This is a genomic window from Mycobacterium sp. PSTR-4-N, from assembly GCF_022348085.1.
In the GTDB taxonomy this organism is placed as follows: Bacteria; Actinomycetota; Actinomycetes; order Mycobacteriales; family Mycobacteriaceae; genus Mycobacterium.
Window position 1 is genome coordinate 1 of sequence record NZ_JAKRFN010000005.1, and the last position, 54,979, is coordinate 54,979.

61 protein-coding genes are annotated in these 54,979 nt (G+C 69.0%); 21 read left to right on the forward strand and 40 right to left on the reverse strand.

Going from position 1 to position 54,979, the window contains the following annotated elements; genetic code table 11:
- Positions 1–146 precede the first annotated feature (146 nt).
- The 5 genes from MHN84_RS08570 to MHN84_RS08590 all read right to left on the reverse strand — a co-directional run bounded on the left by MHN84_RS08570 (position 147) and on the right by MHN84_RS08590 (position 4,818).
- Complete coding sequence (locus MHN84_RS08570; RefSeq protein ID WP_241204224.1) at positions 147–1,358, reverse strand: DUF58 domain-containing protein; 1,212 nt, start codon at positions 1,356–1,358, stop codon at positions 147–149.
- Entirely contained in the window at positions 1,355–2,320 is a 966-nt protein-coding gene (locus tag MHN84_RS08575; protein ID WP_241204225.1) for a MoxR family ATPase, read from the reverse strand. The genes MHN84_RS08570 and MHN84_RS08575 overlap by 4 nt, the downstream gene beginning before the upstream one ends.
- A complete protein-coding gene (locus MHN84_RS08580) occupies positions 2,317–2,799 on the reverse strand; it encodes a hypothetical protein (protein WP_241204226.1) in 483 nt (160 codons plus the stop codon). Before MHN84_RS08580 ends, MHN84_RS08575 begins: the two co-directional genes overlap by 4 nt.
- Positions 2,796–3,728, reverse strand: a complete 933-nt coding sequence (locus MHN84_RS08585) for a DUF4129 domain-containing protein (protein WP_241204227.1) — start codon at positions 3,726–3,728, stop codon at positions 2,796–2,798. Before MHN84_RS08585 ends, MHN84_RS08580 begins: the two co-directional genes overlap by 4 nt.
- A 70-nt stretch (positions 3,729–3,798) precedes the next feature.
- Positions 3,799–4,818 carry a L,D-transpeptidase family protein gene (locus MHN84_RS08590; protein WP_241204228.1) on the reverse strand — a complete coding sequence of 340 codons (1,020 nt, stop codon included), beginning with the start codon at positions 4,816–4,818 and terminating at the stop codon, positions 3,799–3,801.
- A 174-nt stretch (positions 4,819–4,992) separates the two neighbouring features.
- On the opposite strand from MHN84_RS08590, the gene MHN84_RS08595 reads away from it, so the two are divergent.
- From MHN84_RS08595 to MHN84_RS08610, 4 genes are all read left to right on the forward strand, one after another.
- A complete protein-coding gene (locus MHN84_RS08595) occupies positions 4,993–5,292 on the forward strand; it encodes a thiamine-binding protein (RefSeq protein WP_241204229.1) in 300 nt (99 codons plus the stop codon).
- A gap of 80 nt (positions 5,293–5,372) precedes the next feature.
- On the forward strand, positions 5,373–6,596 hold the full coding sequence (locus MHN84_RS08600; RefSeq protein ID WP_241204230.1) for a GPI inositol-deacylase: 1,224 nt from the start codon (positions 5,373–5,375) through the stop codon (positions 6,594–6,596).
- Between the two features lie 47 nt (positions 6,597–6,643).
- Positions 6,644–6,970 (forward strand): LapA family protein, encoded by a 327-nt coding sequence (locus MHN84_RS08605; protein WP_241204231.1) that lies wholly within the window; start codon positions 6,644–6,646, stop codon positions 6,968–6,970.
- A 79-nt stretch (positions 6,971–7,049) separates the two neighbouring features.
- A complete protein-coding gene (locus MHN84_RS08610) occupies positions 7,050–8,291 on the forward strand; it encodes an HNH endonuclease signature motif containing protein (RefSeq protein ID WP_241204232.1) in 1,242 nt (413 codons plus the stop codon).
- Here the strand turns inward: MHN84_RS08610 and MHN84_RS08615 are convergent.
- Both MHN84_RS08615 and MHN84_RS08620 read right to left on the reverse strand, forming a co-directional pair.
- The gene (locus MHN84_RS08615) at positions 8,288–8,602 is read right to left on the reverse strand and encodes a metal-sensitive transcriptional regulator (RefSeq protein WP_241204233.1); all 315 of its coding nucleotides are present in this window, start codon (positions 8,600–8,602) and stop codon (positions 8,288–8,290) included. The two genes, MHN84_RS08610 and MHN84_RS08615, sit on opposite strands and share 4 nt — an antisense overlap.
- On the reverse strand, positions 8,599–9,177 hold the full coding sequence (locus tag MHN84_RS08620) for a DUF305 domain-containing protein (protein WP_241204234.1): 579 nt from the start codon (positions 9,175–9,177) through the stop codon (positions 8,599–8,601). The genes MHN84_RS08615 and MHN84_RS08620 overlap by 4 nt, the downstream gene beginning before the upstream one ends.
- 78 nt (positions 9,178–9,255) lie before the next feature.
- Between MHN84_RS08620 and ilvD the strand changes: the two genes are divergently transcribed.
- Together ilvD and MHN84_RS08630 are read left to right on the forward strand one after the other, a co-directional pair.
- Positions 9,256–10,968 carry a dihydroxy-acid dehydratase gene (gene ilvD / locus MHN84_RS08625; protein ID WP_241204235.1) on the forward strand — a complete coding sequence of 571 codons (1,713 nt, stop codon included), beginning with the start codon at positions 9,256–9,258 and terminating at the stop codon, positions 10,966–10,968.
- A gap of 12 nt (positions 10,969–10,980) precedes the next feature.
- Positions 10,981–11,595 carry a LysE family translocator gene (locus MHN84_RS08630; RefSeq protein ID WP_241204236.1) on the forward strand — a complete coding sequence of 205 codons (615 nt, stop codon included), beginning with the start codon at positions 10,981–10,983 and terminating at the stop codon, positions 11,593–11,595.
- Here the strand turns inward: MHN84_RS08630 and MHN84_RS08635 are convergent.
- The 11 genes from MHN84_RS08635 to MHN84_RS08685 all read right to left on the reverse strand — a co-directional run bounded on the left by MHN84_RS08635 (position 11,592) and on the right by MHN84_RS08685 (position 20,344).
- On the reverse strand, positions 11,592–12,593 hold the full coding sequence (locus MHN84_RS08635; RefSeq protein ID WP_241204237.1) for a LacI family DNA-binding transcriptional regulator: 1,002 nt from the start codon (positions 12,591–12,593) through the stop codon (positions 11,592–11,594). The genes MHN84_RS08630 and MHN84_RS08635 overlap by 4 nt on opposite strands.
- Positions 12,590–13,240, reverse strand: coding sequence for a nucleoside/nucleotide kinase family protein (locus MHN84_RS08640; RefSeq protein ID WP_241204238.1), 651 nt, complete (start codon positions 13,238–13,240; stop codon positions 12,590–12,592). Before MHN84_RS08640 ends, MHN84_RS08635 begins: the two co-directional genes overlap by 4 nt.
- Before the next feature lie 2 nt (positions 13,241–13,242).
- Positions 13,243–14,145, reverse strand: a complete 903-nt coding sequence (locus MHN84_RS08645) for a PfkB family carbohydrate kinase (protein ID WP_241204239.1) — start codon at positions 14,143–14,145, stop codon at positions 13,243–13,245.
- Positions 14,123–14,911, reverse strand: a complete 789-nt coding sequence (locus MHN84_RS08650; protein WP_241204240.1) for an ATP-binding cassette domain-containing protein — start codon at positions 14,909–14,911, stop codon at positions 14,123–14,125. Before MHN84_RS08650 ends, MHN84_RS08645 begins: the two co-directional genes overlap by 23 nt.
- Positions 14,908–15,918 (reverse strand): ABC transporter permease, encoded by a 1,011-nt coding sequence (locus MHN84_RS08655; protein WP_241204241.1) that lies wholly within the window; start codon positions 15,916–15,918, stop codon positions 14,908–14,910. Before MHN84_RS08655 ends, MHN84_RS08650 begins: the two co-directional genes overlap by 4 nt.
- The gene (locus MHN84_RS08660; protein ID WP_241204242.1) at positions 15,915–16,937 is read right to left on the reverse strand and encodes a substrate-binding domain-containing protein; all 1,023 of its coding nucleotides are present in this window, start codon (positions 16,935–16,937) and stop codon (positions 15,915–15,917) included. Before MHN84_RS08660 ends, MHN84_RS08655 begins: the two co-directional genes overlap by 4 nt.
- 120 nt (positions 16,938–17,057) lie before the next feature.
- Positions 17,058–17,498: an SRPBCC family protein gene (locus MHN84_RS08665; protein ID WP_241204243.1), complete on the reverse strand. Its 441-nt coding sequence runs from the start codon at positions 17,496–17,498 to the stop codon at positions 17,058–17,060.
- Complete coding sequence (locus MHN84_RS08670) at positions 17,499–17,783, reverse strand: GlsB/YeaQ/YmgE family stress response membrane protein (RefSeq protein WP_221353068.1); 285 nt, start codon at positions 17,781–17,783, stop codon at positions 17,499–17,501.
- A 41-nt stretch (positions 17,784–17,824) separates the two neighbouring features.
- Positions 17,825–18,208 carry an SRPBCC family protein gene (locus MHN84_RS08675; RefSeq protein ID WP_241204244.1) on the reverse strand — a complete coding sequence of 128 codons (384 nt, stop codon included), beginning with the start codon at positions 18,206–18,208 and terminating at the stop codon, positions 17,825–17,827.
- Positions 18,209–18,233: 25 nt separating this feature from the next.
- Complete coding sequence (locus MHN84_RS08680) at positions 18,234–19,004, reverse strand: DAPG hydrolase family protein (RefSeq protein ID WP_241204546.1); 771 nt, start codon at positions 19,002–19,004, stop codon at positions 18,234–18,236.
- Positions 19,004–20,344, reverse strand: a complete 1,341-nt coding sequence (locus tag MHN84_RS08685; protein ID WP_241204245.1) for an FAD-binding oxidoreductase — start codon at positions 20,342–20,344, stop codon at positions 19,004–19,006. Before MHN84_RS08685 ends, MHN84_RS08680 begins: the two co-directional genes overlap by 1 nt.
- A gap of 71 nt (positions 20,345–20,415) precedes the next feature.
- Between MHN84_RS08685 and MHN84_RS08690 the strand changes: the two genes are divergently transcribed.
- Positions 20,416–21,129, forward strand: coding sequence for an IclR family transcriptional regulator (locus MHN84_RS08690; protein ID WP_241204246.1), 714 nt, complete (start codon positions 20,416–20,418; stop codon positions 21,127–21,129).
- Positions 21,130–21,132: 3 nt separating this feature from the next.
- Here MHN84_RS08690 and MHN84_RS08695 read toward each other — a convergent pair whose 3' ends face one another.
- On the reverse strand, positions 21,133–21,693 hold the full coding sequence (locus tag MHN84_RS08695; protein ID WP_241204247.1) for a TetR/AcrR family transcriptional regulator: 561 nt from the start codon (positions 21,691–21,693) through the stop codon (positions 21,133–21,135).
- Between the two features lie 201 nt (positions 21,694–21,894).
- Here MHN84_RS08695 and MHN84_RS08700 point away from each other — a divergent pair, with 201 nt between their 5' ends.
- Genes MHN84_RS08700 through MHN84_RS08725 form a run of 6 tightly spaced genes read left to right on the forward strand, consistent with a single transcriptional unit; the run spans position 21,895 to position 27,748 of the window.
- Complete coding sequence (locus MHN84_RS08700) at positions 21,895–22,560, forward strand: HAD family phosphatase (protein ID WP_241204248.1); 666 nt, start codon at positions 21,895–21,897, stop codon at positions 22,558–22,560.
- A 20-nt stretch (positions 22,561–22,580) separates the two neighbouring features.
- Positions 22,581–23,798 carry a sedoheptulose 7-phosphate cyclase gene (locus tag MHN84_RS08705; RefSeq protein WP_241204249.1) on the forward strand — a complete coding sequence of 406 codons (1,218 nt, stop codon included), beginning with the start codon at positions 22,581–22,583 and terminating at the stop codon, positions 23,796–23,798.
- Positions 23,791–24,588 (forward strand): O-methyltransferase, encoded by a 798-nt coding sequence (locus tag MHN84_RS08710; RefSeq protein ID WP_241204250.1) that lies wholly within the window; start codon positions 23,791–23,793, stop codon positions 24,586–24,588. The genes MHN84_RS08705 and MHN84_RS08710 overlap by 8 nt, the downstream gene beginning before the upstream one ends.
- Before the next feature lie 7 nt (positions 24,589–24,595).
- Complete coding sequence (locus tag MHN84_RS08715) at positions 24,596–25,957, forward strand: ATP-grasp enzyme (protein WP_241204251.1); 1,362 nt, start codon at positions 24,596–24,598, stop codon at positions 25,955–25,957.
- A 1-nt stretch (position 25,958) separates the two neighbouring features.
- Entirely contained in the window at positions 25,959–26,966 is a 1,008-nt protein-coding gene (locus tag MHN84_RS08720) for a D-alanine--D-alanine ligase (protein ID WP_241204252.1), read from the forward strand.
- The gene (locus tag MHN84_RS08725; RefSeq protein WP_241204253.1) at positions 26,963–27,748 is read left to right on the forward strand and encodes a TauD/TfdA family dioxygenase; all 786 of its coding nucleotides are present in this window, start codon (positions 26,963–26,965) and stop codon (positions 27,746–27,748) included. The genes MHN84_RS08720 and MHN84_RS08725 overlap by 4 nt, the downstream gene beginning before the upstream one ends.
- 38 nt (positions 27,749–27,786) lie before the next feature.
- Here the strand turns inward: MHN84_RS08725 and MHN84_RS08730 are convergent, their stop codons facing one another.
- The 5 genes from MHN84_RS08730 to MHN84_RS08750 form a co-directional block, all read right to left on the reverse strand.
- Complete coding sequence (locus MHN84_RS08730) at positions 27,787–28,446, reverse strand: O-methyltransferase (RefSeq protein ID WP_241204254.1); 660 nt, start codon at positions 28,444–28,446, stop codon at positions 27,787–27,789.
- A 34-nt stretch (positions 28,447–28,480) separates the two neighbouring features.
- Entirely contained in the window at positions 28,481–28,969 is a 489-nt protein-coding gene (locus MHN84_RS08735) for a TIGR04338 family metallohydrolase (RefSeq protein ID WP_241204255.1), read from the reverse strand.
- On the reverse strand, positions 28,966–29,718 hold the full coding sequence (locus MHN84_RS08740; RefSeq protein WP_241204256.1) for a DUF2786 domain-containing protein: 753 nt from the start codon (positions 29,716–29,718) through the stop codon (positions 28,966–28,968). The genes MHN84_RS08735 and MHN84_RS08740 overlap by 4 nt, the downstream gene beginning before the upstream one ends.
- 79 nt (positions 29,719–29,797) lie before the next feature.
- Positions 29,798–30,796, reverse strand: a complete 999-nt coding sequence (locus MHN84_RS08745) for a S9 family peptidase (RefSeq protein WP_241204257.1) — start codon at positions 30,794–30,796, stop codon at positions 29,798–29,800.
- Positions 30,793–31,632, reverse strand: coding sequence for an alpha/beta hydrolase (locus MHN84_RS08750; protein ID WP_241204258.1), 840 nt, complete (start codon positions 31,630–31,632; stop codon positions 30,793–30,795). Before MHN84_RS08750 ends, MHN84_RS08745 begins: the two co-directional genes overlap by 4 nt.
- An 83-nt stretch (positions 31,633–31,715) precedes the next feature.
- Here MHN84_RS08750 and MHN84_RS08755 point away from each other — a divergent pair, with 83 nt between their 5' ends.
- The 3 genes from MHN84_RS08755 (at position 31,716) to MHN84_RS08765 (ending at position 33,601) form a co-directional block, all read left to right on the forward strand.
- Entirely contained in the window at positions 31,716–32,708 is a 993-nt protein-coding gene (locus MHN84_RS08755) for a sigma-70 family RNA polymerase sigma factor (protein WP_308192926.1), read from the forward strand.
- Between the two features lie 69 nt (positions 32,709–32,777).
- The gene (locus tag MHN84_RS08760; RefSeq protein ID WP_255730184.1) at positions 32,778–33,257 is read left to right on the forward strand and encodes an SRPBCC family protein; all 480 of its coding nucleotides are present in this window, start codon (positions 32,778–32,780) and stop codon (positions 33,255–33,257) included.
- Positions 33,248–33,601 (forward strand): helix-turn-helix transcriptional regulator, encoded by a 354-nt coding sequence (locus MHN84_RS08765; RefSeq protein WP_241204259.1) that lies wholly within the window; start codon positions 33,248–33,250, stop codon positions 33,599–33,601. The genes MHN84_RS08760 and MHN84_RS08765 overlap by 10 nt, the downstream gene beginning before the upstream one ends.
- 33 nt (positions 33,602–33,634) lie before the next feature.
- Here MHN84_RS08765 and MHN84_RS08770 read toward each other — a convergent pair whose 3' ends face one another.
- Entirely contained in the window at positions 33,635–34,075 is a 441-nt protein-coding gene (locus MHN84_RS08770; RefSeq protein ID WP_241204260.1) for a MarR family winged helix-turn-helix transcriptional regulator, read from the reverse strand.
- 93 nt (positions 34,076–34,168) lie between these two features.
- On the opposite strand from MHN84_RS08770, the gene MHN84_RS08775 reads away from it, so the two are divergent.
- Together MHN84_RS08775 and MHN84_RS08780 are read left to right on the forward strand one after the other, a co-directional pair.
- On the forward strand, positions 34,169–34,936 hold the full coding sequence (locus MHN84_RS08775) for a pirin-like bicupin family protein (RefSeq protein ID WP_241204261.1): 768 nt from the start codon (positions 34,169–34,171) through the stop codon (positions 34,934–34,936).
- Positions 34,914–36,227: a gluconolaconase gene (locus tag MHN84_RS08780; RefSeq protein WP_241204262.1), complete on the forward strand. Its 1,314-nt coding sequence runs from the start codon at positions 34,914–34,916 to the stop codon at positions 36,225–36,227. The genes MHN84_RS08775 and MHN84_RS08780 overlap by 23 nt, the downstream gene beginning before the upstream one ends.
- On the opposite strand, the gene MHN84_RS08785 is transcribed toward MHN84_RS08780, so the two are convergent.
- Complete coding sequence (locus MHN84_RS08785) at positions 36,203–36,658, reverse strand: SRPBCC family protein (protein WP_241204263.1); 456 nt, start codon at positions 36,656–36,658, stop codon at positions 36,203–36,205. The genes MHN84_RS08780 and MHN84_RS08785 overlap by 25 nt on opposite strands.
- Positions 36,659–36,817: 159 nt before the next feature.
- On the opposite strand from MHN84_RS08785, the gene MHN84_RS08790 reads away from it, so the two are divergent.
- The 3 genes from MHN84_RS08790 to MHN84_RS08800 all read left to right on the forward strand — a co-directional run bounded on the left by MHN84_RS08790 (position 36,818) and on the right by MHN84_RS08800 (position 39,376).
- Positions 36,818–37,900: a phosphodiester glycosidase family protein gene (locus tag MHN84_RS08790; RefSeq protein WP_241204264.1), complete on the forward strand. Its 1,083-nt coding sequence runs from the start codon at positions 36,818–36,820 to the stop codon at positions 37,898–37,900.
- Positions 37,901–38,053: 153 nt separating this feature from the next.
- Positions 38,054–38,431 carry a hypothetical protein gene (locus MHN84_RS08795; RefSeq protein WP_241204265.1) on the forward strand — a complete coding sequence of 126 codons (378 nt, stop codon included), beginning with the start codon at positions 38,054–38,056 and terminating at the stop codon, positions 38,429–38,431.
- Positions 38,432–38,803: 372 nt separating this feature from the next.
- Positions 38,804–39,376 (forward strand): hypothetical protein, encoded by a 573-nt coding sequence (locus MHN84_RS08800; protein ID WP_241204266.1) that lies wholly within the window; start codon positions 38,804–38,806, stop codon positions 39,374–39,376.
- Here MHN84_RS08800 and MHN84_RS08805 read toward each other — a convergent pair.
- The 14 genes from MHN84_RS08805 to fadD5 form a co-directional block, all read right to left on the reverse strand.
- The gene (locus tag MHN84_RS08805; RefSeq protein ID WP_241204267.1) at positions 39,360–40,136 is read right to left on the reverse strand and encodes a fructosamine kinase family protein; all 777 of its coding nucleotides are present in this window, start codon (positions 40,134–40,136) and stop codon (positions 39,360–39,362) included. The genes MHN84_RS08800 and MHN84_RS08805 overlap by 17 nt on opposite strands.
- A 5-nt stretch (positions 40,137–40,141) precedes the next feature.
- Positions 40,142–41,056 carry a mammalian cell entry protein gene (locus tag MHN84_RS08810; protein WP_241204268.1) on the reverse strand — a complete coding sequence of 305 codons (915 nt, stop codon included), beginning with the start codon at positions 41,054–41,056 and terminating at the stop codon, positions 40,142–40,144.
- On the reverse strand, positions 41,023–41,574 hold the full coding sequence (locus MHN84_RS08815) for a mammalian cell entry protein (protein WP_241204269.1): 552 nt from the start codon (positions 41,572–41,574) through the stop codon (positions 41,023–41,025). Before MHN84_RS08815 ends, MHN84_RS08810 begins: the two co-directional genes overlap by 34 nt.
- A complete protein-coding gene (locus tag MHN84_RS08820) occupies positions 41,571–42,563 on the reverse strand; it encodes an RDD family protein (RefSeq protein WP_374238344.1) in 993 nt (330 codons plus the stop codon). The genes MHN84_RS08815 and MHN84_RS08820 overlap by 4 nt, the downstream gene beginning before the upstream one ends.
- Entirely contained in the window at positions 42,560–43,240 is a 681-nt protein-coding gene (locus MHN84_RS08825; RefSeq protein WP_241204270.1) for a hypothetical protein, read from the reverse strand. Before MHN84_RS08825 ends, MHN84_RS08820 begins: the two co-directional genes overlap by 4 nt.
- Positions 43,210–44,772, reverse strand: a complete 1,563-nt coding sequence (locus MHN84_RS08830; protein WP_241204271.1) for a virulence factor Mce family protein — start codon at positions 44,770–44,772, stop codon at positions 43,210–43,212. Before MHN84_RS08830 ends, MHN84_RS08825 begins: the two co-directional genes overlap by 31 nt.
- A 3-nt stretch (positions 44,773–44,775) precedes the next feature.
- A complete protein-coding gene (locus MHN84_RS08835; RefSeq protein ID WP_241204272.1) occupies positions 44,776–45,921 on the reverse strand; it encodes a virulence factor Mce family protein in 1,146 nt (381 codons plus the stop codon).
- Positions 45,922–45,923: 2 nt separating this feature from the next.
- Entirely contained in the window at positions 45,924–47,567 is a 1,644-nt protein-coding gene (locus MHN84_RS08840; protein WP_241204273.1) for a virulence factor Mce family protein, read from the reverse strand.
- Between the two features lie 16 nt (positions 47,568–47,583).
- A complete protein-coding gene (locus tag MHN84_RS08845) occupies positions 47,584–49,170 on the reverse strand; it encodes an MCE family protein (protein ID WP_241204274.1) in 1,587 nt (528 codons plus the stop codon).
- Positions 49,167–50,198 (reverse strand): virulence factor Mce family protein, encoded by a 1,032-nt coding sequence (locus MHN84_RS08850; RefSeq protein ID WP_241204275.1) that lies wholly within the window; start codon positions 50,196–50,198, stop codon positions 49,167–49,169. The genes MHN84_RS08845 and MHN84_RS08850 overlap by 4 nt, the downstream gene beginning before the upstream one ends.
- Positions 50,195–51,412, reverse strand: coding sequence for an MCE family protein (locus MHN84_RS08855; RefSeq protein ID WP_241204276.1), 1,218 nt, complete (start codon positions 51,410–51,412; stop codon positions 50,195–50,197). Before MHN84_RS08855 ends, MHN84_RS08850 begins: the two co-directional genes overlap by 4 nt.
- Before the next feature lie 2 nt (positions 51,413–51,414).
- Positions 51,415–52,284: an ABC transporter permease gene (locus tag MHN84_RS08860; protein ID WP_241204277.1), complete on the reverse strand. Its 870-nt coding sequence runs from the start codon at positions 52,282–52,284 to the stop codon at positions 51,415–51,417.
- Position 52,285: 1 nt separating this feature from the next.
- On the reverse strand, positions 52,286–53,080 hold the full coding sequence (locus MHN84_RS08865; protein ID WP_241204278.1) for an ABC transporter permease: 795 nt from the start codon (positions 53,078–53,080) through the stop codon (positions 52,286–52,288).
- A gap of 218 nt (positions 53,081–53,298) precedes the next feature.
- A complete protein-coding gene (fadD5, locus tag MHN84_RS08870) occupies positions 53,299–54,936 on the reverse strand; it encodes a fatty-acid--CoA ligase FadD5 (protein ID WP_241204279.1) in 1,638 nt (545 codons plus the stop codon).
- Positions 54,937–54,979 lie beyond the last annotated feature (43 nt).

Below are 54,979 nucleotides of genomic sequence, written 5' to 3' on the forward strand. Positions count from 1 at the left end.
GGGGCGCCACCAGATCGCCGCGCCGGCGGCGGCCGCGGCCGTGCCGGCCGCCACCAGCGCCCACCCTGCCCCGCCGCTCACCGCCGAGCCGATCATCACCGAAGCAAAGGCCAACGGCAGCAGCACTTTCGGCAGCTCAACGGCCATCACGTCCGGCGCTCCGGGAGCAGGGCCATCGCCTGGTCGAGTGTGGCGTCGTCGGGCCAGGCCACGATGTCCACTCCCACGGTCGCCATGTCGCGGTACATGAACGCGCGCTGCATCGCCCACACCCGATCGACGAGCGGATCGAGCTCACCGGCGACGGGGCAGCCCTGCAGGACGTCGACCGCCACCACGGGATGACCCCGCCGGCGCAGGTCGATGAGCGCGAGGGCGAATTCGGTGTCCAGCATGGTGGAGAACGCGACGACGATCGCGCCGGTGGGCAGGGCGGGGCGCGGCGCGAGGGTGCCGGTCCCCGACTCGTAACTGCCGCCGGCGGCGCCCAGCATCGTGTCGAGGATGCGGTAGAACTGTCGGGCGCCGATGTCGGCGCCCAGCCAGCGGGTGGTGCGGCCGCCGAGGGCGACGAGCCCGGCCCGGTCGCCGTAGCGCAGCGCGCTCTGCACCACCTGCGCGGCGCCGCGCGCGGTCCGCTCGGTCGCGACGGTGGCCGGCCCCGGCGGCTGCGCGTACGTGTCGAACAGGACCACCACATCGGCGGCGCGATCGGTCAGCCGCTCGGTGATGTGCAAGGCACCGCGGCGGGCGCTGACGGGCCAGTTGACGGTGCGCAACTGGTCGCCGGGCACGTAGGGCCGGATGTCGGCGTACTCGACGCCGGGGCCGGTGTGCCGGGTCAGATGGGTGCCGAGTCGATCCAGCAATTCGGTGCGGGGCAGCGCGGTCGGCTGCGGCGGCGCGACGGGGAAGACGCAGACCTGGGCAGCCGGCGCCGTACCGACTCCCTCGAGCAGTCCGCCGCGGCCGAGGGCACGCACGGTCGCGTCGATGGGGTAGCGCCCCCACCGCGGCGCCGACACGGTCACGCCTGCCCCGGCGCCGCGCTCGACGGTCATCCCTGCCGCAGCGCCGGCGCTCACCCGCACGGCGCTGCCGTCGTCGGCGCTCGCGCTGACCGTGACGTGCACCCGCTCACCTTCGAAACAGCGCTGCTGCAGCGGATCTCCGGTCACCGTCACCGCGGGCACGGGCCGCTGCCATCCCAGCGAGCAGAGCACCGCCACCAGCGGCGCGGCGAAGGCGACCAACTCCCAGCGGCCGGTGACCACCGCGGCACCGAATGCCAGAGCCGCCGATGTCGCGACGGACCGCGTCAATGGCGATGCACGCCAGCGCATCTCGACGGCGATCACGACGTGCCCCGGGCGCGCGGGACGGGCGTACGGCGCAGCAGGTCCGCGACGACGTCGGCACCGGCCACCTTGCGCACCCACATCTCCGGCCGCAGGCTGATCCGATGCGCCATCACCGGCACGGCCAGCGCCTTGACGTCTTCGGGGATCACGAAGTCGCGGCCGGCCAGCAGCGCGCGGGCTCGGGCCAATTGCACCAGATCCAGCTCCGCGCGCGGACTCGCCCCGACGGCGACCTGTGGGTGGTGGCGGCTCGCGCCGGCCAGCGTGACGACGTAGGTGAGCACATCGTCGTGCACCGTCACCAGTTCGACGGACTCCTGCATCGCGAGCAGTTCCTGTGCGGTCACCACCTGGGTTACCTCCGGTGGCGCTGAACCGCGCTCCAACCGGCGCCGCAGCATCGTCGTCTCGTCCTGTGCCGAAAGGTATTTCAACTCCAGGCGCAACGCGAAGCGATCCAGTTGGGCTTCGGGCAGGGGGTAGGTGCCTTCGTATTCGATCGGGTTGTCGGTGGCCAGCACCAGGAAGGGCTCGGGCAGCCGGTGGGTCACGCCGTCGATGCTCACCTGGCGTTCGGCCATCGCTTCCAGCAGCGCTGCCTGCGTCTTGGGTGGGGTGCGGTTGATCTCGTCACCCAGCAGCAGGTTGGTGAAGATCGGGCCGCCGCGGAACTCGAACCGGCCGGATTGCATGTCGTAGATCGTCGAGCCCAACAGATCGGCGGGCAGCAGATCGGGGGTGAACTGGACGCGGGTGAAGCGCAACCCGAGGGCGGCCGCAAAGGACTTGGCGATCAACGTCTTTCCGAGCCCGGGCAGATCCTCGACGAGCACGTGCCCACGGGCGAGCACCGTGATCAGGATCAGTGTCAACGCCTCGCGCTTACCCACGACCGCCCGGCCGATCTCGTCGAGCACTGCGTCGCACGCCGCGGTGGTGGTGGCCATCGGTGCGTTCACAGCCGCGCCAGCCGCTGCAGGATCTCGTCGAGCGCGGCGCGGCCGGGCCCTGGCTCGGAGGCGCCTGTGCGCGAGATGTTGTTCGGGTCCACCCACGGCCAGAGCCGCTCGCCGAACAGCATCCGCCCGGTGGTCTCGACACTGTCCGGGTCTTTGCGGATGCGGTTGCCGACCGCGAGCTCGAACTGTCGAGCCAGCATGGGGCGTAGCCGACGATCCCAGTCCGCCCGGGTCGAGTCGGCCCAGGAGATCAGTGTCTCGGTGCGAGAATGCCAGCGCTGCAACGCCACCGCGGCCGTATCGGCGGAGATGTCGGGATCGGTGGCGGCGCTACGGGTGAGGTGCCAGCGGATCCACAGCAGCGCGAGCACCAGGGCGGCACCGGTGACGGCGACCACCACGGCGCAATCGACGAGCGCGAACGCGCAGACTTCCACCGCGACGATCAGCGCCACCGCGGCGGCGACGATCCTGGTCACGAGGCGCCCTGCAACTCGCGCTGCACCACCTGCAGCGCGCGCACGGCGTCGTCTCGGTGGCCCTCGTTCATGACGTGGGGTGAGAAGCGCGCCTCCTCGAACAGATCCACCAGCTGCGCGGCGCTGTCGGCGTGCACGGCACGTCGGGCGACGGCGCGCGCCAGCACTTCCGCCGGGGTGTCAGAAGCCTGCGGGATGGTGCTCGGTGATTTCTCCAGCTCCTGTTCCATCGCGACGTAGCAGGCGATGATCGCCTCCCGTGGATCGCGGCTGCGGTCCCCGACCTCGGCCAGTCCCCGCTCGGTCGCCCGGGCCAGATCCGGAGCAGGCCGCGGCGGCGGGGTGTCCAGGGTCCCGTCGGTGGCGGCCGTCGCCGGAGCGAAGCGGCGCCGGCGCGCGGTGAGCGAGGCGAGGACGGAGAGCAGGAGCAGCGCGACTGCCGTACCCATCAGCAGCTCGAACACGCCTCCACCGGCCCCGGGGTCCGGGTCGGCCCGCTGGCCGCCGGCCGGGGCATCGCGCGCGTGTTCGGCAGCCGCTGCGCCGCCACCCGGGTCAGCCGGGTCGATCGACGACGCCCACCGCATCAGCAGCAGGACGATCAGCAGCCAGGCCAGCAGCACGGCCGCTGCGATCAGCAGTAGCCGCCACGAGATCGCAGCGCCGGTGCCGACATCGCGTCGCGGGGGCTCACTCTCGGCGCGGTGGGGGCGCGGCGTGCGGGCCCGTGCGAGTACCGCCACGGCGAGCGCCGTCACCGACAGCACCAGCATGATGACGACGGCGGCCTCAGAACCCGGCCCGTCGGGAGTGCGGTCGGGCGTCGGGGGCGGCGCGCCCGGCAGCACACCGCGCAAGGCGACCATGGCGACCAGCGTCAGCAGGAGCACACCGACGGTGCGGACCACCGCCTTGCCGTCACCGGGCATCCGCGCCCACCCTTCGCCTCACCCCATCGTGGCACGGCGGGTGGCCGGGAGCGGCCGGAGTGTCAGAACGTCAGAACATCTGCCAATCCGACGCACCGTCGGGCTGGTCGTACAGACCGCCCTCGGAGTTCTTGACGACGACGGGATCGCCGCTGCCGAAGTTGTCGTAGAACCATTGCGCGTTGGCGGGGCTGAGGTTGATACAGCCGTGGCTGACGTTGCGCTTGCCCTGGTCGCCGACCGACCATGGTGCGCTGTGCACGAAGATGCCGCTGTTGTCGATGCGGACGGCGTCCTGCACCTTGAGCTTGTAGCCCTCCGCCGAATCGACGGGGACCCCGTAAGTCGAGGAGTCCATGACGATGTCGGCGAACTTCTCGAGCACGTAGTAGGTGCCGTTCTTGGTTTCGTGCTTGCCGTCGGACTTGCCCATCGACACCGGGAAGGTCTTCTCGACCTCGCCATTGCGCACGATGGTCATCGTGTGCGTCGAGTCGTCGACGGTGGCGACCAGCTGCTCGGGCACCGTGAAGCTCGACTTGGTGCCTGCGGCGTCGATGTTGACGACGGTGCCCGCCGGCCAGAAGTCCTGCGGACGCCAGCGCAGTTGCGTGTCAGAGGTCCAGTAGAAACGGCCGGGCACCGGCGGCACCGAGGAGATGTGCACGGCGTCCTGCGCCATCTGCCGGTTGGCGATCGGCCGCTGGAAATTGATGTAGATCGGCTTCGCCGCGCCCACGATCGAGCCGTTGGTGGGGTTGAAGGACGGCGGGACGAACGGCGGCTGACCCACGAACGGTGTCGGGTTCTGGCCGGCCGGCGTGCCTTCCGGGATAGGCATCGGCTGTCCCGGGATCACGGCGAACGGATCGGCCGCGGTGGGCGTCACCGGGGCAGGAGCGGGCGGCGCGAACGGGTTCGGGAAGGCCAGCGGATTGGGCGGCGGGGGCGGCGCGAACGGGTCCGCGGGCGCCGGCGGCGAGGCCACGTCGGGCTGCGCGAGTGCCGAGGGGGCGCTGAGCACCATGCCGACGACCACGGTCATCACCGACAGCACGGCGATCAACCGAGTCTTGTTTGCCTGCCGCATCCACGTACCTCCAAGTCCCGCGACTGCATCCAGTGTGGCACAGCGCCGAGGGTGATTCTCCTGGCCAGCGGGCTGACGGACCCTGGGCAGCCGCCATCGTGGGAGCCCTGACCTGCAGTGATGATCGCTCTCGCACTGCCAGGTGTTACCGGGGTCGGGCCGTAGGCTCGCATGATGATCGTCGCGTTCAGCATCAGTCCCCTGGCGGGAGACGACACGGGTTCGGTGGGCGACGCTGTCGCCGAGGCGGTGCGGGTGGTGCGCGCATCGGGCCTGCCCGCCGAGACCAACGCCATGTTCACCAACATCGAAGGCGACTGGGACGAGGTGATGGCCGTGGTCAAACGCGCGGTGGATGCGGTCGCCGCCGTCTCACCGCGCGTCAGCCTGGTCCTCAAGGCCGATATCAGGCCGGGCTACACCGGCCAGCTCACGGCCAAGGTCCAGCGCATCGAGGACGCGCTGCGGGACTGACCGCGCAGACACCGTTGCCTGGCCGGCGTCCGCACCTTACCCTGGAGTAAGTACGACTGTTCACCGAAGGGGGTGTCGGCATGCGTACCCAGGACATGCAATCCCTCGGCGAGGTGGCGGCAGAAGGTCTGACAGTGCTGAACACACTGGTCCGGGGCGTGCACTCCGGTATCGCAAGCCGTGTGTTCAGCTCGATCGGACCGGCGGCGCGGCCCGTGGAGATCGTGCACGATGCCATCGCCGGCGCGGTCTACAGCGCGCTCGACGTGACCGGCGCGCGCGTTCCCCCGAAGGTTGCCGAGCTCGCCGCGGCGGGGCTGGCGTTCGACGACGACCCACCGCTCGACGAGCGACCGGGGGTCGCAGAGGCCATCGCCGCACTCAACGGCATCTACGGCGACGAGCTCGCCGACCGCGGCAACGAGTTCGCCGCTCCGATGGCGATCCGTGCGCACGGACGAGCGGTGGCGCTGACCCCGGGCGCCATCGGCGCGGCGTTTCCCGAGCCCACCGACAAACTGGCCGTGTTCGTGCACGGGCTGTGTCAGACGGAGTCGTCGTGGCACCGGCCGCCGCGGCCCTCGACGGGCGCCCCGTCGACCTGGTACGGCGAACGCTTACACGACGATCTGGGTTACACCCCGATCGAGATCCGCTACAACACCGGACTGCACATCTCGACCAACGGGCATGCCCTCGACGACCTGCTGACCCGCCTGTTGGAGCTGTGGCCGGTACCGGTCAGTCGCATCGTGTTGATCGGCCATTCGATGGGCGGGCTGGTGTCCCGCTCGGCCTGCCACTACGCCAACGAGCGCAACCGCCGCTGGTGCCGGGCCACGCGGCAGGTGGTGTGCCTGGGCTCCCCGCATCTCGGTGCCGATCTGGAAAAAGGGGTCAACGCCGCGAGTTGGCTGATGATCCGGCTCCGCGAGACCCGGTCGATCGCCGAGTTGCTCAACCTGCGCAGCGACGGCATCAAGGACCTGCGCTTCGGTGCCGTCCTGGACGACGACTGGGCCGAGGCGGACCCCGACGAGTTCCTGCGGGACCGGTGCCGCGAGGTGCCGTTCCTCCCCCATGCCCGCTACCACTTCGTCGCGACCTCGGCCGCACCGGCGGCGCTCGGCATGGTGTTCGGCGATCACCTGGTGCGACCGGCCAGCGCCTCGGGTCGCGGCCGTAGACGCCGGCTGCCGTTCGACGAGGACGCGGGACTGGTGCTGACCGGTCTTCATCACTTCGATCTGCTCAACCATCCGGAGATCTATCACCGTCTCCACCAGTGGCTTTCCCGCAAGTGATCGTCGACGTGAGCAGAGCCACACCGTAACGGCGTTCGGATTGACCTGTGGCACAGCGACTCACGACCATGGACACATACGACAAGCACGCATCGCCCGACCGGGCCGCGCCGTTGGGTCCGGTGGCCGGTGAAACTCTGAAGGATGCGGCCAATTGGCCGGGCCACACGATGATCGCGGTGGGGTTGATCGCTTTCGCGCTCTCACTGTGCGGATTCGCCGTCGGCAAGAGCGGACTGGCCGTGATCGCGGTGGTGATCGCCGTCGTCGCGGTGACCGCCGGCGCGGGCTGGCTGTACGTCGAGCACCGCAAACTGCGCCGGCGCGCATCGGATCTGCCCGCCGAACGGCCGGAGGACGTGCCGCCGGCGTAGTTGTCCCCAGAGCCGTCTTCATCCACAGGTTGCTGGTTCGGCGCGGTGAATTGTCGGTCGGCGGTGCGAGATTGGGGTCATGCCCCCGCTCAGTTCGCTCGCCATCGATGAACGGTTGTCGGTGCTGCATGAGGAACTGGCCGAGCTGACGGGGCAGCGCAACGCGATCGACGCGCGGATCGTGGAGATAGCCGCCGAGATCGACCGCGACGAGTTGTGGGCGGCCGCCGGAGCCAGGTCGACGGCCGGGTGGCTCGCGTGGAAGGCCGGGGTGTCGCCGTCGCGGGCGCACACGATTGCCGGGATTGCGCACCGCTACGACGAATTCCCGCACTGCATCGAGGGGTTGCGGGAGGGCCGGTTCTCCGTCGATCAGGTCGGGGTGATCGCCGAGCGCGGCCTGCCCGGCTCGGACGAGCACTTCGCCACGATGGCCCGGTGTGCGACGGTGAGCCAGTTGCGGACGGCGTTGAAGATGCAACCCAAACCCGCGCCGGAGCCTGTCGACGAGTCAGACGACGAGGACGCGGGTGAGGCCGCCGATCCGGGGCCGCAGGTGTCGATCACCTCGACCTCGGATGAGCAGTACACGTACTGGCACATCGCGCTCCCCCACGTCGAGAATGCTGCCTTCGAAGCCGCGCTCGCGTCGCATCGCGACGCACTCGTCACCGAATGGACGGCCACCGACCCCGATGGGAGGGCATCGATGCCCGGCAACGCCGCGGCGTTCCTACGGTTGATCGAGATGAGTTGGGACGCCGAGGCCGCGGCCCGCCCCCACGGGCAGCGCACCACCGTCGTCGTCCACGTCGACGTCGCCACCCGCCTGAGCTCCCTGCACCTGGGACCCGTACTGCCCGACTCCGACCGCCGCTACCTGACTTGTGACGCCACCTGCGAGGTCTGGTTTCACCGGGATGGGCAGGTGATCGGCGCCGGCCGCGCCACCCGCACCGTCAACCGGCGGCTCCGGCGCGCGTTGGAGCATCGCGACCTCGTCTGCGTCGTGCCCGGCTGCGGGGCGACCCGCGGATTGCACGCCCACCATCTGGTGCACTGGGAAGACGGCGGCCCCACCGAGCTGTGGAACCTCGCGCTGGTGTGTCCGTATCACCATCGGGCCCACCACCGCGGCCTGATCGCGATCACCGGCCCCGCCGACCAACTCGTCGTCACCGACGCCGCCGGCAACGCGCTGACCTCCGCGTCGCTGGCTCGACCACCCACCCAACCACCGCCTGACGTCGCACCTTCCCCCGGTCCGACCGGGGAACGCGCCCAGTGGCGGTGGTATCAGCCCTACGAACCGCCTGGTTAGGAGCGGACCAACCGGGCGATCGCCGCGGAGGCCTCGGCGAGCTTGGCGTCCGCTTCGTCGCCTCCGGCGGCCACCGCGTGAGAGACGCAGTGGCCCAGATGCTCGTCGAGCAGGCCCAGCGCCACCGACTGCAGGGCGCTGTTGACCGCGCTGATCTGCGTGAGGACGTCGATGCAGTACTTGTCCTCGTCGATCATCTTCGCGATCCCGCGCACCTGACCCTCGATGCGCCTCAACCGCTTGGCGTAGTTCTCTTTCTGCGCGGAGTACCCGTGCGAACCGGTGTCCCCACCGTCGTCGGCTGCGCTCATGGGGTGCCCTCCCGCATCGTGGTCATCTGGTCGAGTTCGGTCGTCAGCGTCGACACCATCGTCTTGGCCATCGAGATCGTGTCCACGTTGGCCCCTGCCGCGATCTCGGCGTTGGCCACCGCGATCGACTTCCGGTGCTGATCGATCATCGATTGCAGCCAGAGACGATCGAAAGCGCTGCCCTGCAGCTGTTGCAGCTGCGTGAGCGCGGCCGGGTTCCCCACCGCGGGGTCCACCGCGACGCCCATCTTCGGGGGCCTGTCCCACTGCACGAGGAAGACGTTGAGGACGTTGATCTCTTTCTGCTGCTGGGCGGCGATGCGCTGGGCGAGCGCGACCACCTCGGCGTTGGTGGAGCGCTGGGGAACCGCGTCCGCGAGCGCGATCGACTCGCGGTGCCGGTCGATCATCTGGTCGGCGAACGTCACGTCGGCGTCGTTGTGGCCGGCCGGCTCGCCGGTGATCACCGGGGCGTCCGTCGTCGACGACGTCGTCGGTGCGGCAGCCGGTCCCCCGCACGCGGTCAGGGCGGCCACCGACGCCAGCGCGGCGACCGCACCGAGGACCTTCGACATGCCGCCACCTTACCCGTACCCCACGGGGGTATCCATATTGGTTTGGCCGGGTGAAACGCCAGGCGCATAATCGTGCGCATGCCCTCACAGTCCTCAGGCGCCACACCAGACATCAAGCCCCGTAGCCGCGACGTCACCGACGGGCTGGAGAAGACGGCCGCGCGCGGAATGCTGCGCGCGGTGGGGATGGGCGACGACGACTGGGCCAAGCCGCAGATCGGCGTCGGTTCGTCGTGGAACGAGATCACGCCGTGCAACATGTCCCTACAGCGGTTGGCCCAGGCGGTCAAGGCGGGCGTGCACGAAGCGGGCGGCTACCCGCTGGAGTTCGGCACCATCTCGGTCTCCGACGGCATCTCGATGGGCCACGAGGGCATGCACTTCTCGCTGGTCTCCCGTGAGGTCATCGCCGACAGCGTCGAAACCGTCATGCAGGCCGAGCGGCTCGACGGTTCCGTGCTGCTGGCCGGCTGCGACAAGTCGATCCCCGGCATGCTGATGGCGGCCGCACGGCTGAACCTCGCCAACGTGTTCCTCTACAACGGCTCGATCATGCCCGGCGTCGCGAAGTTGACCGACGGCACCGAGAAGGAAGTGACGATCATCGACGCCTTCGAGGCCGTCGGCGCGTGCGCGCGCGGGCTGATGTCGCGCGAGGACGTCGACATCATCGAGCGCGCGATCTGTCCCGGCGAAGGCGCCTGCGGCGGCATGTACACCGCCAACACCATGGCCTCGGCCGCCGAAGCGCTCGGAATGTCGTTGCCGGGCAGCGCTTCTCCGGTCGCCATCGACTCCCGCCGCGACGAGTACGCCCGCCGCTCCGGCGCCGCCGTCGTCGAGATGCTGCGCCGGGGCATCACCGCCCGCGACATCCTCACCAAGGAGGCGTTCGAGAACGCCATCGCCGTCGTCATGGCATTCGGCGGATCCACCAACGCCGTGCTGCACCTGCTGGCCATCGCCTGGGAGGCGCGCGTCGACCTGACACTGGCTGACTTCACCCGCATCGGGGGCAAGGTGCCCCACCTCGCCGATGTCAAGCCGTTCGGCCGCCACGTGATGAAGCACGTCGACGAGATCGGTGGCGTGCCCGTGGTGATGAAGGCGCTGCTCGATGCCGGTCTGCTGCACGGTGATTGCCTCACCGTCACCGGTCAGACGATGGCGGAGAACCTGGCCCACATCGAGCCGCCGGATCCCGACGGCAAGGTGCTGCGGGCGATGAACAACCCGATCCACCCGACCGGCGGCATCACCATCCTGCACGGCTCGCTCGCCCCGGAGGGCGCGGTGGTGAAGTCGGCGGGCTTCGACTCCGACGTGTTCGAGGGCACCGCAAGGGTTTTCGAGCGCGAGCGCGCGGCACTGGACGCGCTGGAGGACGGCACGATCACCCACGGCGACGTCGTGGTGATCCGCTACGAGGGCCCCAAGGGCGGCCCCGGCATGCGCGAGATGCTGGCGATCACCGGCGCCATCAAGGGTGCCGGGCTGGGCAAGGACGTGCTGCTGATGACCGACGGCCGGTTCTCCGGCGGGACGACGGGGTTGTGCGTGGGCCACATCGCGCCCGAGGCCGTCGACGGCGGACCCATCGCGTTCGTCCGCGACGGCGACCGCATCCGGCTCGACGTGGCCAACGGAACGCTGGACATTCTCGTCGACGAGGCCGAATTCGATTCGCGCAAAGAGGGATTCACTCCCCTCCCCCCGGTGTACGAGACGGGTGTGCTGGCCAAGTACACCAAGCTGGTCGGCTCGGCGGCCGTCGGCGCGGTCTGCAGCTAGGGCAGGCAGCCGATGACTCTCGCGTTCCTCATCACCAGCCTGGTGGTGGTCGCCACCCCGGGCACAGGTGCGCTGTACACCGTGGCGACCGGCCTCTCGCACGGCACGCGGGCGTCTGTGCTGGCCGCGGTGGGCTGCACCCTGGGCATCGTGCCGCACATGCTGGCAGCGGTGAGCGGGCTCGCCGCCATCATGCACAGCAGCGCAGTCGCGTTCCAGACGCTGAAGTACCTCGGGGTGGCGTACCTGCTCTACCTGGCGTGGACCACCTGGCGGGACGACTCGGAGCTCGTCACCAGCGACGCGCCGATCGCTTCACCGGGGTCGTGGCGCATCATCGGAACGGCGATCGCGGTCAACACCTTGAACCCGAAGCTGACCCTGTTCTTCTTCGCGTTCCTGCCGCAGTTCGTCGACGCCTCCGCCGGTCCCGTCATCGACGAGATGCTGGTGTTGTCGGCCGTGTTCATGGCGATGACGCTGGTGGTCTTCGCGGTCTACGGGGTGTTCGCGGCGGCTGTGCGCAGCCATGTGATCACGCGTCCGCGGGTGGTGCGGGCGTTGCGCCGGACCTTCGCCGCAACGTATGTCGCGTTGGCGGCACGGATGGCTGTCGCCTCCCGTTAAGGCAGGCAGCCGCACGAGTTGCGGCGGTGGAACGTCGTCGGCACCTGGATGCGCTGCGCCGCAGCGGCTTCTGCGCGCACTCGGTGCAGGAGGAGTTGCGCGGCGGTGGCGCCGATGGTCTCGACGTCCTGGGCCGCGGCGGTCAGCTTGGGCTCGAACAGGTCCGACCATTCGAAGTCGTCGTAGCAGGCGAACGCCACGTCGGACGGGATCGACAGGTCGAGGCTGCGCAGCGCCTTGACCGTACCGATGGTCATCGCATTGTTCATCGACACCACCGCGGTGGGCCTGTCCTCGCGGGCCATCACCGCGCGCACCTCCCGTTCGGCGACGTCGGTACTGGACTGCCCGTCGATCACCAGGGCGGGGTCGAGTGGGATGCCGCGCGCGGCCAGCGCGGCGGAGTAGCCGTCGAATCGCTCGACGGTGGAGGAGATCCCGGCGATGCCGCGCACCACGGCGATCCGCCGGTGCCCGTGCTCGATCAGGTGCTCGGTGAGTGTGCGCGCCGACTCGCGATTCTCGGGTCCGACCTGATCGCAGTCGATGTCGACGGCGCGGTCGATCAGGACCAGCGGCGTGCCGGTACGCACGATCGCGGGCAGGGTCGTGCGCTCCGAGCCGGCCGCCGGCGCCACGATCATCGCGTCGACCTGCCGGTCCAGCAGCGAGTCGGTGACCCGCTTCTCGGATTCCGCGTCGTCGTGGGAGTCCCCGACGATCAGCACGTACCCCGCCTCCGACAGCGCCCGTTCCACCGCGTGGACGAGGCTGCCGAAGTACGGATTCGTCAACGCCGAGATGGACAGGCCGACGGTGTGGGTGCGCCCGGCCGCCAGGGAGCGGGCCACGCCGTTGCGGCGGTAGCCGGTCTCGGCGATCGCCGCCTCGACCCGCAGGCGCGTCCCGGTGTCCACCCGGCGCGTGCCGTTGATCACGTGCGACACCGTGGACGCGGACACCCCGGCCAAGCGCGCGACGTCGCCCATCGTGGTCATGGCAACCGCAGGATGCGATCGGCCCGGCCCGCCGTCGACTCGATCAGCTCGGCGTTGCGTTCGTCGGAACCCAACGCCCAGAATCGGGCTTCGTCGGGTCTCTTCCCGAACGCCTCGTGCCGGCGGACCAATCGCTCGTGCCGAATTCCGGTGTCGGGGGCCAGGAACCACACCTCGTCGACGCACGCCCGGGCGGCCGGCCAGGCACCGGAGTCCAGTAGCAGGTAGTTGCCTTCGGTGACCACCAGCGGCGTCGACGGGTGTACCGGGATCGACGAGCCGATCGGTTCCTCGATCTCCCGCCGGAACCGCGGGGCGTAGATCACGGCGTCACCGTCGCGCTGCGCGCGCAGCGCCGCGAGCAACCGCGCGTACCCGTCGTCGTCGAAGGTGTCGTGCGCGCCCTTGCGGTCCCGCCGGCCCAGGTCCAGAAGCACCTCGTTGGCGAGATGGAAGCCGTCCATCGGCACCAGCACCGCATCCTGCGGGCCGAGTGCGTCGACGAGTTGTTCGGCCACCGTGGACTTTCCGGCTCCCGGCGCACCGGTCAGCCCGAGGATGCGCCGGGTGCCGGGCGTGACGAGCTCCCGCGCCCAGGCGATCAGCTGCTCGACGGTGGCGCTCTCGATGTCGTGGTCGATGGTCACCGTTACCGCCTTCGCTCGTGGGAGAGTTCGGCCAGCCAGGCCCGCGGTCCGATCACCGAGCACCGCAGGGCCGCCACGCGCGCCGCCGCCTCGATGCGCTCTGTCAGGCGGGCCACACCGGCCGCACCGAAGTAGCAGTATGCGCCGTGGAACACGTCGCCGGCGCCCAGGGTGTCGCGCACCGGCACGGTCGGTACCGCGACACTGCCGGACTCGCCGTTCGCCCACCACCGGATCGGCGCGCCGCCGTCGGTGATGACGACGGTGGGTACCCCGTCGCGCAGCAGTGCGGCGGCGGTCGATGCCGAATCGTCTGTGCCCGGGGCTCGAAAATCTGCGGAGCACACCATGTCCGGCCTCTGGTTGAGCAGCTCGGCCATCACCGGTTTCCACCGGCCCGCGTCGACGACACAGCGCACCTGCTGTGCGGCAGCGGACCGAGCTGCCGCGAGACCGATGACGGGGTGATGACCGTCGACGAGCACCACGTCGGCGCCGGCGACGAGGGTGTGCAGGGCGGCCGGCGCGGCGATGTCGGAGGCGACCGCGTCGAGCGAGACCACCGAGCGGTCTCCCGTCGCGTCGAGCACCGACACGCTGGACACCGGGACAGGCCGCGGCATGCCCGCGGCAGCGTCGATCACCTCCACGCCGTGGGCCACCAGGTCACTGCGCACCAGATCGGCGACCGGGTCCGTGCCGAGCGCGGTGACGAGAACCGCGTCACCGCCGAGCGCGGCGAACGTGACCGCCGCATTCGCCGCCGGCCCGCCCGCTGCCACGAATTGCGCTGCCGCGGTGATCTTCTGGTTCACCGCCGGGGGTTCGGCGATGCGGTGGATCACGTCGAGGGTGGCCAGGCCGACGAAGATCCCCCGCGGCTCAGAGTCCGGCGCGTTCCTCATCGGTCGGCTCCTCCGCGCCGGTCATCAGTGCCACCACTTCGGACATCGACCGTTTCTTCGGGTCGACGACCCCGGCGCGCTGGCCCAGGCGGTGGATGTGGATACGGTCGGCCACCTCGAAGACATGCGGCATGTCGTGGCTGATGAGCACCACCGGGATGCCGCGGTCCCGGATGGATCGGATGAGGTCGATCACCTGACCCGACTCCCGCACGCCGAGCGCGGCGGTCGGCTCGTCCATGATGATCACGCCACGCCCGAAGGCCGCGGCACGGGCCACCGCGACGCCCTGGCGCTGCCCGCCGGAGAGCGTCTCGACGGCCTGGCTGACCGCCTTGATGCCGATCTTCAGATCGGCCAGGTGCTGCGAGGCGTCCTGACGCATCCGCGGCATGTCGAGTCGACGGAACACGCTGCCGGCGATGCCTTGCCGTCGCACCTCGCGGCCGAGGTAGAGATTCGAGGCGATGTCGAGAGCCGGCACCACGGCCAGGTCCTGGTAGACCGTCTCGATACCGGCGGCGCGGGCGTCGCGGGTGTTCTTGAACGACACCGGTCGCCCGCTCATCAGGATCTGCCCGGCGTCCGGAATGACCGCGCCGGCAAGCGCTTTGATCAGACTGCTCTTGCCTGCGCCGTTGTCGCCGATGACGGCCAGCACCTCGCCCGCGCGCAGTTCGAAGTCGGCGCCGTTGATCGCGGTGACGTTGCCGTACTTCTTGACCAGACCGCGCGCTTCGAGGACAGGGTGCTTATCGGTGGTCATCGTGACCTCCTACGGGTGAACTGATCCACCGCCACCGCGACGATCACCAGGATGCCGGTGGCGATGTTCTGGTAGAGATTGTCGACCCCGGCCTGGGTGAGCCCGTTGCGCAGCACGCCGACGATCAGCGTGCCCACCAGGGTGCCGACCACGCCTCCGCGGCCGCCGAACAGGCTGGTGCCGCCGATCACCACCGCGGTGATGGTCTCGAGGTTGGCGTTCTGGTAGGCGTTCGGATCCGCGTTCGGGATGCGGCCCAACGCCGCCCACGCCGCGATCGCGGCGATCACGCCGGTGGTGATGTACACCGACAGCAGCACCCGACCCGACTTGATCCCGGACAGGTCGGACGCCTGCGGGTTACCGCCGACCGCGTAGACGTGCTTGCCCCAAGCGGTTTGGGACAATGCGTACCACGTCACCAGATAGACCAGCAGCATCGCGACGACACCGAACGTCGTCGAGAACGTGCCGATACGAAACGACGTGCCCAGGAACGTCAGCGGCCCCGGCGTCACCCGGTAGGTCTCCGAACCGGCCAGAAGCCGCGTCGCTGCCTGGATCGCGGTGAACGTGCCGAGGGTGACGATGAACGGCGGCAACCGCAGCATGGTGACCAGCCCGCCGTTGAGCGCGCCGAACACCACGCACACCAGCAGTGTCGAACCGAGTGCGACGACCGGGCCGTTGGCGCCTGCGCTCTGGGCCATCACGATGGTGCCGAACACCGCGACCGCACCGATCGACAGGTCGATGCCGGAGGTGAGGATGATCAGCGTCTGGCCGACCGCCAGAATGCCGACGACCACCGACTGCTGCAGGATCAGCGACACGTTCTGCGGCTCGAGGAACGAGTCCGAGATGACGCTGAACACGATGATCGCCAGCACGAGCGCGACCAGCGGGCCGAGCAGCGGTTCGCGCAGCAGGTTCGAGGCCGTCAGCCGGCTCGACAGCGGCGGCTTCGTCTGTGGTGCCGTCGTTTGGGATACAACGCCGTCCGTCATGACCCGGCGGTGCCCCAGCAGTTCTGCTCACCCCAGGCGGTGTCCTTGGACTCGATGCCGGGCATGGGCTTGTCGGTGATCAGCTGGGAGCCGGTGTCGTTGAAGCCGCTGGGCTTGGTGCCGTCCTTGGCGAATTTGACGACGGCCTGCACCCCGAGTTCGGCCATCTTGGCCGGGAACTGCATCACGGTTGCGCCGATCTTGCCGGCCTTCACATCCGCGACACCGGTGCAGCTACCGTCGATCGACCCGATGGTGATCTGGTCGGCGCGGCCCGCGGACTGGATGGCCTGGTAGGCACCGGCGGCGGCGGGTTCGTTGATCGTGTACAGCGCGTTGATGCGCGGCGCGCGCTGCAGGATGTTCTCCATCGCGGTCTGCGCCTTGGTCTGGTCGCCGTTGGTGTTCTCCTGCCCGACGATCTCCGGGGAGCCGTTGGTGATGCCGAAGCCTTCGAGGAAGCCGTCGTGGCGGAAGGTGTCGACGGTGCCGCCGGGGGTGCCGTCGAGCATGACCACCTGCGGGGGTGCGGCGCCGAGGGCCGCCCTGACCCACTTGCCCTGGCTGACGCCGGCCGCCTTGTTGTCGGTGGCGTAGGTGGCGTCGACGGCGTCCTCGGGGTCGGTCGCCGTGTCGAGTGCGATGACGATGACGCCGGCGTCGCGCGCCCGTTTGATCGCGTCGAGTACGCCCGTCGACGAATTCGGGGTGATCAGAATGCCTTTGACGCCCTGGCCGACCATGTTCTCGATCGCGGTGACCTGACCCTCGTTGTCACCGTCGAAGGCACCGGCGAGCGCGATCAATTCGGCGCCGTCCTTGTCGGCCTGCGCCTGGGCGGCCTCGCGGACCTTCACGAAGTAGGGGTTGGAATCGGTCTTGGTGATCAGGCCGACCTTGACGCTGTCGGAGTTCGAGCCGCCGCTGCACCCGGTCATGCCGAGGACCAGCGCACCGGCCATCACCACCGATCCGACGGTGAACGTCACGCTCTTGCGCCTGCCAGCGATGCCGACCATGTGGACTCCCTTGTCCCCGGGCGACGCCCGACGCGTCGCCGTTGGACGGGAGCCTAAGCCGTAGGCAAGCGCTTGCGCATGCGCTTTCGCAAACTCATTCCGTGGACGTGGTCCGCCGGATCAGCCGCCCTTGACGGCCAGCACGCGCTTGCGCAGGCCGTCGGTGGCCGTCTCCATCAGGCCCTTGGCGCCCCTTTTGATGAGGAAGCCCGGCAGGGGCACGGTGGGATCGACGGTGAGTTCGAAGCGCACGCGCGTGCTGTCGCCGTCGGGGGTCAGCGTGTAGCGGCCTTCCTGGGCGCGCTGCTGCTGTGAACTGACCAGCGTCCAACTGACCCCGTCGTCGTGGACGGAGTAGTCGAGCACCTGCTCGTCGCTGACCCCGACGATCTTGACCACCTGCCGGGACTTCGTGGGCCGTCCCTCGTCATCGCGTTCGAGGATCTCGACCTCCTGGTGCGCCGACGACCACTCGGTCAACGATTCGAGGTCGTACAGCACATCGAGAATCTGCGCGGGAGACGCCTCGATGACGGTCTCGCGCGACTCGGTGACGGCCATCTACGCGCGGGGGCCGGTGCTGCGCTTGCCGGTGATGCCGAGGTAGGCGGCGATCAGCACGATGGCGACGATGATGCCGACCAGGAACGGGATGATCGCGAAGCCACCGTTGGAGTTCGAATAACCCGCCAGGTTGTAGGTCACCCACGAGCCCAGGAACGAGCCCAGCGCGCCCAGCACGATGGTCATGATGACGCCGATGTTCTGTTTGCCTGGCATGACCAGCCGGGCAAGAGCGCCGACGATCAACCCGACGACGATGGCGCCGATGATTGTTCCGATCACGATGTTCTCCTCGCGGTGCAGTGTTCCGACCGCACGCAGGGTTACCCGTCCGCCCCGGATTCAACCGCCATGTCGCCGATGCGGCGAAGCCCGAGTGCGAGCACCGGCAGATAGGCGGGGGCCCAGACGGGCGCACTCATCCATGCTCGGCAGCCGCCCGCCGCGGGCTCGACGCCGTGCCTGGTCGCCGGGATTCCGGCCACCCGCCACGCCCAAGACCTCCCCGGGTCGAGTTCGGTGATGGTGAACGGCAAAGGGACGCCGACGGGCGTGAACACCCGGCCGGTCGCGCCGAGTTCGAAGCCGCCACGGTCGAGTTCGGCGCCGGCCACGGTCGGCCCCCAGACGGGCCAGGCGTCGAGATCGACCAGCAGCTGCCACACCGTGTCGGCGGGTGCGGCAATCCGCCTGCTCACTGTCCACACGGGGCACAACGTACCCGCGGGATCGTCACGTGAATCGCTCGTGGAGGGCCGGCAGGAAGCCGGCGAGGTGGTTCATCTCCTGGGCGCAGTGCACCAGCAGGTCGCGGGGGTCGGGGAGCTGGCGGCTCGCAAAAGGCCGAATCGCGCTGTGCGCCAACCGGTTGCCCTGGTGCAGCTGGACATGCGGCCCGCCCAGCCAGAACCGCGAGCGCATCTCGGCGCCGCCGTCGCGCGGCCGCACCTGGTGCACCAGCCAGCCGATGTCGACGGGCACCTCCGAGGAGCCGAGCCGCGCACACACCGTCACCGAGTCACCCGACCGGCGTGCGGCCAGCCCCAATTCCTCGGGCGGCACGAAGCGGATCGCGGCCCGGGTGAACGCCGAACCGAGGTATTCCTCGACCAGCGACGTCCGCCCGACATAGCGCCCGTCGCCCCCGCCGTCGGCCCACCGGGCGGACACGTGCGCCCGGGGGTGCCACAGCTTGTAGCGCCGCGCGTCGCTGCTGTGCCAGCCGAACCACCAGTCCCACATCGCCGGTGTCACCCCCGGCATCTCGGTCAAGACCGACACGGCGAAGCCGCCGCCGCGCACCTGCGCATAGCCGGTCTCGGTGGGGTGGTATCCCGGATCGAGAAGGTCTGCGGCACTGACGAAGTCGAGCAGCATCTGGTCGGCTTGCGGCCCGTGGTGCAGGGCCTCGACGACATGGGCGGGTAGCGGCGCCATGAGTGGGTCGAAGAACTCACCCCACGCGGTGCCGGCGTCGCCGGCGCGGTATCCGAGATAGCCCATCACACCCGCCCCATCCACGTGTGGAATCGGCCCGCCGGGTCGTAGATCGACCGGACGCGATCCAGCTCGGCCATCGCGGCGTCGGTCGCGAACGGAGCGGGGCGGTGGCCGAGGTTCTCGTCGGCCAACTGGATGCCCGTCTGCAGATGCTCCATCGCTGCGAGGTTCGACCGCGCCCAGTCACCGTAGGTGTCGTCGTCGGCGGCGTCCTGCCACACGCCGTACAGGGCCAGGTAGATCTCGTCTTCCAGGCTGTACGCCATGTTCTGCCGTTGCGGGGACGTGCCCCAGTTCAACCACAGGAAATGTGCCGGGTGCGGCGGCATCGTCTCGAGAATTCGGCGGATACCCGGCATCAACTCCTCCGCGCTCGCCGAGGTCCACATGTTGTCGGTGCCGTACCGGTAGCCGGTCGGGTAGTTGCTCATCACGCCCGCGTACCAGGTCTCCAGGTCCGAGGGGGCGTACGGCACGGCGATGGTGGCGTCCTCGCGCGCCGGACACGTCTCCAGCAGGGCCAGTGCGCTTTCGGCCTCCGCGTCGGAATCGGCGAACACCGGTGACGCCATGACGATCGACGGGATGTCGATGCCGGCGCCGGGGACCGCGCGCGATGCCACGATCTGCAGCTCCACTCGGCGGTCGACCTCGGCGCTGATCGTCCGCGCCCACGGATAGATCTCCTCGGCGCACCCGAGCGGATAGACGTAGAGGCTGCTGCCGCACACCGCCGGACGTGGGTACAGCCGCAGATGGAAGGCGACGACGACGGCGAAGAATCCGGGACCGGATCCGCGTGCGGCCCAATACAGCTCGGGATGGTGGTCGGCGTCGATGAAAAGCCGCTCCCCGTCGGCCGTCACGACGTCGAGGCCGAGCACGCTCTCACACGCCGGACCGAGCACCCGGCTGTTCCAGCCGTACCCGCCCTGCAGCAGATACCCGCCGATCCGCACGCCCTTGCAGTGACCTGCCGGGAAGAAGAGCCCCATCGCGTCCAGCCGGGCGGCGAGCACACTGCCGCCCATCCCCGGGCCGACGACGGCGGTCCGGGCGTCGGGGTCGACCGTGAACGCGTCCAGACGGCTGACGTCGAGGAGCATGCCGCCGTCACGCACGTGATTGCCGGCCCAGCTGTGACCGCCCGACCGCACCCCGATGCGCAGGTCGTGTCGCGCGGCGAACCGGACGGCCGCCACGACGTCGTCGACGTCCGCAGCCTGCACGACGACGTCGGGGTAACGCTCGGGGGTGCGCGCGTTCCACACCGTCTGCGCACGAGCCTGCTCGTAGCCGTCGTCACCGCGAAAGAAGTGCCGTCCGCCGGGAAGATCTGTCATACCGCCTCCTCCGCCGTGATCCGTACAGCGGATCAGCGTGGTTCGTTCAGCGGATCACTATAGTGCTGGGCATGGCAGCGGACGAGGGAAATCACCGAACCCGCGACGACGGCCTGCAGGCGCTGCGCCGGGCGGCCGCGGCGCTCGACGAGATCGCCACCGCGCCCGGCCGGCTGCGGCCCGGCGACATCGCCACCAACCTCGGTCTCGCGAAATCGACGGCCCGCCGTCTCCTCATCGCGCTCGTCGACGTCGGCTTCGCGGGGGTCGACGACGCGGGCCGGTACCGCCTCGGCGACCGGCTGCTCGGCCTGGCCAGTGCCGACGGTTCGCACCTGGCGACCGCCCTGCGCCCGGTGCTCGAACAGGTGGCCTCGGCGACCGGAGAGACCGTCGACCTCTCGGTGCTGCGTGGGAGGCAGATGTGGTTCATCGACCAGATCGAGTCGCGGCACAGATTGCGGGCGGTGTCGGCCGTCGGAGCTCGATTCCCCTTGTCCGACACCGCAAACGGCAAGGCTGCCTTGGCGCTGCTCGACGACGACCAGGTACCGGCGGCCCTGTCCGAGGAGATCGGCGAGGTACGCCGCGCCGGCATCGCCTACGACCGCGACGAGCACACAGCGGGCATCTCGGCCGCCGGGATCGCCAAGCGGGTCGCCGGCGGGCACGTCCTGGCGATCTCCGTGCCGGCGCCGACGGAACGTTTCCGGTCGCAGGAAACCACTATCGTGGCGGCGCTGCGCTCCGCAGCGGACTCCCCGCTGTGGGACACGGTCGGTTGAGCGTCACCGTGCGCCGGGGAGAACCAGGTCCACCGCCGCGGCGACGGTCGCGTCGTCAGGCAGGGCCCCGACCATCAACGACGGGCACGCCACGACTCCGGTGAGCATCGACAGGGCCGCGTCCAGCTGGGTGCCGGCGAACCGCTGCGCGAGCAGAGCACGCAGTCCGAGCTGAGCCTCGCCGGTGATCCGGTGACGCAGCTCGCCGGCCTGCTCGCCGCCGGATTCGTCCGCCAGACCGCACAGCACCCGGTCCAGGCGCAGCTCGGCCAGGGAACGTCGGAACGCCGTCAGCTCGGCGACCAGATCGGCGCGCAGGTCCCCGGTGGGCCGGTGGTGCGGCAGCCGGCCCAGGGCGTCGAGCGCAAGCCGCAGCAGATCCAGGCGCGACGGCCAGTGCGCGTACAGCGTGGTCTTGGAGTAGCCGGCCTGCTCGGCGACCCGGGCGTGGGTCAGATCGTCGAAACCTTCTGCCCGCAACACCTGCAGCGCCGCGCGCGACACATCGGCCCGCGTCCGGGCCACCCGCGCGTCCTCTCCGGGCGTGTCCGCACTACTGGGCACGGTGCCACCTTCCGTTCTGGGTGTGTCACCAACGCGTCAGAATCTGAATCGATGAACAGGGTTTTCATTAGTGACTGGCCTGTGTACTAATGAACTGTAGATCCAGAAACGGTCGATCGACAGTCTTTCCTCCGATCCGCGTCCAGCACCGGGCGCCCGGGGAGCCATGCTCGAAAATCTCTCTGCGAGAAGGGAATTCTCATGCCCGCCATTCTTTTCGGATCGATCAGCACACTTGCCGACACCTCGGAGTTGCAGCGTCGTGCATTCAACGACGCATTCGCCCAGCACGGGCTGGACTGGAACTGGTCGCAGGACGACTACCGCAGCATGCTCGGCGGCAACGGGGGGGCTCAGCGCATCGCCGACTTCGCAGCCGAGCGCGGCCAGGACGTCGATGCCGACGCCGTGCACGCCACGAAGTCGCAACTGTTCCAGCAGCTGCTGGGTGAGGTTTCGGTGATCCTCCGGCCGGGTGTGCGCGAGACCATCGAACACGCCAAGGCCGCCGGCCACAAGCTCGGGTTCGTCACCACCACCTCCAAGGCGAACGTCGACGCGCTGCTCGCGGCTCTCGATCCGCAGATCGACGCCTCCACATTCGACGTCATCGTTTACGACGACCACGTCGAGGAGCCCAAGCCCGCACCCGCGGCCTACGTTCTGGCGCTCGACTGGCTGGGCCTCACCCCTGCCGACGCCGTCGCCATCGAAGACAACGTCGGCGGCGTGCGCGCCGCCCGTGCCGCCGGACTGCGCTGCATCGCCTTCCCCAACGCCAACACCGCCGGCGCCGAATTCGCCGACGCCACCGACATCGCCGACCAGCTCGACGCCGACCGCGTCGTCTCCCTGGCCGCCGCCTGAGCACCCTGAACGGACATTCCATGAGCGACCTCACCGCCCGAGTCACCGCCTCCGAGCGCAACTTCCACGTCGAAGGCTACGAACGCATCTCCTATGACCTCACCTACGTCGACGGCGTCTTCGACGTGGCCAACCGCGAACTGGCCGAGGCCTACCTGCCGTACGGCCGCACGCTGATGGTGATCGACGAGGTGGTCTACGACCTCTACCGCGAGAGCATCGACGCCTACTTCGCCCACTACGGGATCGCGCTGACGGTCATCGGGGTGCACATCCACGAGACCGCGAAGTCGCTGGAGACGTTCGAGCGGATCGTCACCGCATTCGACGAATTCGGTTTGGTACGTACCGAACCGGTGCTGGTCGTCGGCGGCGGGTTGACCACCGACGTCGCGGGATTCGCCTGCGCGAGCTACCGGCGCAACACCCCGTACCTGCGCATCCCGACCACCCTGATCGGGCTGATCGACGCGAGCGTGTCGATCAAGGTCGCGGTCAACCACGGCCACCACAAGAACCGCCTCGGCGCCTACCACGCGTCGCGACAGGTGTTCCTGGACTTCTCGTTCCTCAAGACTCTGCCCGAGGACCAGATCCGCAACGGCATGGCCGAGCTGATCAAAATCTCCGTGGTCGGCAACGCCGAGATCTTCGACATGCTCGAACGTTTCGGCCCGGAACTGCTCACCACCCGCTTCGGCTACCTCGGCGGCGACGAGCGACTGCGCGCGGTCGCGCACCGGCTGACCTACGAAGCGATCGCGACGATGCTGGAGCTCGAGGCGCCCAACCTGCACGAGATCGACCTGGACCGAGTGATCGCGTTCGGGCACACCTGGAGCCCCACGCTGGAGCTGACCCCGGCGACACCGTTCTTCCACGGCCACGCGATCAACATCGACATGGCCCTGTCGGTCACGCTGGCCGAGCGGCGCGGACTGCTCACCGCGGGCGAGCGCGACCGCGTTCTCGCGACGATGAGCGCGCTGGGGTTGTCGCTGGACTCGGAGTATCTGACGCCCGAATTGTTGGAGACGGCGACGGCGGCGATTCTGCGCACCCGTGACGGAATCCTGCGCGCCGCGGTTCCGGACCCGATCGGCAGCTGCCGCTTCCTCAACGACGTGACGGTCGACGAGTTGGTCGACACGCTCACACTCCACAAGAAGCTGTGCGCCGAGTTCGACCGCGGCGGTGACGGCGTCGACGCCTTCACCTACGCCACCGTCGATGCCTGACACCGTCGCCGCACCCCGGCCGGTCACACCCACCTCGATCCTCGCGGCGCGGCTCACCGAGCTCTGCGACCAGCTGGCCGACGTGGTGGATCACGATTTCCTGCAACGGCTTTCAGAGGCCCGTGATCTGGCGGCCGGACTGGACCCGTACGTGGCCGCCGCCACCACCGGCGAGTCCTCGGCGCTGGCCGAACTGGCCCGCGACACCAGCACGCAGCCGTGGCACGACGGGCTGGAACAGGAGATGCTCTCCGGGCACGTCGAGGGACAGCTGCTGAAGTTCCTGGTCCGCATGTCCTCGGCAGTGCGGGTTCTCGAGATCGGCATGTTCACCGGCTACTCGGCGCTGGCGATGGCCGAGGCGCTGCCCGCCTTCGGCACGGTGGTGGCGTGCGAGATCGACGCGGGCGCAGCAGCAGTGGCGCGTGCCGCATTCGACCGATCCGACGTCGGACACCGCATCCGCATCGAGTCCGGGCCCGCGCTCGAGACACTGCGGCGACTGGCCGCAGTCGGCGAGGAATCGTTCGACTTCGTGTTCATCGACGCCGACAAAGGCGGATACCAGGCGTACGTGGATCTACTCCTCGACTCCCCTCTGCTGGCCCCCGACGCCGTGATCGCGGTCGACAACACGCTCATGCAGGGCCAACCGTGGACCGGCGTGCAGACCGAGAACGGCGCGGCCATAGCCGCTTTCAATCGGGCGCTGGCCGCCGACCCGCGGACCGAGCAGGTGCTGATCCCCGTGCGCGACGGGCTCACCCTGATCCGGCCACTGAGCCGATGATGCCCCGATGACGCTGACTGCGCATCCCACAGACCGGGCCGCCCCGGCGGGTGCGGTGCGGCGTCCCACCCCGACACGGGACGCCGCCCGCACCCTCTCCGTCCTCGCCGGCCTGACGGCCACCCTGCCCGTCGACCTCGCGATCACCGCCGGAGCGCTACTGCGCCGGGCCCCGCGCCCGGCCGTGCGCGCCGCCGACACGCCGAAGACCGTGCTCGTCAGCGGCGGCAAGATGACCAAGGCGCTGCACCTGGCGCGAGCGTTCCATCTGGCCGGACACCGGGTGGTGCTCACCGAATCCGCCAAGTACCGCTTCACCGGGCATCGGTTCTCCCGCGCCGTCGACGCGTTCCACTGCACACCGGAAGCGACCGACCCGCGCTACCCGCAGGCGTTGGCCGACATCATCATTCGCGAGAACGTGGACGTCTTCGTGCCGGTGTCCAGCCCGGCGGCCAGCGTGCCCGAGGCGGCCCTGCACGACCTCGTCGGCGATCGCTGTAAGGTGCTGCACGGGTCGGCGGCGCTGATCGCGACATTGGACGACAAACGGGACTTCAGCACGCTGTGCGCCTCACTCGGTCTTTCGGTGCCGGAGTGTCAGCTGATCACCGACCCGGTCGACGTCGAGCGTTTCGACTTCGTCCCCGGCCGCTCCTATGTGCTCAAGCGGCTCGCCTACAACCCGGTCGGACGCACGGACCTGACCCGGCTTCGCCGCGAGACGCCGGAACACAATGCCGCATACGCGCGCTCGCTCGACATCACACCGAGTGATCCGTGGCTGCTGCAGCAGTACGTGGACGGTCAGGAGTACTGCACGCACGCGACGCTGCGGGCCGGTGTCGTCACCGTGTACGGCTGCTGCGAGTCCTCGGCGGTGCAGTTGAACTACCGATTCGTCGACAAGCCCGAGATCCGTTCGTGGGTAGAGCGATTCGCCGCCCAAACCGGCGTGACGGGGCAGATCTCGTTCGACTTCATCGAAGGCGCTGACGGCACGCCCTACGCCATCGAGTGCAACCCGCGCACCCACAGCGCGATCACGATGTTCCACGACCACACTGAGGTGGCACACGCCTACCTCACCGACGGGCACCCGACGATCACGCCGCGGCCCGGTGCGACGCCGACCTACTGGATCTATCACGAACTGTGGCGGCTGCTGCGTGGCCCCGACCGGCTGCGGCGGCTGCGGGTGATCGCCCGGGGACGTGACGCGATCTTCGCGGCGTGGGATCCGCTGCCCTACCTCGGCGTCTACCACCTGCAGATCCCCGCGCTGCTCATCAGCAACCTGCGTCAGCGCCGGGGTTGGCGCCGCATCGACTTCAACATCGGCAAGCTCGTCGAGAACGGTGGGGATTGACGTGCGTCTCGTCCAACTGGTGGGCTCGCCCGTCGATGAGTTCCACGCCGAACTGTCGCGACTGTATGCGCGGGCCAGTGCCGAGGCGCTCGCGCCGCGGCACGACGTGCGGTTCGCCTACGTCGCCCCCGGCGGCACCTGGCAGTTCCCCGGGGGGCTGGATGCCGGCAGTCTGGCCGCCGCGGAGCCGCTGCCGGCCACAGCGGGTATCGCGCAATTGGCCCAGATGCGGCCGGATGTGGTTCTGCCGCAGATGTTCTGCCTGCCCGGGATGACCTCCTACCGGGGCTTGCTCGACGTGCTCGGACTGCCGTTCATCGGCAACACCGCCGAGGTGATGGCCAACACCGCCGACAAGACTGTCGCCCGCGCCCTCGTCGCGGCCCGGGGTGTCGCGGTGCCCGAGGGCCGGCTGGTGACGGGGCCCGATCAGGTGGATCTGCCGTTGCCGCTCGTCGTCAAACCCGCGCGCTCCGACAACTCGGTAGGGGTGTCGCTGGTGACCGACCAGGGCGAGTTGCCCGCCGCCATCGCGCGGGCCGCCGACCACGGCCCCGGCGTACTGGTCGAGACCTTCGTGCCTCTCGGACGCGAAGTGCGCTGCGGCGTCCTCGATGTCGACGGCGAGCTGGTGTGCCTGCCGCTGGAGGAGTACGCGCTCGCGGCCCCGATCCGGCTACCCGCCGACAAGCTGGGTCGCGCCGGCGGTGGCGAGCTGCGCCTGACCGCGGGCGACGGAGGCCGGGCCTGGATCGTGGCGCCCGGCGACCCGATCGAGGCGGCCGTGTTCGACGCGGCGCGCACGTGCTTCACGGCGCTGGGCTGCCGCCACTACGGCCTCTTCGATTTCCGCATCGACCCCGCCGGACAGCCGTGGTTCCTCGAGGCAGGCCCCTACTGCTCGTTCGCGCCGTCGAGTGTGATCGCGAAGATGGCCGCTGCACAAGGGTATTCAGTGCTCGAGCTGTTCGACACCCTGTGCAGTGAGGCGAGGATCGCCGCGGCATGAGTATGGAGGTCAGTACCCGCGACCCGGTCGGCGCACAGGTACGAGGCGTCGAGGTGGGCCCGTTGAACCCCACCGTGGTTTCGCATCTGCGTGCGCTGCTGGCCGTGCACGGCGTGCTCGTGCTGCCCGACCAGCGTGTCGACGACGACGCGTTCGTCCAGTTCTTGGAGAGCTTCGGCACCGTGGTGTTCACCACCGGCGAGACACCCGTCCCCGAAGCGCCGTTGCTCAACGTCATCACCAACGTGGGCCGTACGCGCACACCTCGCTCGTCGTTCCACGTCGACACCAGCTATCTGCGGAACCCGCCCGCGTACACGGCGCTGCGGGCGGTGACGGTGCCTGAGCGCGGCGGACAGACGCTGTTCACCAACCAGTACGCCGCCTACGCCACGCTGCCGCGTCAGATGCAGGCGCAGATCCGCAACCGGGTGGTCACCCACGTGGTCACCGGTCTGGATCTCGACGGGGACGCCGAGACCGAGGCGCGGCACCCGCTGGCGCTGCGGCACCCGCTGACGGGCCGGACGGCGCTGTACCTGTCGACGCGGGAGCGCTGCCGCGCGGTCAGCGGAATGGCGCCCGACGCAGCGGCGCAGCTGATCGACGAGCTGCTGGAGCATTCCACGCGGCCGGACAACGTGTTTCGGCACTCGTGGCGACCGCACGACGTGGTGATCTGGGACAACCGGTGCGTGATGCACAAGGCCGACCACAGCGGCGTGGTCGGTGACCGGGTGATGCACCGGGGCACCGTGCTGGACCGGGCGAGCTGGGCTTAGCTCACCACGGTCAGTGCACCACGGTCAGCGCACCACGGTCAGCGCACGACGGCGACGGCGAAGCCGTCCCAGCCCTTGGTGCCGACGGTCTGGATAGCGGCGCTGTCCAGCCGCGGGTGTTCTCCCATCATCGCCAGCATGTTCCGCACGGCGCGGGCCTGTTCGTCGTCCGGTCGGGGGTTCAGCACCCGGCCCGACCGCGCGATGTTGTCGACGATGATCACCGTGCCGGGCCTGCCGAGGCGGATCGCCCACTCGACGTAGGCAACGTTGTTCTCCTTGTCGGCGTCGATGAAGACCAGATCGAACGGTGCGCGGTCGGTCAGCGTGGGCAGCGTGTCCAGCGCAGCGCCCACGATCACCTCGACGCGGTCGGCCACCCCCGCGCGCTCCAGGTTCGCCCGCGCCACCTCGGCGTGCGCGGCCTCGAACTCCAGGCTGACCACAGTGCCGTCGCTGCCGACCGCCCGGGCCAGCGCAATCGTGCTGTAGCCCGCGAGAGTGCCGATCTCGAGCACGCGCCGCGCCTGGGCCACCTGTGCCCACAACGACAGCAGGCGCGCGTGCTGCGCGGAGACCTCGATGGCCGGCATGCCCGCCGCGACGCCGGCCTCGCGCGCCGAGCGCAGCGCGTCGTCCTCGCTGTGCAGCAGCTCGGTGAACAAATCGTCGAGAGATACCCAGTCCGGATCGGTCACGCCTGCGACGGTACTCGCGGGCTGAGGGCTCGGGTCAGCCCTGCACGCCTTCCTGTGCGCCGACCACCCGCAGCACGTGAGCGACCTCCGGCCCCATCACCGCGGCGGCCAGCTCACGCAGCGTCGCGACGAACTGCGGGCCGTGCGCGGGCTCGGCGTCGCACAGGTGGTGGGCGATCTCGTGCAGCACCACCAATTCCCGCAGCGCCCAACGGCTCCGGTCTTCAGGCACCGCAATGGTGGCGCTCTCGCGTTCGAAGTGCGCCGCGGTCGCGCCGCGGCGGGGGCGAACCCGCACCGTGCCGGCGTGCGGCCACGCCGCGCGAACGGCGGGTAGGGACAGCACGCCGTCGACATAGGACTGGACGGATTCCACGGATGCGAACCGCGCCTCGGGCGGCAGCGTCAGCTGGGTACCGAAGAAGTCGACCACCCGGGTGTTGCGCTCGGCCGCCCGGTCGAACATCGTCCGCACGAACTGTTCTGCGGCATAGACTTTCGCGCGCTGGGTGTCCCGGCTCACCGTTCCAGCGCCGTGCGCGCTCCCGCCAGCTCGGTCTCCCCGCCCAGTCGCGCCCGCCGTCCGGCCCGGTCACCGGCGCGCCGTGCCGCCGACGAGTAGCCCGCCGTCGCGCTGGTGGCGCGCCAGGTACCCCGCGCCCGCGACGTCTGCCGGTAGTAGTCCTTCAGCTCGAGATCCTTGTTGCGCAACGCGATCGCGGTACCCGGCTGGCTCGCCGGACCGCGGGTGGCCTCCTGCTGGGCTTGCTCGCGCGCCTCGGCCAGGCGCTGGCCCACACGCGCCCCGAACGCCAGCTGGAAGTTGATGCGCGCGGTGATGGTGGGCGTCGGCCGGTGGGCACCGGAGGCGATGTAGTCCGTCGACGCGCGCACCATCTGCAGCACCAGGCTGGTGTAGAGCGCATGGGTGGCGTCGATGTCCTCGGCGAACCCGTAGGCGTAGACGAACGTCGAGTTCGAGGCGATGTCGCACTTGACGTCGTTCGCGGTGGCGATCAGGACGAACAGCTGCACATAGGTGCGCAGCCCGCGGGCTCCGGGCTCACCGATCGTGATCGTGCGCTGCACGGGTGTCTGCGCCGCGGTGCGCTCGGCGCTGTGCGACCGTGCGACCGCCAGGTCGATCGATGCGGCGGTGGCCAGCCGCTGTGCGGCGGCCATGAAGGCATCCGCCTCGTGGGTGTTGTCGGTGCCCTCGGCCTGGCGCAGCAGTGCTGCGATCCGGGCCAGCATCTTCTCGTCGGTACTCATGCCCGACAACCTAGGTCGGGTGGCAGACACGTCATCGCCGACCAGTATCGCCCATCCCCACAACCGATTTCATCCACAGCTAGCGCGTCGCGAAGCTGTCGAGCGCGGACACCAGCTGCGGCGAGAGCGGATCCTTCTTCGCGTAGTTGGCGATGTCGTCGGTCGGGTCGTCACGCAGGACGTGGTTGACACCCTTGAGCTCGACCACCGTCAGCGCGGTGCGGCCGAGCGCGTCGATCAGCGGTCGGGCGTTGGCGCACGTCGCCTGCTTGTCGGAATCGGAGCAGGTCAACAGCACCGGGGTGCCGGCGGGAACGTTCGCCGCGAGCGCCAGCGGATCGATCCGGTCGGCGTCGATCACGGCCTTGATGTTGCCCGGGTTCACGATCGCGTTCAGCCCGTCGGGAAGGGTCGCGGGCACGGTGCCCTGCGTGCGGATCTGCTGGACCGCGGCCTTCCACGCCGCGACCGTCTCCGGCGAACCGCCCGCCGTCACGCGGCTGGTGATGATGTCGAGATAGCGCCCCGGCAGCGGCTGCAGCAGGCCCAGCGAGTGCACCTTCGGCGCCTCGGGCGCCGTGTCCCCCGCCAGCGTCAACGCGTGGATGGTGCCTTCCCCCACCGCGTAGATCGACAGTCGACCCGGATCGGCGTCCGGCCGCCCGGCCAGATACCGCAGCGCCGCCTTGGCGCCGGCGGTGTAGACGGCGCTGACGACGTCGTCGGGATGGTCTCGGTACGGCCCGATCCCGGTCCTGCCGGTGCCGACTTTGTCGTAGCGCAAGCTCGCCACGCCGCGCTCGGAGAGCAGCTCGGCCAGCTGACGCATGTTGCCGATGGGGCCGGCCACCTGGTTGTCGCCGTTGCGGTCGGTGTTCCCGCTCTCGGAGATCAGCAGCGCCGCGGGCCCTCGCTCGTCATCGCTGCGGTGCCGGTAGGTGCCGTAGATCGTCAACCCGTCGGCGTCGAACGAGACGTCCTCGTCGACCCACGACGGTGCCGGCTCGGCAGCCTTGGAGGAGCAGGCGGGGACGCACAGCAGCAGCACGCCCAGGAGCAGCGCGACGAACCGCTTCACAGCTGCGACTCCATCCAGGACGTCACGTCGTCGAGCACCAGTGCGCGCTCCGGCTCGTTGAACACCTCGTGGTAGAGGCCCGGGTACTCCTTGAGGTGCACGTCGACCGAGCCCACGCACTCGACCAACGTCCGGCTGCCCTGCACCGGGATCAGGCGGTCGGCGTCGCCGTGCACCACCAGCAGCGGCGCGGTGATCGCCGCGGCCCGGCGCGGCATCGTCTCGCCGACGCCGATCAGCGCCCGGCCGATGCCGGCGGGCAGCCGGCCGTGGTGCACCAACGGGTCGGCCTCGTAGGCGGCGACCACCTCGGGGTCGCGGGAGACGGCGCTGGCGGGCAGGTTCTCCACCGGCAGGCCGGGTGCGATCCGGCCCAGCAGCTTGGCCGCCGCCACCTTGACCGCGGGAACCGAGGACTGGGCCGCGACGGCCGGTCCGGACAACACCATCGCGGCGTAGTCGTCCGGATGTTCGACGCCGTAGGTGAACACGACCGCCCCGCCCATGCTGTGGCCGAGCACGATGCGCGGCAACTCCGGATGTTCGTCACCGGCGATCCCGACCAGCGTGTGGAAGTCGCCCGTGTACTCGGAGATGTCGCGCAGGAGTACCCGCTTGCCGCCGGAGCGGCCGTGGCCCCGGTGGTCCAGGGCGTAGGTCACCAGACCCGCGTCACCGAAGCGGTCCGCCACGTGGGCGTAGCGGCGGGCGTGCTCGCCGTAGCCGTGGGCGATGATCACCACGCCGCGGGGCTGCTGCTGCGGAGTCCATGTGTCGTAGACGATTCGCACGCCGCCGACTCCGTCGAAGCTGCGTTCGGTTCGCGTCACGGGCATGCACGGCAGAGTAGCGAGCGGCCGCCGGACCGGCAGCCGAGCATGGCTGACTTCGTCGGTGGTGCTCGTTAAGCTCGGGGACCGTGACCGTGTTGGCTGTCGATGACAGCAGCGCCGAGAACGCGTTCCTCGCTGATGCCCAGCGTTATCGGCGTGAACTGCTCGCGCACTGCTACCGGATGACCGGCTCGCTGCACGACGCCGAGGACCTGGTCCAGGAGACGTATCTGCGGGCGTGGAAGGCCTACAAGGGCTTCGAGGGCAAGTCGTCGGTGCGCACCTGGCTGTACCGCATCGCGACCAACACCTGCCTGACGGCCCTCGAGGGCCGGAACCGCCGGCCGCTGCCCAGCGGGTTGGGCCAGCCGGCATCCGACCCGGTCGGTGAGCTGCACGAGCGTCACGAGATCGCGTGGCTCGAGCCGCTGCCGGACGCACCCCGTGCGGATCCATCGGACCCGTCGGTGATCGTCGAGTCCCGCGAGTCGGTGCGGTTGGCGTTCATCGCGGCGCTGCAGCATCTGCCGGCGCGACAGCGTGCGGTCCTGGTACTGCGGGAGGTGCTGCAGTGGCGGGCCGCCGAGGTCGCCGAGGCGATCGGGGTGTCCACCGCGGCGGTCAACAGCCTGCTCCAGCGCGCCCGGGCCCAGCTCGACGAGGTGGCCCCCGCGCGGGACGACGCGGCGCTGGCACCCGACTCGCCCCAGACGGCCGACCTGCTCGATCGCTACATCTCGGCGTTCGAGACCTACGACATCGACCGGCTGGCGGAGCTTTTCACCGCCGACGCGGTGTGGGAGATGCCGCCCTTCGACGGCTGGTACGACGGTCCGGCCGCCATCATCGCGCTGTCGAAGTTCCACTGCCCCGCCGAGGGGCCGGGAGACATGCGCTTCCTGCGGGCCACCGCCAACGGCCAACCGGTCGCCGCGCTGTACATGCGCAACCCGCAGACCGGTGTCCACGAGGCATTCCAGCTGCACGTGCTCGACGTGCGCACTACCGGGATCTCTCATGTGGTGGCGTTCATGGACACCGCGCTGTTCGCGCGCTTCGATCTGCCGGCCCAGCTCTAAAAGCAACCGAAAGGTTGCCTATTTTCTCGCGGTCACTTACCTTGAAAGGCAACTAGGAGGTTGCACATCATGACAGACCGCATCGAGAAGAGTGCCCTGCTGCGCGCCCCTCTGGACAGGGTGTGGCGGGCCATCAGCGAGTCCGATCAGTTCGGCACGTGGTTCGGCATGACCGTCGACGGTCCGTTCGTCGCGGGCGAAACAGTGACCGGGGTGATGACGCCGACCGCCGTCGACGACGAGGTGGCCGCCCAGCAGGCGGATTTCGCAGGGGTGACGTTCCCGCTGCACGTGGTGTCAGTGACGCCGCCACGCTACTTCGCGTTCCGCTGGAACCCGCTGTCCGAGCCGGAGTTCGCCGATCTGACCACGCTGGTGGAGTTCACCCTCAGCGAGGCGGACGGCGGCGTGCTGCTCGAGATCGTGGAATCGGGTTTCGACGCACTGCCCGAATCCCGCCGCGCCGCGGCCTTCGCCGACAACAGCGGCGGCTGGGCCACCCAGCTCCGCCTCATCGGGCAGTACCTGGCGGCGCCACAGTGGGCGTGAGCCTTGCCAGTGCAGCGCCGCTGTTCGACGCGCTCGGGGACCCGCACCGGCTGCGCATGGTCATCTGGCTCTGCGACACCGGACCGTGTTCGACGTCGGCGGTGACCCAGGCGGTTCCGGTGACCCGACAAGCCGCGACGAAGCACCTGACGCTGCTGGAATCCGCGGGGGTGGTACGCAGCGAGAAGCGCGGGCGGGAACGCATCTGGACGGTGCAGACCGCGTCGCTCGCCGCGGCGCAGGATCTTCTCGCCACGCTGTCGCAGCGGTGGGACCGCCGCATCGACCGCTTGCGGGCCCTGGTCGAGGACGACGATCAAGCGGCGAGGCACGAGCCGCGTTGAGGAGTCCGACCAGAAGAGCTAGAGAGGAGTAGCTCAGCGTCCGAGCCGCTCCAGCACCCGGCCGATCGCCGCGCCGAATGCACGCTGCTGGGCGGGCGAGAGCCCGTCGAACATGACGCTGCGCACCAGATCGACGTGCCCGGGCGCGGCGACCTCCAGCGCCGATCGGCCCTCGGCGGTGATCGCGACCGTGGCCGCGCGGCGGTCGTCGTCATCGCCCTGACGTTCGACCAGTCCGCGCCCGCGCATGCGGCGCAGCTGATGAGAGAGCCGGCTCTGCTCCCATCCGATGAGCTCCCCCAGTTCGGTGATCCGCAACGGCCCGCGCTCGGACAGGGCGACCAGCACGTCGTAGTCCGACAGCGAGAGCTCGCAATCGGTCTGCAGCTGCCGGTGCATCGCGGTGTGCAGCCGGCTGGCCATCGCGAGATAGTCGCGCCAGATGCGCTGCTGCTCAGGGGTGAGCCATTCCATCACCCCACTGTACGGAATACATGACGTGTCATGCATGTTGTCGGACGCAGAGCAGCCGCCTAGGCTGGCCAGGACTCCCGAGGAGTGATTCCCATGAGCACCGCCCACAGCGTCGTCGACATTCGGCGTGCCGCCGACCGCGCCACCACGAAGATCGCCTGGCTGGACTCGAAGCACTCGTTCTCGTTCGGCGGCCATTACGAGCCCGACAACACCCACCACGGGCTGCTGCTGGTCAACAACGACGACACCGTCAAGCCCGGCACCGGTTTCGACACCCACCCGCACCGCGACATGGAGATCGTCACCTGGGTGCTGCAAGGCTCGCTGGTGCACCAGGACTCCACCGGCCACTCGGGCGTGATCTACCCCGGCCTGGCGCAGCGCATGTCGGCGGGACGAGGCATCCTGCACTCCGAGAAGAACGATTCGTGGACGCTGACGGGCGACCAAACCCACAGTGAACCAGTGCATTTCGTGCAGATGTGGGTCGTGCCCGACGAACCGGGCATCACCCCCGGCTACCAGCAGCTCGAGATCGACGACGAACTGCTGCGCGGCGGTCTCGTGACCATCGCGTCGGGCATGCCCGACCACAGCGACGCCGCCGCCATCACGATCTCCAATCGGTACGCCGCCCTGCACGGCGCCCGGCTGCAGCCGGGACAGACCGTGGAACTTCCCGACGCCCCCTACCTGCACCTCTTCGTCCCCCGCGGCGAGGTGGTGCTCGAAGGCGCCGGCCCACTACATGAAGGAGATGCCGTGCGGTTCACCGCATCCGGTGGCCAACGCGTCACCGCCACGGACGCCGCCGAGATACTCGTCTGGGAGATGCATGCCGGTCTCGCCGCGGCCTAGCCACCTCAGCGCGCTGCTCGTCGTGGCCGCTCTCGTCGCCGGATGCAGTAGCGCATCCGAACCCGCTCCCTCCTCAGAGTCGGCGTCTCCGTCGTCGTCGGTCACAGCGACCTCGGCGCCGCCGGCAGCAGGGATGAGCACCGTCGACGTCACCGTGCCGCCCGACATGACGGCGGCGCCGTTCGACCAGCCGCGACAGGTCCGGGTACCGACGGGCTGGCAGCTCTCGGTCTGGGCACGCACGCCGCGGCCGCGGTTGGCGCTCTGGGCGCCCGACGGCACGCTGCTGGTGTCGGTGCCCAGCGCGGGCACGGTGCTGCGGTTCACCCCGGGTGACGCCGGGGCGACGGAGTCGGTCCTGCTCGACGGCCTGGATCAACCGCACGGTCTGGCGATGGCCGGCACGACGCTCTACGTCGCGCAGAGTCATCAGATCGATGCCTACGACTACGCGAACGGCGCCGCGACGAACCCGCGCGTTATCGCGGGCGGCTTGCCCGACGCCAAGAGCCCTGACCTGCGGGGCGCCTACGCACACGCGCTCAAGAGCGTGGCGGTCGGGCCGGACGGTGCGGTGTATTTCTCGATCGGCTCCACCGGCAACATCTCGGCCGCCGACCGCACCGCGACCCCGCCGCGGGCCACGATCATGCGTGTCCCGCCCGGCGGCGCACCCGCCGCACCGTTCGCGACCGGGGTGCGCAACGGCACCGGTCTGGCAATCGCCCCCGACGGCTCGGTGTGGACGGCGAACAACGGCCGCGACAACGTCGCCGACCCGAGCACCGGTCAGGTCGACCCCGCCTACGTCGGTGAGCACCCCCGCGAGCAGATCGCCCGCCTGACACCCGGCCGTGAATTGGGTTGGCCCTACTGCAATCCCGATGGTGGACCCGCCGACCTGCCGTTCATCAGGGATGTCCAGACCAACCCGAATGGCGACAAGCTGGACTGTGCGGCGCTGCCGCCCGTCGAGCAGAGCATGGGGGCGCACTCGGCGCCGCTCGGCCTGAGCTTCGTCGACGGAGGGTTGCCGGCGCCGTACGCGCAGGGTGCGCTGATCGGCGTGCACGGCTCGTGGAACCGTCAGCCACCCCGCGAGCCCGAGGTGTCGTTCTACCCCTGGCGCGACGGCGGGCTGGGGAATCAGCAGACCCTGGTCGGCGGTTTCCAGGGCGAGAACGGGTCACGGTGGGGCCGACCTGTCGCCGCGGTCGTCGGCCCCGACGGCGGGGTGTACATCACCGACGACGCCGCCGACGCGATCTACCGGTTGACCCCGCCGCGCTGATCCAGCCCGTTCAGCACGGCCGCCAGCTTTTTCTCGGTGTCGCCGGCCATCTTCTCGAACGCCAGCTTCATCACCGGGTTGAGCAGCCGCGCGGTGCCGTGCATGTGCAGCTCCGCTTCGTAGGTGATCACCGAACCCTCGCCTTCCGCCTCGACGGTGATGGTGTCGACCGAGGTGGATGAACCGTTCTCCCCCACGAAGACGACCTTGCGGTCGGTGAGTTCGTCCAGAGTGTAGGTCAGCTCGGCCGTCACGCCCAGGATCTTCGAGACGTTGTGCCAGTACGCGCCTTCGGTGACCGGACCGCTGTCGATGCGTTCACAGCGCTGGGTGCCCGGATCCCACTGCTCGGCGTGCGCGAAGTCCTTGAGATAGTCGACGACCACCGTGGGCGGCGGACTGACGGTGAAGGTTCGGGACACGGTGGGCATGGTGGTGGGTACCCGCCCGAAACTTCTCAGCAAACCGCTCGGCAATCTGCGCGGAATCATCCTGTGATGCTGCTGTGACGAAAGTTGACAGCGATTCTCCTGCGATTATTGTTGGCATACTGACCAGCCCGGTCGTTCATCGTGTAAAAGGAGCCGCCGATGCCGACTCCTGCCGCAAACATGCGGCGGCGACTTCGGGGTGCCGCGGCGGCGGCGGCGTGTGCCCTGGTGGCTGTTGGGATCAGCGCGCCGGGCGCCGCCGCAGCGAGCGCACGGGAGCTCCTCGCCGCCGCGATCGCCACCACCAAGGGCTCCTACCTCGTCTACAACTTCGGACCCGGCTTTCCCGCGCCCATGCTCGACGCCTCCGGCCGCTCCTACGAGATGACCAACGGCGGCCGGCTGATGATCATCAAGGCCGCATCGTCGAGGTTGGCTCCGCGGCTGCTGGCCGATTCCCACACCGGGTTCCAGGCCCGGTGCGAACGCGACCCACGGGCCCGCACCGCCGAGGGACTGCTGCAGGCATCGGAGACCTACTCACCGCTGCAGGCATGGCAGGTGTTGGGCCAGCCGACGATCGCGATCAACGCGAACTTCTTCGACGTGCGCGGGCAGCAGGGCGGCTCGTGGAAACAGACCGGCTGCAGCTCACCGCTGGGCGCCTACGTCGACAACACCCGCACCCTGGGCCGGACGAACGCGGCGGTCACCGGGACGCTGGCGTACGCGGGAAAGCAGGGGCTCTCGGGCGGCGACGAGAACTGGATGGCGCTCTCGACGATGATCCTGCCGGTGCAGGGTGCGCCGTTCGTGGTCCCACCGACGAGCGACACCGATTACGACGCGGCCTCCCCCGTGATCGCCGATCTGCTCGACAAGGGCACGCGTTTCGTCGCGGTGGCCGGCATGCACCTGCTCGCCCCCGGGGACACCGGCCAGATGAACGATCCGGGCCCGAGTGCGGCGCGCACCGCGATCGCCTACGTGCGAGATCGCGACGAGATGTACGTGTTCTCCGGCGGCAGCTACACCCCTGACCAGATCCAGGACCTGTTCCGCGGGCTGGGCAGCGACACTGCGGTCCTGCTCGACGGCGGCGGGTCGACGGCCATCGTGCTGCGCCGCGACACCGGCGGCATGTGGGCGGGCGCCGGTTCGCCGCAGGGGTCGTGCGACACACTGGCCGTACTGTGCGATTCGCACGAGCGGGCGCAGCCGGCCTGGCTGGCATTCAACTAGCCGTCGTTCGGGGTGCACGCGAACCTGCCGGTGAGGCGGAGACGTCGCCCGCGGGCGGAGTTCACCGAGCATGGCGGACGGCCACGGGAAATACGTCGTTTTATACGTTCGACCGATACCTCACCGAGTTCACCGATGGGTAGCTTTTGCAGCATGGCCAAACGTGCTGCACTTGCAGGGTTTGTATCAGCTGCAGCCCTGTCGATGTCCGTGGGCGCTGCTCCAATGGCGACCGCATCTCCCGCTGTACCCTTCGCGACGAAGGCTCAGCCGACAGACCAGCAATTCGTCGACGCCATCGCGCCTCTGACCGCCGGTGGGCCGCCCTTCACGATCGACAAGGTCGTCAGTCCACAGGCTGACTGGTACGTCGTCACGATCAACCCGACGACCTACGATCAGCACTCCTTGGTGATCCTGCAACAATCGACTGGTCCGCTTTCCGTGGTGGCAGGCCCCGGCGGGTATTTCCCCGCGACCACGTTCCCCGATCCGGTGCATCGATATCTGACCGGTGTGGGCGCTGCATGACTGTGAGCAGATCAGCCGCACTCTAGACCTTTCCACGTCCGAGAGCGAGCAGCAGCGCTCGCCGCGTCGCCCCCACACCGCGCTGGGAACGTCCTACCGGAATTCGTCGACAGATTCGGACAGGGGATGATCCAGAAGGTCGTGGCAGCAGCCGCACTGCTGGGCGCGGCGGGCGTCCTGGCCGTCGGCTGCTCGGGCTCGAGGTTTGCCGGAAACACCACTCTCGCAACGACACTCACAGCAGCGAGTCCCACCAGCAGCGCACCCCTCGCGCCCAGTGTGACCGCGGCGCCACCGGCCTCCGATGCCGACGCACACGGATTCCTCGTCTACGGCGGGGGCGCACGGTGCCTGGGTAGCGACGATGCCGAGATGCTCATGCGGACTGAGAAATCGGCGCTGGTCGTGTGCCGAAGCGAGATCGATCGACTCTATTACCGTGGCTACCGAATTTCGGACGGCGCCTCCATCGACCTGCATGAGGTCTTCCGCCGGGGCAACGACTACATTGCCGTCAACGCCGCCGACAACGCACGCTATGTGATCACTCCCAACGGATTTCAGCTGATCCAGAACGACACCGTCGTGCTCGACGAACCGGCTGTCGAGACTGGGCCTGGACCTGTGTCGCAGATGCCGGCGCCAGAGGCCACGTCGACGGTGGCGCTCGGCTCAGCGGCGGACATCGGGCCGGCGTCGCTCGGCTACGGATCGGAACATCCCACCGTGATTTCGATGGGATCGTGCGCCAACACTGTCACTGACATCGTGTGGCAGAACTGGGGTGGTACGCAGGCTCACGGCAGCGGTCTGGGATGCGTCCAAGTCGGGCAACCCCCGCAATACCAATTGATCGCCTCGGATATCGCTGTGTGCAGAGGAAAACTCGCCTACCGCACGTTGCAGATCAGTACGAACCCGCCTCAGATCATCTGCGGCGGCTAGCCGCCAGAGCGCTCCGAGCCGCCGCGAGAGTCTGCCGCTCGTAACCCGAGCCGAACAGCACGACGTGGGCCAGCAGCGGGTAGAGCTGGTGCAGACCAAGCCTGTCGCGCCAGCCCTCGGCCAACGGCCGGACCTCCTGATAGCCCTCGAGCACCGCGTCCCGATGCGGGCAGCCGAAGAGCGCCAGCATCGCGAGGTCGGTCTCCCGATGCCCGCCGTGTGCAGCGGGATCGATCAGCACCACTCCGTCGGCGGTCCACATCACGTTGCCGCTCCACAGGTCGCCGTGCAGTCGGCACGGTTCCTCGGCGGGATCGTCGAAATGACCTGCTGTACAGCGGGATATGACGGCCTCGACCGCCGCGCGGGTGTCCGGCGCCACCTGCGCCCGCGCCAGCATCGGCGTCAGCCGGTGCTCCGCGTAGAAGCGCCCCCACGAGCCGTCTCGGCTGTAGCTCATCGGCAATGGCTGCTCGAGTGGACCGAAGAAACCCGACGGCGCGTCCCACTCCGGCGGTGGCGCACCGAAGCCGTCGGCGCCGGCCGCGTGGGTGTGTGCCAGCCGTGCGCCGAACGTCCGCGCGGAGGCCCGCTCGGGTGTCACCGTCGCCAGATGCTCCAGCGTCAAGGACTGTTCGTCCACCGCGACCACCCGGACCACTGGCGCACCCCCGTTCGCAGCCGAAAGCCATTGCAGCCCAACGGCTTCGCAGCGAAAGAACCCGTCAGGCGCATGCGCGTGACGTTTCACGTGGAACACCGGGGTTACAGCTGCGGGGTCAGATCGAACGACGTGACCGTCGACATGCGGGTGATCAGCCACTCCCCGCCGTCGCGCTTCATCGTCAGGCGGTAGGACAGGTAGCGCAGCGACGGGATGTTCTTGGTGACGGGACTCGTCGAAATGGAGTTCGTGTAGACGATCGCGGTGGCGTCGGTCGGAGCGATCGAGGGCGACACACTCTCGACGGCCGCCCCGACCACCTCGGTCGTGTTGGTGACCTGGGCCTGCTTGTTCGGCTCGACGATCGCGTCGATGTACCTGCGGTAGTCGTTGGCGAAGTCGCCGCCGAGGTATCGCGACGCGCGGTCCGCCAGGGCGGGCATGTCGTCGGGGGTGTAGGTCCACAGCGCGGTGATCGCTGCGGTCGCGGTCCGGGCGATTTCGAGCTTGGTGGTGTTCAGCGCCCGCTGTGCCAGGTAGGGCTGCACCATTGCGCCCGCGAACGCGCCGCCACCGACGAACAGCACCGAGGCGACGACGGCCGCAACGACCAGCCCGCGCCCCGCGGGGCGGTGCTCCACCATCCGGAACTCGTCGGCAGGAGTCTCGTCGGCAGGAGTCTCGTCGGCCGCCTCGTCGGGATCGGCGGCCGGCTCGGATTCCGCCGTGGTGTCGACGTCCGACTCGGCCGACGCCGTGTCCTCAGCACTGACTTCCGGCTTCGGCGTCCGCGCCGCCTTGCCGACCGGCTTCTTCGGCTGATCCGGCGACTGCTCGACCGCCGACGACTCGGGCTCGAGTCGCTCGACCGTCTCGTCGGGCTGTTCCGCCGCCGCGGGCGCGACCGTGCGGGAGCGCCGAAAAAACCGGCGGCGACGCGGCGGGCTGGCGGGATCGCTGGGGGCTGCCGAGTCGTCGGTGGTCAGATCACCTGAATCAGGTTGCTGATCTTCCACTGCTGTCCTTCCTTGATCGTCGTGGCGATCCAGCGGCTGCCACTTTCGACCGTCGTCTTGCCGTCGGGTGACGTCGACGTCGCCTTCGTGGCGATCAGCACGTCGGCGCTACCGTCGTCGTTCCAGCGCTGCACCCCCGCGGCCAGCACCGTGCCGGTGGTCGGCTCTCCGCGGGCCACCTGCAGCAGGATCTCGTTCTGCTTCTCCTTGAAGGTCTTGGCGAACTCGCCGGTGGCCTGGGCGGCGATCCGGTCGGCGTAGGCGTTGGCGTGGAACGGATCCAGAGTCATGTACTCGGTCATGAACTCGCGGGCATACCCCAGCGCGGATGCTTCCCGCACCGCCTCGGTGCGGTCGTGCTCGTGTCGGATCAGCATCAGCGTGCTCGCGGTGATCGCCGCGGCGACCACGAGCGCCACCACGGTCGCGACCACCGGCAGACCCCAGCGTCGCGGCCGCCGCGGCCGGCTGCCGAAGTAGTCCGCGGCGGTGTCGTCGACCTTGCGTCGCGGACTCATTGGCCCGCCGGATTCATCTGCGGCTTCTTCAGCACGGTCAGGTTCGCCACCTGCCACTGGCCGTTCGGCGCCCGGTCGAAGTCGACGCGCACCGTGGCCGTGATGAACTTCAGCGTCTTGGGATCGTCCCCGCGCTGCCCTTGCATCGCCAGCAGCATGGACGCCTGATCGGGGGTGACCGGCGGATCAGTGAGCACCGCATGGCTGACGGCCCAGTACTCGTTGGAGGTGACGCCCGCCTTCTGGGCAGCCTGCTGCTGCGCGATCAGCTGCTCCCGGTAGGTGTCGGTGGTCAGCCCCTGCGCCCGGGCGAAGTCGGCGGGCATCGTGTCGGCGCTGTAGCTGAGCATCTGCTCGACGATCCGCGGCCCCTGCTCGTCGATCTGGGCACGCGCCGCGTCGACCGCGCGCTCGTACCGGTAGACCGTGAGATAGCCGAGGCCCGCCGCGGCCGCGCAGACCACGGCCACCGCGATCAGCACCAGCGCGACCACCCGCCGCATGTTCCGCGCGGGCCGCTCGACGACGAGGACCTCGGTGCGGGCCAGCATGTCTGCGAACGTGCGCCGCCGGCGATCCCAGAGCGGCCACAGCCACCCGACGAACACGGCCAGGGTGTCGAGCAGATGCGCGAGTTCGCGAACGATCAACCGGCCGAGGCCGACGGTCCCGCCGTCGCCCGCTCCGGCCCGGTCGCGCACCGCGATCCCGCACAGCGCTCGGCCCAACGTCCAGCCCGTCGCGACCGGAAGTACCAGTCGGTTGACCGCCGTGGCGAACAACGCCACCGCGGCCGCGCCGGTGAACGCCCAGCGCGCCCACCCCTCGGCCGGCGAGGCGAGAGCCAGCAGCGCCGTCGTCACGATCACCGCCGCACCCGGTAGGACATCGACCAGCAGAGCGCCGGCGCGCGACGACCATGAGGCCCGGTTCAGCTCCGGCACGTCGGTGTCGGAGACGGAGTCGGTGGTCGGCAGAACCACGGTCACGACGTGACCTGGTCGAGCTTGGCGATGCGGTAGCGGCCCTCGTCGAACGCCATGGTGGCGCGCAACCGGTAGCCGACCTGCTGGTTTGCTGCCTGGGAGTTGGTGATCTTCACCCGCACGGCGACGAGCACATTGATCGACCCGTCGGGGTTGTGCCGCTCGACCGCGGCACGCAGATCGTCGACCGCGACCTTGGCGTTGGCGGCCTGGTACGCCTCGGCGATCACGCTGCCGAACAGACCGGCCTGCACCCCGAAGTCACCGGTCGAGCACTCCAGGATCTTCGACTGCGCCACCGTCATCGCCGCGGTGTCGGGCGCGTTGGTGGCCGCGACACAGTCCTTGGCGGCGGCCAGTGCGGCATCATCGCTGCGGGCGATCGCCGCGGCACGCTGATTCGCCTTCAACGCGTAGTAGCCACCTGCCGCAGCACCGCCGGCCAGGAGGAGCAGCGCCGCGGTCAGCCCGGCGACCCAACGGGTGCCGAGCCGCGACTGCCGTCGCGGTTCCGCCGGAGCGTCATCGAGGGACTCCTCGCCGACCGTCGATTCTGGGTCGACCGTCGAGTCTGGGCCGACCGTCGAGCCTTCGGCGACCGTCGTGTCCTCGTCGGCGGCGCCGTCCTCGGGGGTGTCGATGGGGGGGTTCAGCCGGCTGGTGCCAGCATCTCCTTCCATCCGTCATCTCCTGGGTTACTCGAGTTCTTCACGTTGTATCTCACCCCGTCGGGCCCGACCACCTCGCCGCTCTGTGGGCTGTACGCGGCGGTGCTGCCGGGCGGGCCCTGCGCGGGAGTGTAGATACACGGGTTGGGCTGTTGCCCGCTGCAGCTGACGGTACCCGAGCCCGGTCGGCTGATCGGATCACTGATCGGTGACGTGCTCAGCGGCGGCGGCAACTTGTCGGCCGGCAGCGGGTTCGTACCGTTGTTCACCGACGGTGCCGGTATCACCCGGCCCGGGTCCACGCCCTGGTCGCACCGGGCGCCCGGAGCGGGGCAGGACAGGATCTGGTTGGGATCGCCGTACCAGGGGTTGGTGCCCAGCGGCACGTAGGGCTCGTTGCTGTGGCATTCCTTCGGCGACGCCGCACGCTTGCCCGGCACATCCGCACACGGGTAGTTGCGGGCACCACGAACCACGTTGCCCTGGTAGTCCTTCGGGATCTTGCAGTAGGTACCCGTCGGCAGCGGAGCCATTGATGTGTCAGCGGGCGAGCGCCACTCCGACGCAGGCAGGAAGCCCGTCATACACGGCGGCGGCAGGTTGATCGACAGACCGAAGTGTATCATACCCTCGTTCTCGAAGATCGTGCCCGCCTGCGTCAGCGATGCCCCCTGCGGGAGGATCACCAGCGCCTGCTCGAGACCCTTGTTGTAGCGCTTGAGCATGTCGATGACCACCGACAGGTTGGCCAGCGTCTGCGGCAGCGAGTCGCGGACGTCGGAGAACAATGTGTTCACCTGATCCAGCGTGGGCGCCGCCTGCTGCAGGCCGCTGCGCAGTGCACCGTCCTGCTCGGCGGTCTGGCTCGCGATGATGTTCAGATTGCGCGACCACTGCTGGATCGCATCGCCCGATTGCACCTGACTGTTCAGGATGGGCGCAGAGTTGGCGATGATGTCGTTGACCTGCGGCAGGTTGTCGCGGAACCCTTGGGCCAGGTTCGTCGTCGACTCCACGAGGCGCTGCAGCGACGGACCGAGCCCGCCCACCGCAGCCGACGTCTCGGTCAGCAGCGAATCGATCTTCTCCTTGGGCAGTACGGCGAGCCCGCGGTTGGCCGCGTCGAGCGCCGGCCCGACCTCGGCCGGCACGGTGCTCTTCGTGATGGTCGACCCGGGGCTGAGGTACTGCTTGGTGTCGGCGGCGGGCACCAGATCGAGGTACTGCTCACCGATCGCCGATACCGAGTGAACCTCGGCCGTCACGTCGACCGGGATCTTCACGTCGTTGCTGATGCTCAGCGTGGCCCGGGCACCGTTCTCGGTCGGCTCGACATCGGTCACCTTGCCGATCTGGGTGCCGCGGTAGGTCACGTTGCCGGTCGCGTACAGACCGCCCGAGCGCGGCAGCTGCGTGTAGAGCGTGTACTGCCCGACGCCGGCCAGGCTCGGCAGGCGCAGGTAGTACAGGCCCAGCACGGCAACCGCCGCCACGGTGAGCACCGTGAAGATGATCAGCTGGATCTTGATGAAGCGGGTCAGCATCGCTCACTCACCCCTTTCCACCAGGGGTCCGCCCGGGGCGTCGTGCGGGTTCGGGGTGAACCTCACATCCGGGATCATCGTCTTCGGGTCGCGGCCCCACGACTGCTCGAGTGCCCGCAGCATGCCCGAGACGCCTGTGCCGCTCAGGATGCCGTTGTCGATGGCCGACAGCGTCAGATCCACCAGGAGCGAGACGTTGATGTAGTCACCGCGAACCACCTTCGGCACGTTTTCGATGCTGAACGGTGCGGTGAAGATCAGCTTCAGCGCGCCAAGCAGGTACGGTCCGGCCTTGCCCAGTTCCCGCAGCGGACGCTGCAGGTTGGCCAGGTTCGTGTTCAGGTCACCGCTGGCCGGGGACAGCGCGTCGTCGGCCGCGTTGCTGATCCGGCCCAGGGCCTGCACCGCGTCGGCGAACAGATCCCGGGTGTCGGCGAAGTGCTTGATCAGCGGCGGGAACTCGGTCAACACCTGGTCGAGGGTGTCGTTGCGCTGCTCGACGATCGACAGCAACCGGTTCGTCGAATCGATGGCCCGGGTGATGTCGTCACGCTGCTGGTTGAGCTGATCGGTGAACGTGTCGACCTTGCCCAGGAAATCGCGGATCTGATCCGACCGGCCGTTGAGGACGTTGAAGATCTCGGTCTGGATGGTCTCGAGGTTCGACACCCCGCCGCCGGTGAGGATGGAGGCGATGCTCGCCAGCACCCGCTCGGTGGTCGGGAAGGCCGACGCGTTCTTCAGCGGGATGGTGTCCCCGGTCTCGAGCTTCTCCGGGGACGGGTCCGGCGGCGCGTCGAGCTGCACGTGCTGCGAACCCAGCAAGCTGGTCTGCCCGATCTTGGCCAGCGTGTTCTTGGGCAGCTGCACCGTCGAATCCAGGTCCAGCGTCAGCGTGGCGACCCAGTTCTTCAGCTCGATGGAGCGCACCCGGCCGACGTACACGTCGGCCACCCGCACCCGGCTGTTCACGTTGAGCGCCAACGTGTCCGGGATCTGGACGTAGATCGTCGTGTGGTCGGGTCCGGTGCCGGGCCCGCCGGGCAGCGGCACGTTCGCGATGCCCTTCCACGATCCGCACGAGGTCAGCACCACGGCTGCCGCGCCGAGCGCCACTGCGCGTCGACTCAAAGTCGCCAAGCGTCCCACGGTCAGCCTCCCGCCTCAGCCGGCAACAACGGACCCGACGGCATCGCAGGCGCAGGCCCCGGCGCGGGGCCGGGCGCCGGCGCCGCCGGCGAAATCGCCCCCAGCGGATCACCCGGGATGACGCCCGGTGCGGGCGCCGGCGGGGGGCCCGGCTGCGGATACCATGGCGGGGGCAGCGGGTTGTTCTCGTTGTACGCGTTCGGGGGGCCGGGCAGCCGGCCGTTGTTCACGCCGAACGCGGGCGGCGCCGCGGGCGCCACGATGTCGGGCCCGCCCATCAACTCCGACAGCGACTCCGGGGTCAGCATGTTCTGCGTAAACGGCTGCACCTGGACGCCCTGCATGCCGGGTGCGACGACCCAGCCGGGCTCGTGGTTGCCGTGGGAGAACAGCGTGTCCCTGGAGAAGATGCCGGGCACGGTGGTGTCCTTGTATCCCGGCGGCGGTTGCAGCCGTGGCTCGGAGTAGGCGATCTGCTTCGGCAGGGTCGTCGCCGCCTGCAGCTGGTTGGCGCCGAACGGCAGGTAGTTGAACTTGATCGCGTCCAGGATCGGGCCCAGGTACTGGGCGCACAGCTCGGAGGACTCCTGATAGCCCAACCGGCTCCCGGCCTGGATCGCGCTGCAGATGAACTGCATCGGGTTGGCGAAGTTGTTGATCACCGGCACACTCATGATGCCGCCCTGGTTCGGCGCGGAGATGTTGACGACGTTGGCGCCGAGGTTGGGGAACACGTGCAGACCCGTCTCCAGGCCGTCACGCGGCTCGGGCTGCAGGATCGCATTGGTCACATCAGCGAGGTTGTCCACGTCGTGGGCCAGAACCTCACCGTTCTTGCCGATGAAATCCCTTGTGGTCGCGAGCAATTGGTTCAGGTCCTGCAGTGCGTTGGCCACTTCGCGGTCGGTGTTCGTGAACGCGTTGGTGAACTTGGCGAGATCGTTGTTCAGCGCCACGAACTGCTGATCGCTCTTGTAGAGCGCGTTGACGAACAGCGCGAGGCTCTTGACGACGCTGAACAGGTCACCGCGGCCCTCGTTGAGGGCGTACAGCGCGTCCGAGAGACCCTTGAGGGTCTTGTTCAGCTGCTCGCCCTTGCCGGCGAAACCGTCAGCCGCGGACTCGATGATGTCGCCGAACGGACCCTTGGGCTGTTCCTTGGTCGGTCCGAGGTCGGTGAGCAGTTTGTCCAGAGAATCGCGCAGGTCGTCGTACTCGACCGGCACCTGCGTGCGATCGAGATTGATGACGGCGCCGTTCTCCAGCACGGGCCCGCCGGTGTAGGGCGGAGCGAGCTGGATGGTGCGGGAGGCCACCAGGCTGGGGTTCAGGATCGAGGCGGTGGCGTTGGCGGGGACCTTGAACTTCTTGTCGTAGTTGAAGGTCACCTTCATCTTGTCGCCGTCGGGCTCGATCGCCTCGATCTTGCCGACCTGCACGCCCATGATCTGGACCTTGTCCCCCGGATACAGCGCCAGGGTCTGGGTGAAGTAGGCGGTCACCGTGTTCTTGGTCAGCCGCTGATAGGCCTTCCAACCGAAGAACGCGGCCACGATCGCGGCGATCAGCACCACGGTGCCGATCACCAGTGCCGTTCGGGACACGCCCGGCACCTTCAGGTTTCGCACGTTGAAGATCGTCGACATCTAGCTCTGCACCCCCTTAACCTTGCGAGCCCGGCGGCAGGAACGGTGGATTGCCCGGCAGCAGCGGCTGGCCCGCCGGGGCCGGCTGCGGACCCGGACCGGGCGGCGGCGGCGGCCCGTTGAGGGCCGGCGGCAGCGGCGCGATGCCGGGCGTGAAGTCCGGCGCCGACGGCTGCGGCGCCAACGGCACCGTGCGAGCCCCGGGCGGTGCAGGCGGCAGCGGCGGCATCGCCCCGGGCACGTCCGGGGACAGCTGACCCGGGATCGCGGCGGCGGGCACACCCGGAGCGGGCTGCGGCCCGTTCGGGTTCGGCGCCGACGTCGCGACGTTGGGGCCCTGGCCTTCGTAGTTCGGGCCGTACGGGTTGTCGCCGTAGGGGCCGACGGACAGACCGGCGCACGGGAGCGGATTCGCCGGGCTGGGCAGGCCGTCCGCGGGCGGGGTGTACGAGCACGGCGAGCCGGCCACGACAGCTGGTCCCGTCTGGCTGTCCGGGGTGCCTTCCAGCGGGGTCGGCGACGGCGGCGGCGCGCCGTTGGTGAAGCCGGTGCCGTTGGGGTCCGGGAACCGGAACGCGGGCAGGCCGGCGTTGCGCCAGAACTGCTGCGGATCGATGCCGCGCTTCTTGAACGCCGCGTCGACGTAGGGCTGCAGAATCCAGTACGGCGCCAGGTTGGCCAACATCACCTTGAAGTAGGGCCCCGACGCGATCGCCTCACCCAGCGACGCGGTGAACTTCGAGAGCGTGGTCAGCACGTCGACGAGGTCGAACTTGCGCTCGTTGAGCACGTCACTGATGGTGCGCAGCTGCTCGAGCACATGGTTGAGGTTCGGGTTGTCGTCGATGAAGCCCTTGACCTGGTTGGAGAACTTGCCGACCCGCTCCAGCAGCTGGCTGACGGCGTAGTTGCGCTCGTTGACCGCGGCGAGCAGCGTCTGCGCATTCACGAACAGGGCGTTGATCTGTTCGCTGCGGTTGCCCAGCACGCCGGCCACCCGGTTGGCGTTGCTCAGCAGCTGCTTGATCTGGTCGTCACGCTTGCCGATGGTGTCGGAGAAACGGGCGACCCCGTCGAGCGCCGCGGACAGGTGGGGGTAGGTCTGGTCGATCGTCTCCGACAGCACGTTGAGCGAATCGCGCACCGTCTTGGTGTCCCAGCCGGATGCGGAGTTGCTCAGGTCGTTGAACGCATCGTAGATCTGGTACGGCGTCGAGGTCTGGCCCAGCGGCAGGATGCCGTTGGCTTGCAGTGCTTCGTCGCCACGCGGCTCGATCTCGATGTTGCGGCGGCCCAGGATCGTGTCGGTCCGGATCGAGGCACGGCTCCTGGTACCGATCTCGGTGCCGCCGAGCGAGTAGCCGATCACGACCTTGTCGCCGGAGATCTCCGTCGAGCGCACCAAACCGACGTCGACGCCGGCGATGCGCACCTTGTCGCCGGCATTGATGCCGCCGGTGTCGGAGAACTCGGCGTAATAGGTGGGCGTCGCGAACAGCATCGGCACGCTGGTGAAGCTCTGCCCGACACCGATCACGACGATCAGCAGGATGACGCCCATCAACCCGCTGCGGACGCGGTTGGAACCCTCGAGGACTCTCATTGCGGTGTGCACCTACCCGAGGGCTGGCTCCACACCTTGACCGTGCGCACCGGCCCACCGGGCTGGAGCCCGTTCAGCTTGAGCGTCACGTCGCAGGCGTAGAAGTTGAAGAAGTCACCGTAGATGCCGCCGGAGCGGCCGATGATCTTCAGCGCGGTCGGAACCCGGACCAGCAGGTCGTTGAGTTGATCCTTCTGTTCCACCAGCGGCTGCTGGAGGATCTCGAGCTTGCTGGTGGTCTGCTGCAGCAGTGGCCGGTTGTCGGCCAGCAGGTCGGCGATCGTGCCGGCGGCGTCGCTGATGTCTGCCACCGACTTGGCGATCGGATCGGCCCGGTTCTTCAGTCCGGTGATCAGGGTCTCGAAGTTCTTGACCGTGTCGTCGAACTGCTGCTGGTGCTTGACGGTGGTGGCCAGCACGGTGTTCAGGTTGTTGATCACCTCTCCGATCGCCTGGTCCCGATCGGCCAGCGCGGACGTCAGCGACGCGGTCTGGTCCAGGATGTCGTTGATGGTGCCGCCCTGGCCCTGGAAGACCGTCACGATCGACTGCGCGATCGTGTTGACCTTCTGCGGATCCAGCGACTGGAACACCGGGCGGAAGCCGCCGATCAGTGCGTCGAGGTCGAGGGCCGGCTCGGTGCGCTCGACCGGGATCGTGCCGCCGGGCTGCAGCCGGGTGTTGCTGTCACCGCGCTTGAGCTCGAGGTAGCGGTCACCGATCAGGTTCAGGTAGCGGACCGATGCGGTGGTCTCGTCGAACAGATCGAGTGAGCGGTCCACGTCGAAGTCGACCTGGGCCTTGCTGCCCCCGTCGATCAGCTTCACGTCCTTGACCTTGCCGACCTCCACGCCCGAAGCACGGACGAACTGCCCGGAGCGCAGGCCGCTGGTGTTGGTGAAGATCGCGGAGTAGCTGTTGGTGCGGTCGAAGCGCATCTGCCCGAACACCACGATGATGAGCGCGGTGAACAGCAGCAGCACCAGGGAGAACGCCCCCAGCTTGATCGCGGTTCCGGTGATTTTCATGGGTTGATCGTGTGCTCCCCGACTTGGCGGCCCCAGACGTACTCGGTGAGCAGCGGCTGGCCCAGTTCCAGGTGGTTGTACGGCGCGATCGACGCTCCGGTGTCCATCACCAGGTACGGCGACGGCCACAGATCGCGGGTGACGGGCTGCCAGCAACCGGGGCGGCCCTCGGGCCCACCCTTGGCGTTAACCCGCGGCAGGTTGTCGGGATAGACGTAGGCGTTACCGGCGCCCAACCCGATCAGCTCCGAGTGGGTGCGCAGCGAGTAGCCGTTGCCGCCCAGCGATGCGGCGACCTTGGGCTCCACATCGTGGTAGTTGCGGATGGTGCAGAACAGCGCGGGGCTGTATTTGTCCAGCAGCGCCGAGGTGGGCACCAGGTCCTTGAGACCGCGCTGGAGGTAGGGGCCGCCGCGCTCGAAGACGTCGCCGCCGTTGTTGCCGAATCCGACCGCGGCCATCAACGCCTGATCGACGTTGCCCTGCTGCTCGTTGAGGGTGCGCGCGGTGGTCACCGCGTTCTGCAGTCCGTCGAACAGGTTGGGCGCTGCATCGGCGTACACGTCGGCCAGGTCGGCGAGAAGCTGGTTGTCGCGGCGCAACTGCGGCATCTGCGGGTTGATCTCGTCGAGGATCTGATTTCCGTTGACGATCGACTGACCGAACCGGTCGCCGAGCCCGCTGAGCGCCTGAGCCGTCGCGGTCAGCGTCTGGTTCAGCTTGATCGGGTCGACCTGACCGGCGACCGACACCACGGTCTCGAACAGGGTGTTGAACTCGGTGGTCACGTGGGAGGCGTCGATCGTGTCCGAGCTGGTGATCCGCTTCGGCGACGGGTTCTCCGGCGAGGAGAACGACACGTACTTGTTGCCGAACACCGTGGTGGCGGCGATCTCGGCGTCCACGTTCTGCGGGATCAGATCGAGGTACTTGGGGTTGACCTCGAGGAGGATCTTGGCCTGGGGCTCGCCGCCGACGTTGACCTGCTCGACCTCGCCGACCCGGCCGATCTGCACACCGTTGTAGGTGACCTTGGCGCCGGGATCCATCGACAGGCCCGACCTGGGGGACATCAGCGTCAACTGCGTGCGGGGCAGGAAGTCGCCCCGGAACTGCAGGAACACCAGCACGAGGACGACGATCGTCACGAGCGCCAGCACGAGGCCCGCCAGCTTGTAGGGCGGCGTGCGGGGGTTGTTCACGGGTGCGGTCATGGCTACACCGTCAGGTTGAAGTTCGGGTCGACGCCGTAGAGCGCCAACGAGGCGAACAGGACCACACAGACGATCGCGATGAGCGAGGCGCGCATCGACCGGCCGACGGCCTCACCGACGCCGACGGGGCCGCCGCTGGCGTAGAAGCCGTAGTAGCAGTGATTGAGCATGACGATCACCGAGATGATCACGGCCTGCACGAACGACCAGAACACGTCGTCCGGCCGCAGGAACGTGCGGAAGTAATGCTCGTAGGTGCCCGTCGACTGGCCGTAGAAGATCGTCGTGGTGGCTTGCGCGGACAGGAAGCTCATGATGATCGCCATCGCATACAGCGGGATGATGACCACGAAGCCGGCCATGATCCGCGTCGAGACCAGGTAAGAGATCGACTTGATGCCCATGACTTCGAGTGCGTCGATCTCCTCGCTGATGCGCATGGCGCCCAGCTCGGCGGTGGCGCCGGCGCCGACCGTGGCGGCCAGCGCCTGGCCGGCGACGACCGGGGCGGCGATGCGCACGTTGATCAGTGCGGCGAAGAAGCCGGTGAACGCCTCGACGCCGATGTTGCCCAACGACGCGAAGCCCTGGATGGCGACCAGCGACGATCCCGAGAGCGTCACGAAGCCGACGATCGCGACGGTGCCACCGATGACGGCCATGGCGCCGGTGCCCATTCCGATCTCGGCGATCAGGCGGAGCATCTCTTTGCGGTAGTAGCGGATGGCGTGCCCGATGGAGCCGACCGCGGTGACCACGAACCAGGCGACATGGCCCAGAGAGTCCAGCCCGCGGGCGGGCGCACCGGCCACTTTCTGGGCGGTGGCGACTCCGCGGGGGAACCGGGAGCGCAGAACGGCGCCAGTGGACATGTCAGCTCCCCGTTCCGAATTTGACGCCGATGGTGGTCAGCACGACGTTGACCGCGAAGAGCGCGATCACGCACAGCACCAGGGTCTCGTTCACCGCGGTTCCGACGCCCTTGGCGCCGCCGGCGCACGTCAGCCCGCGGTAGCAGCCGACCAGGCCGGCGATCAGGCCGAACGTGAGCGCCTTGACGAGTGAGATGAGCACCTCGGGGAGCCCGGTGACCAGGGTCAGTGTCGACACGTAGGCGCCGGCGGAGACGTTCTGCAGGTACACACCGAAGATGAAGCCGCCGACCAGGCCGATCGTGATGACCGCGCCGTTGAGCAGCATCGCCACGAACGTGGAGGCGACCACGCGGGGCACCACCAGGCGGTGGATGGGGTCGATGCCGAGCACCTCGAGGGCGTCGATCTCCTCGCGGATGGTGCGCGCGCCCAGGTCGGCGCAGATCGCGGTGGACCCCGCGCCGGCGACCACCAGCACCGTCACCAGCGGACCGAGCTGGGTGACCGCGCCCAGCGCCGCACCGGCGCCGGAGATGTCGGCGGCGCCGAACTCGGTGAGCAGGATGTTCAGCGTGAAGATGAGCAGCACGGTGAGCGGGATGGACACCGCGACGGTGGGCAGGAAGGCCACGCGGAGCAGGAACCAGCTCTGCAGGATGAACTCGCGCCATTGGAACGGACGCGGCAGGGCCTTACCGACCAGAGCGCACATGCGGACGAAGCCGCCGACCGCCGTCAGCGCGGGCCTGACCTGATCGCGCACGTAGCCCGTCAGGTTGGAAGTCGTCGTCACCGCGAAGTCCCCGCGACGCACTCGGCGGAGATGTAGCGCACCGGCAGCACCTGTCGCACGCTCCCTTCCAGCCCCGACCCCAAACGTGTGAGATACGTCCTACTACTCGTCGGTAGTAAGACGGACCACCGGACTGTACCCGATGGTGGCGACGCTTCGTACCGCATCCGCGCGATTGCGCACTCAACCGTTAGCACTGGCCACCCCTTCGCGCCGCGTCACCGCTGCCCCGTCGAAACCGTTGTCCGCGTGGAACTTTCGCCGGCGTCAATGTCGGCCGGTCCGGCGAACCGGGTCCGCAGCTCCGTCTTGAGCACCTTGCCGGCCGGGTTTCGGGGCAGCGCCTCGACGATTTCGAGGGCACGCGGGTGCTTGTAGCGGGCCAGCCGCTCGGTGAGGAACGCGTCGAGATCGGCCAGCGACAACGGCGCGCTCCCAGCCGATGTCAGCGAAGTTCGCAGGGCGATCACAGCAACCGGCACCTCACCCCACTTCGGATCCGGGCGGCCGATCACGGCGGCCTCGGCGATGTCGGGGTGCGCGGCGAGCGCGTTCTCCACCTCGGCGCAGTAGATGTTCTCCCCACCCGAGATGATCATGTCCTTCTTGCGGTCGACGACCCAGATGTAACCGTCGCCGTCCTGCCGAACCAGGTCCCCGGAGTGGAACCACCCGCCGGCGAAGGCTTCCGCGGTGGCCGCAGGGTTGTTCCAGTAGCCGGCCATCAGCGTCGGGGCCCGGTAGACGATCTCGCCGACCTGACCCACCGGCACGTCGTTCATGTCGTCGTCGACGATGCGCGCCGACACCGTCGGGATGACCTTGCCCACCGAACCGAGCTTGCGCAGGGCGTCCTCGCCCAACAGCATGCAGGTCACCGGCGACATCTCCGTCTGGCCGAAGGCAGCGAGGATCGCCGCGCCCGGGAATGTGTCGGCCATCTCGCGGAGCAGGGTGTCCGAGGCGGGCGCGGCGCCCCAGGACAGCACCCGCAGCGAGAGCTCCCGGGGATGGGCGCGCTGCGCTGCGCACACCGCCTGCCACTGGGCCGGCACCAGGAAGATGCCGGTCACCTTCTCCGCGGCGAGCACATCGAGCAGCTGGTCCGGATCGAAGGCGCCGAGCGGATAGATGACGGTCGGCCGGCCGAGCAGCAGTCCGACGATCGTGTTGCCGACACCTGCGATGTGGAACAGGGGCACGCCGACGAAGCCGATGTCGTGGTTGAGGTCGGCCCCGTTGGTGAACAGGTGGGTCATCGCCTGACCGGCCAGATTGTTGTGCGTGAGCACCGCACCCTTGGGTCGGCCGGTGGTGCCGGAGGTGTACATGATCAGCGCGGGCGCATCGTCGGGAACGTCGACGGGCGGGCACGGCGCGTTCTCGGCGATCAGATCCTCGTAGCCGAGCGCCCCGTCGCCCGTCTCGGTCCCGGCGACGACGACCGTCTGCAGCGTGGCGTCCAGGTCACGCACCGCGGTGGCCACAGCGGCCAGGACAGGTTCGGTCACGACGATCGCCGCACCGCAATCCGAGACGAGGAAGGCGATCTCCGGCGGGGTCATCCGGAAGTTCACCGGAACGGCGATCGCGCCGAGCTTGTTGACCGCGATCGTCGTCTCGATGAACTCGGGCCGGTTGAGCATCAGGATCAGCACGCGGTCGCCGGCACCGACGCCCCGCTGATGCAGGGCCCCGGCCAGCGCGGACACGCGGCGCTCGAGCTCGGCCCACGTGGTGGTGGCGCCGCTGAACCGCAGCGCGGTGTTCTGCGGCTGCATCAGCGCGTGCCGGGAGAGCTGATTGGCCCAGTTCTGCCGCCGGGCCAGGTACGGCTGCTCCAGCTCGGTTGTCACCAGGATCGCTCCGTCATGGTCTGCGGTCGTGAGTTGCGCGGTG

What these genes read in the sequence shown, in the direction of transcription:
- MHN84_RS08585 (WP_241204227.1), bottom strand. Translation starts at nt 3,728, where the DNA reads ATGCCCGGTGACGGCAAGGCGGTGGTCCGCACCGTCGGTGTGCTCCTG.
- MHN84_RS08590 (WP_241204228.1), bottom strand. Translation starts at nt 4,818, where the DNA reads ATGCGGCAGGCAAACAAGACTCGGTTGATCGCCGTGCTGTCGGTGATG.
- MHN84_RS08595 (WP_241204229.1), top strand. Translation starts at nt 4,993, where the DNA reads ATGATCGTCGCGTTCAGCATCAGTCCCCTGGCGGGAGACGACACGGGT.
- MHN84_RS08600 (WP_241204230.1), top strand. Translation starts at nt 5,373, where the DNA reads ATGCGTACCCAGGACATGCAATCCCTCGGCGAGGTGGCGGCAGAAGGT.
- MHN84_RS08610 (WP_241204232.1), top strand. Translation starts at nt 7,050, where the DNA reads ATGCCCCCGCTCAGTTCGCTCGCCATCGATGAACGGTTGTCGGTGCTG.
- MHN84_RS08615 (WP_241204233.1), bottom strand. Translation starts at nt 8,602, where the DNA reads ATGAGCGCAGCCGACGACGGTGGGGACACCGGTTCGCACGGGTACTCC.
- MHN84_RS08620 (WP_241204234.1), bottom strand. Translation starts at nt 9,177, where the DNA reads ATGTCGAAGGTCCTCGGTGCGGTCGCCGCGCTGGCGTCGGTGGCCGCC.
- ilvD (WP_241204235.1), top strand. Translation starts at nt 9,256, where the DNA reads ATGCCCTCACAGTCCTCAGGCGCCACACCAGACATCAAGCCCCGTAGC.
- MHN84_RS08630 (WP_241204236.1), top strand. Translation starts at nt 10,981, where the DNA reads ATGACTCTCGCGTTCCTCATCACCAGCCTGGTGGTGGTCGCCACCCCG.
- MHN84_RS08635 (WP_241204237.1), bottom strand. Translation starts at nt 12,593, where the DNA reads ATGACCACGATGGGCGACGTCGCGCGCTTGGCCGGGGTGTCCGCGTCC.
- MHN84_RS08645 (WP_241204239.1), bottom strand. Translation starts at nt 14,145, where the DNA reads ATGAGGAACGCGCCGGACTCTGAGCCGCGGGGGATCTTCGTCGGCCTG.
- MHN84_RS08650 (WP_241204240.1), bottom strand. Translation starts at nt 14,911, where the DNA reads ATGACCACCGATAAGCACCCTGTCCTCGAAGCGCGCGGTCTGGTCAAG.
- MHN84_RS08655 (WP_241204241.1), bottom strand. Translation starts at nt 15,918, where the DNA reads ATGACGGACGGCGTTGTATCCCAAACGACGGCACCACAGACGAAGCCG.
- MHN84_RS08660 (WP_241204242.1), bottom strand. Translation starts at nt 16,937, where the DNA reads ATGGTCGGCATCGCTGGCAGGCGCAAGAGCGTGACGTTCACCGTCGGA.
- MHN84_RS08665 (WP_241204243.1), bottom strand. Translation starts at nt 17,498, where the DNA reads ATGGCCGTCACCGAGTCGCGCGAGACCGTCATCGAGGCGTCTCCCGCG.
- MHN84_RS08680 (WP_241204546.1), bottom strand. Translation starts at nt 19,004, where the DNA reads ATGGGCTATCTCGGATACCGCGCCGGCGACGCCGGCACCGCGTGGGGT.
- MHN84_RS08685 (WP_241204245.1), bottom strand. Translation starts at nt 20,344, where the DNA reads ATGACAGATCTTCCCGGCGGACGGCACTTCTTTCGCGGTGACGACGGC.
- MHN84_RS08690 (WP_241204246.1), top strand. Translation starts at nt 20,416, where the DNA reads ATGGCAGCGGACGAGGGAAATCACCGAACCCGCGACGACGGCCTGCAG.
- MHN84_RS08700 (WP_241204248.1), top strand. Translation starts at nt 21,895, where the DNA reads ATGCCCGCCATTCTTTTCGGATCGATCAGCACACTTGCCGACACCTCG.
- MHN84_RS08705 (WP_241204249.1), top strand. Translation starts at nt 22,581, where the DNA reads ATGAGCGACCTCACCGCCCGAGTCACCGCCTCCGAGCGCAACTTCCAC.
- MHN84_RS08710 (WP_241204250.1), top strand. Translation starts at nt 23,791, where the DNA reads ATGCCTGACACCGTCGCCGCACCCCGGCCGGTCACACCCACCTCGATC.
- MHN84_RS08715 (WP_241204251.1), top strand. Translation starts at nt 24,596, where the DNA reads ATGACGCTGACTGCGCATCCCACAGACCGGGCCGCCCCGGCGGGTGCG.
- MHN84_RS08725 (WP_241204253.1), top strand. Translation starts at nt 26,963, where the DNA reads ATGAGTATGGAGGTCAGTACCCGCGACCCGGTCGGCGCACAGGTACGA.
- MHN84_RS08740 (WP_241204256.1), bottom strand. Translation starts at nt 29,718, where the DNA reads ATGAGTACCGACGAGAAGATGCTGGCCCGGATCGCAGCACTGCTGCGC.
- MHN84_RS08750 (WP_241204258.1), bottom strand. Translation starts at nt 31,632, where the DNA reads ATGCCCGTGACGCGAACCGAACGCAGCTTCGACGGAGTCGGCGGCGTG.
- MHN84_RS08760 (WP_255730184.1), top strand. Translation starts at nt 32,778, where the DNA reads ATGACAGACCGCATCGAGAAGAGTGCCCTGCTGCGCGCCCCTCTGGAC.
- MHN84_RS08770 (WP_241204260.1), bottom strand. Translation starts at nt 34,075, where the DNA reads ATGGAATGGCTCACCCCTGAGCAGCAGCGCATCTGGCGCGACTATCTC.
- MHN84_RS08775 (WP_241204261.1), top strand. Translation starts at nt 34,169, where the DNA reads ATGAGCACCGCCCACAGCGTCGTCGACATTCGGCGTGCCGCCGACCGC.
- MHN84_RS08780 (WP_241204262.1), top strand. Translation starts at nt 34,914, where the DNA reads ATGCCGGTCTCGCCGCGGCCTAGCCACCTCAGCGCGCTGCTCGTCGTG.
- MHN84_RS08785 (WP_241204263.1), bottom strand. Translation starts at nt 36,658, where the DNA reads ATGCCCACCGTGTCCCGAACCTTCACCGTCAGTCCGCCGCCCACGGTG.
- MHN84_RS08790 (WP_241204264.1), top strand. Translation starts at nt 36,818, where the DNA reads ATGCCGACTCCTGCCGCAAACATGCGGCGGCGACTTCGGGGTGCCGCG.
- MHN84_RS08795 (WP_241204265.1), top strand. Translation starts at nt 38,054, where the DNA reads ATGGCCAAACGTGCTGCACTTGCAGGGTTTGTATCAGCTGCAGCCCTG.
- MHN84_RS08800 (WP_241204266.1), top strand. Translation starts at nt 38,804, where the DNA reads ATGCTCATGCGGACTGAGAAATCGGCGCTGGTCGTGTGCCGAAGCGAG.
- MHN84_RS08815 (WP_241204269.1), bottom strand. Translation starts at nt 41,574, where the DNA reads ATGAGTCCGCGACGCAAGGTCGACGACACCGCCGCGGACTACTTCGGC.
- MHN84_RS08825 (WP_241204270.1), bottom strand. Translation starts at nt 43,240, where the DNA reads ATGGAAGGAGATGCTGGCACCAGCCGGCTGAACCCCCCCATCGACACC.
- MHN84_RS08830 (WP_241204271.1), bottom strand. Translation starts at nt 44,772, where the DNA reads ATGCTGACCCGCTTCATCAAGATCCAGCTGATCATCTTCACGGTGCTC.
- MHN84_RS08840 (WP_241204273.1), bottom strand. Translation starts at nt 47,567, where the DNA reads ATGTCGACGATCTTCAACGTGCGAAACCTGAAGGTGCCGGGCGTGTCC.
- MHN84_RS08845 (WP_241204274.1), bottom strand. Translation starts at nt 49,170, where the DNA reads ATGAGAGTCCTCGAGGGTTCCAACCGCGTCCGCAGCGGGTTGATGGGC.
- MHN84_RS08850 (WP_241204275.1), bottom strand. Translation starts at nt 50,198, where the DNA reads ATGAAAATCACCGGAACCGCGATCAAGCTGGGGGCGTTCTCCCTGGTG.
- MHN84_RS08855 (WP_241204276.1), bottom strand. Translation starts at nt 51,412, where the DNA reads ATGACCGCACCCGTGAACAACCCCCGCACGCCGCCCTACAAGCTGGCG.
- MHN84_RS08860 (WP_241204277.1), bottom strand. Translation starts at nt 52,284, where the DNA reads ATGTCCACTGGCGCCGTTCTGCGCTCCCGGTTCCCCCGCGGAGTCGCC.